Below are 45,110 nucleotides of genomic sequence, written 5' to 3' on the forward strand. Positions count from 1 at the left end.
TCTTGCCAGCGACAATCAACATGATACCTTCACCCCGACCGCGACTTAAGAGTCTCATCTAGATTGTCGCTAGCGTCTCATCCTGATCGCCGCGCTATAGAACTGACCCCCAGCGTTTTCCGCTGCCAAGCCGGAATAGCGGAAAAATATCCGGCAGCTTACCGATAGTTTTTCGCGGGTACTCGCTCGCACCGTCTACGTATTGCAAAGGAATGGTTGGGGAATCTACAGGTATATACTTCTCGACCCATTCTCTTTGCTCGAACAGGATGCGGTGTATTTCGTCGTCCTCCCGTGGAATGTAATAAGGCTCTCCAGTCTTGTTGGTATTTACGTAAATGCCCGTAAATTTTGAACCGAGCGACTCGTCGAACTCAAACGCATAACCTCTCTGTTGGAGCTCGGCATTTATCCGCTTCCAACAACCCGCGTGAGGACCAGTGTTGTCTTCCCATCGCTTTTTCAGGCCATGGAAACGGCGCGCGTCCCCCTCTCCCGAATCTAACCGCTTCACCTGAGCCCTCCTTAAGGGGAGGCGGAACATTATTCGGTAGATGTTCACCATGGTCGGGCAGTAGCGTCTCTCGAGCTTTCCCGATTGATTTCGTACCAGTTCGCGAAAGAGGCCGGATTGGCCTGGCCATCCCCGTTCGCCTTCCTCCAGAATTTCACTTGCAATTGTGGCCAGCCGTTCAGGTAGCGCTCTGCTCCTTGCTCGCGATGGTTTGAAGGCGGTAGAGGAGCAACGATCCGCGACTGAATCGATTTCTTCCAGGGTGATTAGTGGCCAACATGGAACGTCGAGAGACTGATCAGAATACAAATCGAACATGAAATTCGAGAATCGAAACATACGACGCAATCGAGAAACAAGATCTGGTGTAACCTTCCCGAGCCGGTCGCCTAGGAATTGCGCGAGCGTTGATGGCCGCTCTCTCATTTTGAGGGCTTCCAGCACACTGCCGTCCGGAACGATCGACCGTAGCCACCCGATCATGTCCATTGTGTCTCTCCGCCCTTCGGACGGCTTGGTGAGAGAGTCTTTGGCGAACTCCCGGTACGCGGCAATCACTTCCTTGTCGATGCGATGCTCGCTTACCTGAAGAGCCTTCCACGTGCGAACCGTTTCCCCATGGGTCGACATTCGATGATTAACTGCCAAGGGGAAGAGGGTGTCGTCGCCCGTGTAGCGCGCAAGAGCTAGTATGACCTCCCTCGCGCACTGAATACCGACTTCGCTAGATCCCCAAAGGTCACGTTTCCATCTGAGGCCATTCTTGGTGCGAAAATAGCCAACTAATGCATGGATCGCGCCTAGTGGCATCGACGCAAGAGTACTGCAGCCCATGGTGCACAATGCGAATACGGCGATGATCTTGTAGGTCTCTCTGAGGTATGTTGCCCGGTTGTGGAGAGACTGCCTGTTGATGAATTCCATCAATCCAACTTCTTCAAGGCTCTCAAGCATGTCGGCACCGAGCTCAGTGCCGTCTACGATAGCTTTCAGGATCCCAGCGCCAAGCACGCGGTCTTTTTCGCGGGACATTATGAATGCGGGAGCAACATAGACTTGCTCGGCGATGACCAACTCTGCGGTGTCCTGAAATCGTGATGGAAGCTCAAGAAACGGCCCCCGGTAGCGGGGCAATTGGTTCAACAGGTCGCGGACTTGGATTGAAACTGGCTGACCAAGATCGTTGAGATGTTGGTCCGTTATGTTTACGTTTACTGGTTCGTTTTCGCCTGGAAACGTCAGGAGAGCAGCGCTGACCATGAGCAGATCTCATCGGTTGAAGGAGAAATTCGTCAGCCATAAGCCGCCGTCGGATTACAGTCGCGATACTTGCTTCAGGAATCCGGATCTCCGGTGAATTTTCGTTTCATGGATGCGATTGCGTCGGCAATGGAGGAAAAGCCCGCGGGAAGCCCCTTTTTAGCAGCCGTTTGGAGTATCTCGTTGGTTTCGGCGGGCGTTAGCTTCGTGTAGGGTATCTGGCTTCTCTCATTAAGATGTCGCATGCAACGACGTATAAGATCGTTGTCGGCACCGATCGTTTTCAGAAAAGAACCGTAAAAATGGCGGCCGGCTTGGGTGGTGGTGCCCCGTTTCTTCTCCACCTTGAGTGATGGGTCTTTATATATTTTTGCTATGCGCCCAACCGCGCGACCCCAAGCCCCGTAGTATGCCGACCGGGTATAGGGCGCCCCAATTCGGGAATCATCGTCGTCCCACTGTCCGCTTGAAACGAGCAGGTAGGGATGATCGGGCAAACCTAAGGCCCGGCGTCGTTTCATTAGACGAGGTCGTGTGACGCTGAGATAATGAACTAGCAAGCGAGCGACGCGTTCCTCAACTCCCGGGATGGGTAACCACTGGATTACTGCCCCGATCTTCTCATCTTCCAAGCCTTTCCAACCGACGGCTTCTTTCCCTTTGAAAAGCCTGTTTCGGGACATCCGAGTGTGTCGCATTTTCAGGTAAGTGGATCGAGTTCCAACCTTACCATCGCGTCCCTCTACGTCAGATTCTTCAGGATGGTGAAGAAAGACGACCGGGCGTCCCTCTATGAATTGCACGTCCTGCACCCAAATGTGGAACGGCTCGCACGAACGACATCCACCTAAGATTTGGAAATGCGCCAATAGTTGCGCCGTCTCGTCAGTGCCGCCCCTTGGAGAAGTAAACCCTTCGAAAAGCATCGGCCAAACATATGCGGTTGGAAAACGATGTGTGGTGTTCGTCGAATTTGGTGCCCGGCCAATTATTCCAGAAGCCCGATCGGGAGGAGTTTTTTCAGTCGTGTCCAAGTGAGACAAGAGTCGTTGCCGGCTCCGTATCAATGCCTCTCGCGCCATATTAGTGGTAGCGACCACCTCGGGACCCAGGAAGGACTGGAGAAGCTTATTTTTGATAGCACTTCTGGGAGCTTTCTCCAGATATCGGGTGAGTGCCTTAAGCAGTTCCTTGCATGTTCGCCTGCTACGAGGGTGCCAGAACAGATCGAGCTCATCGATGACCGTTCCATCTGCGCGGACTTGTATGGTTCCCGAACGAAGTGCGTTCGCAAAGTCCTTTCCGAACGTCCTAAACTTTAATTTCCCTTTCGACATCAGAGCAGTCGCGCAATCTGCCATAAGCCCAAATGCTCGCGCATAGTTGAGCTTCCATGTGTTCGACTTTGAAGAGTTTGCGATCAAAAGGTCCAAGAGGCCGTCGACGCGGTGCAAGGAAACGCGTCCACCATTCAAAGGTTGGATAAGATACAGGACGGGGAGGGTATAGCTCAGCCCGGCGCGTCGTACTTGCTGGAACACAATCACGTGGTTCTTGCCTCGTTCGGCACGCTTCGAATACAGCCAGGCGTCGGCCGCCGCTATTGCGTGGATCAAAGGTTTCGTCGCTGAAGCAATGACACTCATGAGGCCCTCATAATGCTCGTTGAGAGCGGATCCTTGCTGTGCAGACGGGCGCAAGGACTCAGTTCCGTTCTAAAGGACAGAATCCTTGCTGCCACAAAGCTGAATCCTTGTGGGTTACGTGTCCGCTTTGATGAGGGACACGATGCGCTACTGGAAAATCTTGGTGAATTGGCCTATTTGTAGGACATAGGTCGACCCCGGGGGTAAGAGCTCAGGTTGATCGTTAGGGCGGATGCGCTGCAACGCGTCCGCCCAATCTTCTTGGACATGATTCGCTGTGACAATACTGCATCTGTCCTTTTTCGAAAAGATTATGTCCGTCTCAGAAGTGCGGAGGTTGTCCGTTTTGCAAATTGATGCCGATGAACTGATGTCCTCTTCAAGAGTTTTTTTGGAAGACACGCTGCGGCAATGCGAGTCAAAGCTGGCTGAACAGGAAGCGGTGTTGGCGTCTTTCATTCGTGATAAAGAGCGACAGATCGAAGCCTATCGAGCAGCAACGGTTGCAGAAATTGAGAGATTTAGACGCGTTGTGGAGGCGGAAACTGCAGCAACGAAGGCCGTGGTGGACGCCATACGACAACAGATAAAGCGGCAACCACATATCGACGAGCCTGCGAGCTTCCATCAGGAAACCTTATCGTCAAACAGGCAAACTAGTTCCCGTTCCCAGCTAATTGTTCAGCTGGCCACCGCCATGTTGGAGCAGGGGCGGCGACCGGTTCGTCGACAGGAGATAGTCGAGCGCGTATTCGCATGCGACGTAGATCTTCCATCCACTGACATCGAGGGGCTAGTCAGCAAAGCTTTGGCTCGAAGCGGAAAATTCCAGGTGGTGAAGCGCCGTTATTGGTTCGCGGGTGAACCGTTTCCCGGTGACGAGGCGGGGACCTAGTCAAGCGCGACCACGTCCCGAGTGTCGAAACATCAGATTAATTCGAAAACAGGAAGATTACCGTCGACGTTTTTCTTATTATTACAGTGACTTAGTCGGCATCGGTAAAGTTGTGCACCCTTAAATGTACTCTATCCTGCTGAGCTACGGGACCACTGGGATTGATCCATACAAAAGCAAGGGCCCGAAGCCAAGCCCTTTTACGTCCTGGAGACGATCAGCTTTCGCCTGGGCGTGCGCTATTATCGGGCGCACGCAGAGATGGTCATGCCCTCAGGCGTCCAGGCGCTGCTCGGCGAGGCGCACCCAGTAGGAGATGCCGTGGGCGATGGCTTCGTCGTTGAAGTCGTAGGCCGGGTTGTGCAGGCCGGCGGTGTCGCCGTTGCCGACGAAGATGAAGGCGCCGGGGCGAGCGTTCAGCATGTAGGAGAAATCCTCGCCCCCCATCATGGGATCGACATCGGGGATAACGTTGGCCGGGCCGGCGATGTCGCGCGCGGCGGCAAGTGCGTGATCGGTCTCGTCGGCATGGTTGACGGTCACCGGATAGTTGCGGTGGAAATGAATATCCGCTTCGGCGTCGTGGCTTGCGGCAATGCCGCTGACGATCTGCCGGAAGCGCTGTTCGGCGAGATCGCGGATCTCCGGGTCGAGAGTGCGCACGGTGCCGGCGAAGCTCGCGTCGTTCGGAATGACATTATACGCGTTGCCGGCATTGAACTTGGTCACCGAGACAACCACCGACTTTAGCGGGTTGGCACTGCGCGAGGCGATCAGCTGCAGGTTGGTGATAATCTGGGCACCTATGGCGATGGGATCGATGGTCTTGTGCGGCATGGCGGCATGGCCGCCGCGGCCCTTGATGGTAATGGTGAATTCGTCGGTTGCGGCCATGATCGCGCCCTTGCGGATTGCGAACTGGCCGACTGGCAGGCCCGGCAGGTTGTGCATGCCGTAGACCTCGGCGATCTGGAAGCGTTCCATCATGCCGTCCTTGACCATGGCATCGCCTCCGGCGCCGCCCTCTTCGGCGGGCTGGAAGATGACGGCGATATTGCCGTTGAAGTTGCGGGTCTCGGCCAGATATTTGGCAGCCCCGAGCAGCATGGCGGTGTGGCCGTCATGGCCGCAGGCATGCATCTTGCCCGGCGTGGTGGAGGCCCAAGGTTTGCCGGTGATTTCGGTGAGTGGCAAAGCATCCATATCGGCGCGCAGGCCGACCGTGCGGCCTTCACCCTTGCCGCGGATCAGGCCGACGACGCCGGTGCGGCCGATGCCGGTGACGACCTCGTCGACGCCGAACGCCCTGAGCTTCTCGGCAACGAAGGCGGCGGTGTTTTCCACCGCATACAACAGCTCAGGCCTTGTGTGGATATAACGGCGCCATTCGGTCACTTCGTCCTGGAGTTCGGCGGCTCTGTTCAAAATCGGCATGCTGATTTTTCCTGCTGCTCAATATCGGATTCGGGTCTAGCAATTTGGTTTGGCACCAACCTCGGACATCACATCGCACTTTTCGATGTCGTGCGCGCGATCACAAGGCTGTGATGCATTGGTAATAAACTCGTCAATCGCCTTTGCCTTCTCCTAGCCATATAGGTTAAATAGGCGGAGCTTTCGAGAAAATTCCGGACTTCTGAAGGATAGACCGTGCCGACGAAGCAAAATCGTTTGTATGCCGCCATGCGGCTTGTTCCCATGGCCGCAGCCGCATCCATGCTTTTGCTGTCGACCGCGCACGTGGCCGAAGCCAATCCGCATATCCTCGTCGATGTCAGCACCGGCCGCGTGCTCGATCATGAAGAAGCCTTCCGCAAGTGGTATCCGGCCTCGCTGACGAAGCTGATGACGGTCTATGTTACCTTCCGCGCCATCCAGTCCGGCCAGATTTCGCTCGATACGCCTGTTGTCATGTCCAAGCTTTCCTCGTCGCAGCCGCCGGCGAAGATGTACTTCAAGCCGGGCCAGAAATTGACCCTCGACAATGCCCTGAAGATGATGCTGGTCAAATCCGCCAATGACCTCGCCATGGCGATCGCCGAGACCGTCGGCGGCTCCGAGCAGGGCTTCGTCGCGCGCATGAACGCGGAAGCCGCTCGCCTCGGCATGCGCGACACGCATTACATCAATCCCAACGGTCTGCCGGGCAAGGGTCAGTACACGACGGCGCGAGACCTAGCGGTCGTCAGCGTCGCGCTGCGCCGCGAGTTCCCGCAATATGCCAGCTATTTCTCGCTGGAAGGCTTCACCAACGGCGTCAAGCAGGTGCAGAACATCAACATGCTCATCGGCCGCTTCGACGGCGCCGACGGCATGAAGACCGGCTTCATCTGCGCTTCCGGCTTCAATCAGATCGCCTCGGCCACCCGCAACGGCCGCACGCTGATCTCCGTCGTTCTCGGCACGGACAGCCTTGCGGCACGCGCCGACGATTCCGCGAATTTCCTCGAAAAGGGCTTCGAGAACCAGTTTTCCGGGCGGGACACGCTGGCAAGCCTGCAGCCCTATGGGCAGCAGGGCCAGGATGAGGTCGCCGACGTCACCGCCGACATCTGCAGCGCCAAGGGCGCAAAGGCCCGCAGCGAGACGCGCGATCCTACGGGCCGCACGAAGGTGCAGTCGCCCTATATCCATGAAATGGATCACGATCCAAATTTCGTCTATGCCGGCCTCATCGGCGGCCAGGACGTCGCGACCGCAAGCAAGGGCGATCAGGAAGATACGACCGCGAAAGGCGACAAGGCTGTGAAGGGCAATAAAATTGTCGCGACGCGCGATGCTACCGGCATACCCATCCCGATGCCGCGTCCCACTTTCTGATCGGATCTGAACCATGAGCCTTCCGCAGCAGAGAGTGCCGGTTTCGATTCTGACCGGCTTTCTCGGGGCTGGCAAATCGACATTGCTGAACCGCATCCTCAAGGATGCGGAGATGCGGGATGCGGCCGTCATCATCAACGAATTCGGCGATGTCGGCATCGACCACCTGCTGGTCGAAAGCTCCGGCGATTCCATCATCGAACTCTCCGATGGCTGCCTCTGCTGCACGGTGCGCGGCGAGCTGGTGGATACGCTGGCGAACCTGATGGATGCCATGCAGACCGGCCGCATCCGGCCGCTGAAGCGCGTCGTCATCGAGACGACCGGTCTCGCCGATCCGGCGCCGGTGATGCAGTCGATCATGGGCAATCCGATCATCGCCACCAATTTTGACCTCGACGGCGTGATCACCGTCGTCGATGCGGTGAACGGTTTGCAGACGCTCGATAACCACGAAGAGGCGCGCAAGCAGGTGGCGGTCGCCGACCGGTTGATCGTCTCCAAGACCGGCCTGGAAGGAGCGGCGTCTGACGGTATGCTGGAAAGCCGGCTGAGGTCGCTCAATCCGCGGGCGCAGATGCTGAACGCTGATAGCGACGAGGCCGGCCGCGCCGCCATTCTGGTCAACGGCCTCTACGATCCGGCCTCCAAGATCGCCGATGTCGGCCGCTGGCTGCGGGACGAGCTGGAAACGGATGAGCATGATCATCATCATGACGACCATGGTCATCACCGTGACGGGCATGGTCATCACCGCCACGGCCACGATCATCATGGCCATCGGCATCAGCACGCCCATGACGTGACCCGTCACAACGAGTCGATCCGCTCCTTCTCGATTATCGAAAACCAACCGATCGATCCGATCGCGCTGGAAATGTTCATCGACCTCTTGCGTTCCGCCCATGGCGAGAAACTCCTGCGGATGAAAGCGATCGTTGCTGTGTCCGACAGGCCGGAGCGTCCGGTCGTGCTGCATGGCGTGCAGAATATTTTCCATCCGCCCATGCGCCTGCCCGCCTGGCCCAATCCTGACGACCGACGCACACGCATGGTGATCATCACCAAGGACCTACCTGAAGATTTCGTGAAGGGCATGTTCGACGCGTTCCTCAGCAAGCCGCGCGTCGATACACCGGATCGCGCAGCACTTGAGGACAATCCGCTGGCCGTGCCGGGGATGAGGTTCTGAGGCTTTTACCTTCTCCCCGCCGGGGAGAAAGTGGAGCAAGATACGCTTTAGGCGATACTCGCTATCGCTTGCGGATGATGAAGCGATGACCGCTTTCCGTCTTCTCGGTTGCGACCAGGGTGTGGCCATTTTTACTGCAGAAATGCGGAATGTCGATGATGGCCAGCGGATCGCTGGTCTCGACGGTCAGGATCGCCCCTGACGGCATGCCGCGCAGGCGTTTTTCCGTTTTCAGCACGGGGAGCGGGCATTTCAACCCGCGCAGATCGTAAACCCTGTCGTCCAGGCTATTCACTCTTGGCCCAGAACTTCCAGAAAGGCGGTTTCTTGGCTGGCTCCGTCTGTGCTGTTTCCACAGGCGGCGCCGCATAGGCGAGCGGGTTGACCATGGGGTTTGCCATCGGGATCGGCACGTTCGCGGGAACGTTGGCTGCCACGGCGATGCCGGCGGGCTGAGTTCCCTGCTGTCCGGCGAGACCCGGAGTGGCCGTCGCCATGCGGACGCTTGCCGTCGTCGGATTGGCGACGGTGCCGCCGCGGGCAAGCTGCTGCCCGGACTGGTTCGCCATCATCGACTCCAGATCGGCGACCTTCATCATCTTGCCGGCAGCAAGCGCGGTACCGGTCGGGGCGTAGGCGATATCGTGGCCCTTGCGCTGCTTGGCGACAATGGCCTTGCGTTCGGCTTCGGTCGGATCGTACCAGGCCATGCCGTCAAACTTCTTCGAGGCCACGGCATAATCTGACTGGTACTGCTTGTCATGGGTCGCCAGCGCCACCTGTAGGGCCGGCGGCGTGGTCATGACCGGGCATTTGCCAGCGGGGTTGAACGGGCCGCTGGCCTGCTGGTTGAAGACGTATTTCTTTTCGCAGACCTCGACTTCCGGCGGACGCTTCGTCACCTCGAAATTGTCGTAGCCGACCTTCAGCATCCTCCAGAATTCGATGTTGGGGCTCAGACGATGCTTGACCATGTTTTCCGCCGTCATGCGGAAAGGGAAGGCCTCAAGCTGGACTGCCTTCTGGCCACCCTTGAAGGCGTCGCGTGCGAAGGCATAGATTTCCAGCACCTCCTGGTCGGTCATCGAATAGCAGCCCGACGACGAGCAGGCGCCATGGATCATCAGATTGGCACCCGTGCGGCCATTGGCCGCGTCATAGCGGTTCGGAAATCCGGTGTTGATGGCGAGGTAGTATTTGGAGTTCGGGTTGAGGTTGGCAGGCGTCAGCATGTAGAAGCCTTCCGGCGCTTGCCGGTCGCCTTCCTTCACCTTCGGGCCGAGACGGCCGGACCAGGCGCAGATATTGTAGCTGGCGATCACCTCGAAGCGATTGTTCTGGTTCGCCTTGAGGATCTCCATCACGCCTTCTTCCTTGAAGATGCGGATCATGATCGGCGAATTGCGCTCCATGCCCTTTTTCGCCATGTCGGCGACGATATGGGCGGGAAGCGGCTGCTCGACCTTGTTTTTCACCGTCGACAGATCGATCGACGCCGATTCCAGCGTATCGTTACAGCCAGCGAGAGCCAGCGCCATCAGGGATATGTAGGCGAGGTGACGGATGCGCATTCTGACTTAGCCCATAGATGCGAAGAGCGGCCGCACGATCTGTTTCGCCGCCCCAATCGAAACATGAAACAGAATCATAGACGGCTTATACTTGAAAATTCCTTACCAGCCTATGACGCGCCCGCGGCGCACCCGCAAGCTTTTCTTTGCCATAATTGTTTCGATAACAAGAATGTGGCCAAGATTTGGCCTCATTCTCGTTTGTGTGGTCACGATTCTCGAACTTAAGTTAGAGATTGCGACCCATGTTGAGGAATTTCTGACGGCGGTCGCTACGCAATTGTTCGCCCGAACGGCTGGAAAGTTCGCCGAGCGCGTTGGAAATCACGTCGCCGGTTGCCGCAATCACCGTCTGCGGATCGCGATGGGCGCCGCCGAGCGGTTCGGGAATAATGCCGTCGATGATGCCGAGTCCCTTCAGGTCGTCGGCCGTGATTTTCATGTTGGTGGCGGCTTCCTTCGCGCGGGTGGAATCGCGCCAGAGGATCGAGGCTGCACCTTCGGGTGAAATCACGCTGTAGATCGAGTGTTCGAGCATATAGACGCGATTGCCGGTGGCGATCGCGATCGCGCCGCCCGAGCCGCCTTCGCCGATGACGACGGAGATGATCGGTACCTTCACGCCCAGGCACATTTCTGTCGAACGGGCAATCGCTTCCGCCTGGCCGCGCTCTTCGGCGCCGACGCCGGGGTAGGCGCCTGCCGTGTCGACTAGGGTGATGACGGGCAGTTCGAAGCGATCGGCCATTTCCAGCATACGGATCGCCTTGCGGTAACCCTCAGGGCGGGCGCTGCCGAAATTGTGCTTCAGGCGCGTCTTGGTGTCGTTACCCTTTTCCTGGCCGATGACGGCGATGGGCTGGCCGCGGAAGCGGGCGAAGCCGGCCTGGATGGCGGCATCCTCAGAAAACTTGCGGTCGCCGGCCAGCGGCGTGAATTCCGTAAACAGCGCTCCGGCATAGTCGACGAAATGCGGGCGTTGCGGATGGCGGGCGACCTGCGTCTTCTGCCAGGCGTTGAGCTTGGAATAGATATCGGCCATGGCCTCGCGGACGCGGATTTCGAGCCGGCCGACTTCATCGGACGTGTCGATGCTCTCGTCTTCGCTTGCCAGTTTCTTCAGCTCGTGAATCTTGCCTTCGAGATCCGAGATTGGTTTTTCGAAGTCGAGATAATTGTGCATGAGGTGCGTTTCCGATCCTTTTGCCCGTGACGAAAGACGGCACGTATAGCCTGTGTGCCGGTCCTATTCCTGTTTTTTGGCCTGTTTGGCAAGGGGGTGATGCGTTTGCACCAGTTGGTGAAGCCGTTCTTCCAACACATGCGTGTAGATTTGTGTGGTCGAAATGTCGGAATGGCCAAGAAGTTCCTGCACCACACGCAAGTCCGCCCCATTGGCAAGCAGGTGGCTCGCGAAGGCATGGCGCATGACGTGTGGCGAGATCATCGAGGGCGTCAGCCCGGCGCGAATGGCGAGATCCTTCAGGTCCCGCGCAAAAACCTGGCGCGGCAGATAGCCCTGCTTGGACGCTGCGGGGAAGAGCCACGGGCTCTCCGGGGCCGGTTGCGCGGCAGCTGCCGCTATTTCCGCCTGGCGCCTGCCGTAGGTCTTCAGTGCAGCGATGGCCGACTGCGACAGTGGCACCAGCCGCTCCTTGTTGCCCTTGCCGCGGATCATCAGGAAACGCCCTTCCTGGTCCATCACTTTGGCCGGCAGGGAAACGAGTTCGCTGACGCGCATGCCGGTGGCATAGAGCAGCTCCAGCAGGACCAGCATGCGCAGGTGCTGCAATTGATCGGGGCCTTCCACGGCCGCTTCCTGTTCGGCCTGGGCCAGAAGACGTGTTACCTCCTCCATCCCCATGGTCTTAGGCAATGCGCGCCCCTTCTTCGGCGCGTCGAGAACGCCGGTGGGATCATCCGTGCGCAGACCCTCAGCATAGAGGAATTTGTAGAACTGGCGCATGGCCGACAGCCGGCGCGCCTGCGATGACGGCTTGAAACCCTGGCGCGATAGGCCGGAGAGATAGGCACCGAGATCGTTCGATCCCGCTTCCGTCATGCGGACATCGCGCCCGGACAAAAAGGAATGAAGATCGTCGAGGTCGCGCTCATAAGATTGCAGCGTGTTGACCGCCGCGCCGCGTTCGGCGCTCATCATTTCCAGGAAGGCTTCCATATGTGCGCGGCTCAGATCCTTCACCATGATCTCCGCGCTTACGGCTTCACCGAGCCGGTGGCCGGCGGGTTGACGCGTTCCGAGGGTATGCGGATCGTTACATCGCGCGGCTGCGGTTCGACGAAGAGCACGAGAGCCCACATTGCTCCATAGACCGATCCGGCGATCACCGCACAGATGACAAGGAAGCGAAACAGGGTCGGCATTCAGAAACTCTCCTCGTCCCGATCATTGGTCCGGCGATATATTGTAATCCTATCCGCCAACGGTTAGCGGAAGGATATTGCAGACATGTTTATGTTGCGGCGTCTTGACGCTACAGGTGCATTTGACGATACCGTTTCCAAACAAATTGTGAATGGGCCGATGAGTGAAGAAGTGCTGACCCTTGCAGAAAGCCTCAGAGACAGAGCGCGCTCCGTGTTGGGCACGCGCAATCTTGTCCTCGTTGGGTTGATGGGGGCCGGAAAATCCTCGATCGGCCGGCTGGTCGCAAACCAGCTCGGCATTCCCTTCGTCGATACCGATATCGAGATCGAGCGCGTATCGCGCATGACCATCACCGAGTTGTTCGAGGCTTACGGTGAAGCTGAGTTCCGGGCTCTGGAAACGCGGGTGATCAAGCGGTTGCTGAAGGGCGGCCCCCGCGTGGTTTCCACAGGTGGCGGCGCTTTCATCAACGACCGGACGCGCCGGCACGTCAAACGCAGCGGCCTGTCGGTCTGGCTGAAGGCCGATCTCGACGTGCTCTGGGATCGTGTCAGCAAGCGCGACACCCGGCCGCTGCTCAAAACCGAGAATCCGAAACAGACCCTCGAAAATCTGATGAACGCGCGCTATCCGATCTATGCGGAAGCCGATTTCACGGTTTTATCCCGCGATGTCGGCAAGGATGTCATGGTCAAGGAAGTCCTTGCCGCCATCGTCGAGGGGAAAGAAGAAAGCAAGATACCATGAATGCGATCACACCGGCGTCGGCGGAGCGCCTCGTCCGCGTGCCCCTCGGCGAGCGCGCCTACGATATTCTGATCGGCCCCGGCCTGATTGCCCGTGCCGGCAAGGAAATCGCAGCAAGGCTGAAAGGCCGCAGGGCCGCTATCATTACGGACGAACATGTCGCACCGCTCTACCTCGATGAGCTGCTTGCGAGCCTTCAAGGGGCCGGTATTCAGTCCTCCAAGTTAGTGCTGCCGGCGGGCGAGAAGACCAAGAGCTTCGAACATCTGATGGCCGTCTGTGATGCGGTGCTCACCGCCCGTGTCGAGCGCAACGATGCCGTCATCGCGCTTGGCGGCGGCGTGATCGGCGATCTCTCTGGCTTTGCCGCAGGCATCGTGCGCCGTGGCGTTCGTTTCGTGCAGGTGCCGACCTCGCTGCTGTCGCAGGTGGATTCATCCGTTGGCGGCAAGACGGGCATCAATACCCACCACGGCAAGAACCTGATCGGCGTCTTCCATCAGCCCGATCTCGTGCTGGCCGATACCGACGTTCTGAATTCGCTCAGCGAGCGTGAGTTCCGCGCCGGCTACGCCGAGGTCGCCAAATATGGGCTGATCGACAAGCCGGATTTCTTTGCATGGCTGGAGGCCAACTGGAAAGAGGTGTTCTCCGGCGGTGCGGCTCGCATCGAGGCGATTGCCGCGAGCTGTCAGGCGAAATCCGACGTCGTTGTCGCCGACGAACGGGAAAATGGTCCCCGGGCGCTGCTCAATCTCGGCCATACCTTTGGCCATGCATTGGAGGCGGCCACCGCCTATGACAGCCGGCGGCTGGTGCATGGCGAGGGTGTTTCGATCGGCATGGTGCTGGCGCACGAATTTTCCTCGCGCCTCAATCTGGCGAGCCCGCACGATGCCAAGCGCGTGGAGACGCATCTGAAGGCGGTCGGTCTGCCGACGCGAATGGGCGACATTCCGGGCGAGCTGCCGCCGGCCGAGGTGCTGATGGATGCGATTGCGCAGGACAAGAAGGTCAAGAGCGGCAAGCTCACCTTCATCCTCACCCGCGGCATCGGACAATCCTTCGCCGCCGATGACGTCCCTGCCTCCGAAGTCCTCAGTTTCCTAAGGGAAAAACATCCGTAATGACGGTTCAAGGCACGCTGGCTGTTTTGTGGGAATATTGGCCTGAGATCATCTCGATCATCGTGCTCGTGCTGCTTTCGGCGTTTTTCTCGGGTTCGGAAACGGCGTTGACCGCGGCCTCGCGCAGCCGCATCCATACGCTGGAAGCGAATGGCGACAAGCAGGCGGGGATCGTGCGCAAGCTCATCGAGCGCCGTGACCGGCTGATCGGGGCGCTGCTGATCGGCAACAACCTCGCCAACATCCTGGCGTCATCGATTGCGACCAGCCTGTTTCTCGGCCTGTTCGGCAGTTCCGGCGTCGCGCTGGCGACTTTGGCCATGACCGTCATCCTCGTCATCTTCGCGGAAGTCCTGCCGAAAAGCTGGGCGATCTCGACGCCGGATCGTTTTGCTCTCAGCGTCGCCGGCGCCGTGCGTCTCTTCGTTGCCGTGGTCGGGCCGATATCGAGCTTTGTCAACGGTATCGTCCGGCGGATTCTCAGCATCTTCGGCATCAATCTCTCCAAGGAAGTGTCGATGCTGTCGGCTCATGACGAGCTGCGCGGCGCCGTCGACCTGCTGCATCGCGAAGGTTCGGTGGTCAAGGCGGACCGCGATCGTCTGGGTGGCGTTCTCGATCTTGGCGAGCTGGAGCTTTCCGACATCATGGTCCACCGCACGGCGATGCGCGCCATCAATGCCGACGACCCGCCGGAAGTGGTCGTGCGGGCCATTCTCGACAGCCCGTATACGCGCATGCCGCTCTGGCGCGGCACGATCGACAACATCATCGGCGTCGTCCATGCCAAGGATCTGCTGCGGGCGCTGGCGGAGCCGAATGTGGAGCCGGAAAATCTCGACATCTCCAAGATCGCGCAAAAGCCCTGGTTCGTGCCCGACAGCACCAATCTCGAAGATCAGCTCAATGCCTTCCTGCGCCGCAAGCAGCATTTCGCCGTCGTGGTCGACGAATATGGCGAAGTGCAGGGCATCGTCACGCTGGAAGACATTCTTGAGGAGATCGTCGGCGATATTGCCGACGAGCACGATCTCGATATCCAGGGCGTGCGGCAGGAGGCCGATGGTTCGATCGTCGTCGACGGCGTTGTGCCGATTCGCGACTTGAACCGCGCGCTAGACTGGGATCTGCCCGACGAGGAGGCGACGACAATTGCCGGCCTCGTCATTCACGAATCAATGACCATCCCGGAAGAGCGCCAGGCCTTCACCTTCTACGGCAAGCGCTTCATCGTCATGAAGCGTGAAAAGAACCGTATCACCAAGATCAGGATCAGGCCGGCGGAGACGGAAGAGGGTAAGCCGCAATAGCGGCTTACCACCGCACGGCTTCCCCCGGCGCCGCCGGCTCGACGGCCAGCGCATGCAGCCCTGCATCCAGCTCCGGCTTCAAAAGCTCTGATATCGCCCTGTGGCGGGCAAGACGCGGCATGCCGGTGAACTTGGCGGAGACGATCCGAACTCTTATATGAGTTTCGCCCGTTCCGGTCATGTCGGGCTGATGGCCGGCGTGCATGTGGCTTTCGTTGATGACAATGAGACGCTCTGGCGCGAAGGCGTCGGTGAGCTTTTTCTCAATGCGGGATTGAAGTGTCGTTTCCATTTTCCCGCCATCACCTTGTTCGCGAAAAGGTTCCCACAAAGCCTGCAACATTCCTATTTGTCAATTCTTGTTGTGGGGTGGCTGAGGCCCCATAATTAGGGCGCCATGAGACTCGATTCAAAATACTTCGACCGCATTCGAACCCGCCGCAAACGCGAGCCGGAGGCCGAACAGGCCCCGCCGACGTGCCAGTGGGACGGCTGCGACAAAAAGGGCACGCATCGTGCGCCGGTAGGGCGCAATGCGGAAGGGCAGTTCTTTTTGTTCTGCTTCGAGCACGTCAAGGAATACAACAAGGGCTACAATTATTTCTCCGGCCTCTCGGACGGCGAGATCGCGCGTTACCAGAAGGAGGCCATCACCGGCCATCGCCCGACCTGGACCGTCGGCGTCAACAAGGCGGCGCGCAACAGCCCGCTGCATTCCGACATCCGCTCCGGTTCCTATGCCCGGGTGCGCGATCCCTTCGGCTTCGTCAAGGAAGGGCAAGGCCCGGGACGCGGACCGCGTTTCCCGCAGGAGCGCAAGCTGAAAACGCTCGAGGCGAAGGCCTTCGACACGATGGGGCTGGGCGCCAATGCCACCGGGCCGGAGATCAAGAGCCGTTACAAGGAATTGGTGAAAAAGCACCATCCGGACGCCAACGGGGGCGATCGCGGGTCGGAAGAACGGTTTCGCGCCGTCATTCAGGCCTATCAATTGTTGAAGCAGAACGGTTTTTGTTAATTCCTGTCCTTGCTCTCCGCCTTCAATCAGGTATGGTCCAAATCGGCTTAGGCCGCAGGCAGCTGCGGCAAGGTGCGCTTTTGGCTGGCTGCACCTCGGCCAACTTTCCGGACGCGGCGTTTCTTGTCCGGGGACTCTGTTCAAGGATGCTCGCAAGCGATCATGTCATCGCGCCGAGATTTTGCTTTAGTCCCGGAGAAGTATCGCCGCTGTTCCGACCGAACGGATGCGGGCAACAAGCTGCGGCGTTTCGGATAAATCGGCTGAGTTTGATATGGCAGGGTGAGAGCCACCCGCCCTGGAGACATGATGAGCAAGATTGACCTTGATATTTCCGAAGTTCCCGACACTACCGTTTCGGTCCGTGAAGTCTTCGGCATTGATTCCGATATCCGTGTACCTGCCTACAGCCAGGGCAGCGCTTACGTACCCGACCTCGACACCGACTACCTGTTCGACCGCGAGACGACGCTCGCCATCCTCGCGGGCTTTGCCCATAACCGCCGCGTGATGATCTCCGGCTATCATGGCACCGGTAAGTCGTCACACATCGAGCAGGTCGCAGCCCGCCTCAACTGGCCGTGCGTGCGCATCAACCTCGACAGCCACGTCAGCCGTATCGATCTGGTCGGCAAGGATGCGATCGTCGTCAAGGATGGCCTGCAGGTTACCGAATTCAAGGATGGCATCCTGCCCTGGGCTTACCAGCACAATGTCGCGCTCGTCTTCGACGAATATGACGCCGGTCGCCCGGACGTTATGTTCGTCATCCAGCGCGTGCTGGAATCCTCGGGCCGCCTGACCCTGCTCGACCAGAGCCGTGTCATCCGTCCTCACCCGGCCTTCCGCCTGTTCGCGACCGCCAACACCATTGGCCTTGGCGATACGACCGGCCTTTATCACGGCACGCAGCAGATCAACCAGGCACAGATGGACCGTTGGTCGATCGTTACGACGCTGAACTACCTGCCGCACAACAACGAAGTCGACATCGTGCTGGCGAAGGTGAAGTCCTTCCGCACGGAGAAAGGCCGCGACATCGTGTCCAAGATGGTGCGCGTCGCCGATCTGACCCGTGCCGCCTTCATGAACGGCGATCTATCGACCGTCATGAGCCCGCGCACGGTGATCACCTGGGCTGAGAATGCGGAAATCTTCGGCGATGTCGCGTTCGCCTTCCGCGTGACCTTCCTCAACAAGTGCGATGAGCTGGAGCGGCCGCTGGTCGCCGAGCAATATCAGCGTGCCTTCGGCGTCGAGCTGAAGGAAAGTGCTGCCAACATCGTGCTTGAAGCCTAAGAGAAGAAGAGCCAGCAAGTCATGGCAGGTCGCGGAGACAATTCCAAAGCGAAGCCGGGCGCTCCGGTGGACATGGAGCCGTTGCGTCGGGCGATAACCGGCTGCGTGCGTTCGATCGCCGGCGATGCCGAGGTCGAGGTGGCCTTTGCCAACGAACGCCCGGGGATGACAGGCGAGCGCATTCGTCTGCCGGAGCTTTCGAGGCGGCCGACGGTGCATGAGCTGGCCGTGACGCGTGGTCTCGGCGATTCGATGGCGCTGAGGCTTGCCTGCCACGACGCCCGCGTGCACGCCACCATGGCGCCGCAGGGGGCGGATGCCCGCTCGATCTTCGATGCCGTCGAACAGGCGCGCGTGGAATCGATCGGTGCGCTGCGCATGAGCGGTATGGCCGCCAACCTCAACTCGATGAATGCCGAGAAATATGCCAAAGCCAATTTCTCCGGCATCGAGCGGCGAGAAGACGCCCCCCTCGGCGAAGCCATGGCGATGATCGTGCGCGAGAAGCTGACCGGCCAGCAGCCGCCGGAAAGTGCCGGCAAGGTGCTCGACCTCTGGCGTTCCTTCATCGAGGACAAGACCGGCGGCGAGCTCGACAATCTGCTTTCGACCATCAACGACCAGCAGGGTTTTGCCCGCGTCATCCGCAATATGCTGACGGCCATGGATATGGCCGAGGAATATGGCGACGAGGAGATGGAGCCGGATTCCGACGACGAGTCGGCCGAAGAGGACAAGCCGAGCGGCGAGGATCAGGACGATCAGGATGTCGAGAGCGATGATGGTTCCGACTCCGCGCCCGCCGAAGACAGCGAAGCCTCAGACGAGCAGATGGACGACGGCGAGATGGATGGCGCCGAAATCTCCGACGACGACATGAGCGAAGAGGGCGAAGAGGATTCGGAGACGCCGGGCGAGACCCGCCGTCCGAACACGCCGTTTGCCGACTTCAACGAAAAGGTCGATTACCACGTCTTCACCGAGGAATTCGATGAGACGACGACGGCGCAAGAACTCTGCGACACGGTGGAGCTCGAACGCCTGCGTGCCTTCCTCGACAAGCAGCTGGCCCATCTGCAAGGTGCCGTGGGGCGGCTAGCCAACCGCCTGCAGCGCCGGCTGATGGCGCAGCAGAACCGTGCCTGGGATTTCGATCTGGAAGAGGGTTATCTCGACCCGGCGCGGCTGACGCGCCTGATCATCGACCCGATGCAGGCCCTGTCCTTCAAGATGGAGCGTGATACGCAGTTCCGCGATACGGTCGTAACGCTGCTGATCGACAATTCCGGTTCCATGCGCGGCCGGCCGATCACCGTTGCAGCCACCTGCGCCGATATTCTGGCGCGTACGCTGGAACGCTGCGGCGTCAAGGTCGAGATACTCGGCTTTACCACCAAGGCCTGGAAGGGCGGACAGGCGCGCGAGAAATGGCTTGCAAACGGCAAGCCGCAGACGCCGGGCCGGCTCAACGATCTCCGCCACATCATCTACAAATCGGCTGACGAGCCCTACCGGCGGGCGCGCACCAATCTCGGCCTGATGATGCGCGAGGGCCTGCTCAAGGAAAATATCGACGGCGAGGCATTGATCTGGGCGCATAACCGCCTGCTCGGCCGCCGCGAGCAGCGCCGCATCCTGATGATGATCTCTGACGGCGCGCCGGTCGACGATTCGACGCTGTCGGTCAACCCGGGCAACTACCTGGAGCGGCATCTGCGCGCCGTGATCGAGCAGATCGAAACGCGTTCGCCTGTAGAACTGCTGGCGATCGGCATCGGCCATGACGTCACGCGCTATTATCGCCGCGCCGTCACGATCGTCGATGCCGACGAGCTGGCTGGCGCAATGACCGAGCAGCTTGCATCACTGTTCGAGGATCAGGCAAGCCTGCCGCGCTCGCGTATGCGCCGCGCAAGCTGAATAGCCGATAATTCTGCCCGCATCGGCCGCTCGGCCGGTGGTTTGCCGATATGTCATCCCGATCCCGAAGGCCCCGCGAGAGCCCATGAAACGCCTTTGCTGCGCGACCATGCTTGTGATGCTCCTCGCCGGCTGCGGTCCGATGAACACTTCGGAGGGCGGGCCGGCGGAAATCCATGCAGCGGCGATTTCGGCGCTCAGGCCCGGTTCGGAGCAGACCCAGTTCGGTGCGCTCGAATTTATCGGCGGTCTCGAACTCAGCTCCGACAATGCGCTCCTCGGCGCCCTCTCCGCCATCCGCTTCCGCCCCGATCAGCGTCAGTTCGTTTCTGTCCTGGATACCGGCCATTGGTTCACGGGGACCATCGAGCGCGATGAGAACGGCAAGCTGAAGGGCGTCGTCGATGCCCGCATCATGCCGATGATCGATCGTTTCGGCGAGACGGATGCCGGCAAGGGCGCAATGGATGCGGAGGGACTGGCGTTCCGGGACAACCGGGTGCTCGCCAGCTACGAGCAGGATCATCGCGTCGACGCCTATCCCGATCCCGGTTTCGAGACATCGCCGCCCGATGGCAGCATTCCGATCCTGATTCCGAGAAAGCAATTGCGAGGCAACCGCAGCCTGGAAACCCTAATGATCGCGCCGCAATCGAGCCCGCTTTCGGGGGCAGCGGTGATCGTCGCGGAGCGCAGCCTGGACGATCAGGGGAACATGCTGGCGGCGATCCTGGAAGGACCGCTGAAGGGCCGCTTCACAGTGCGCCACTATGATGATTTCGACGCCAGCGACGGTGTTTTCCTACCCGATGGCGATCTGCTGCTGCTGGAGCGGCGCTTCGATCTGGCGCACGGTATCGGCGTGCGTATCCGCCGCATTAGAGGCGACGATATCCGGCCTGACGCGGTCGTGGACGGCAAGGTCATCTTCCAGGCAGGGTCCAACCTGCAGATCGACAATATGGAAGGGCTGGATGCCTTCCGGGCCGAAGATGGCACGACCCATCTGATCATGGTCTCCGATGACAACCATTCGATCCTGCAGCGGAGCTTGATGCTGGAATTCCGGCTCCGCGATGAGAAGCTGGTCAGCCAGAAATGAGAAAGCCCGCTGGTTGCGGGCTTTCATAAAATTGCTTCGATAGCCGTTTACGCAGCGCGAACCGGCTGCATGGGCTTCAGCACATTCATCAGTGCGCCGTATGGCAGCAGCATGACGAGGCCGACCGTCATCTTCACCGTGAAATCGCCGATTGCCCAGGAAATCCAGCGGGGAGCCGACGTCTGGAAGACGCCAAGGATTGGCGCCCAGTCGATCGCGAAGGGCTCGTTCGGGCCGAAGAACACGAACAGCGGCGCGAAGGCGAAGGAGAAGAACATCGCGGTGTCCAACATCGAGCCGATCAGCGAACCGAAGAGCGGCGCACGCCACCAGGCCATGCGGCGCAGGCGGTTGAACACGGAGATGTCGAGAAGCTGGCCGGCGAGATAGGCCGAACCGGAGGCGATCGCGATGCGTGGCTGTGCGGTATAGAACGACAGAGCGACGCCGACGACGAAGCCGGCAAACACCACCTTGCGTGCGGCCTTGGGGCCGAACTGGCGGTTGGTGAGATCGGTAATCAGGAAGGCGACAGGATAGGTGAAGGCGCCCCAGGTGAGGATATCCGCAAGATTGACGCCGGCGAGCGTCGCATGCAGCGGATACTGAACGAGGATATTGGAGGCGACGACGACCAGCGTCATCAGCATAACGTAGATAAGGGTATGGCGTGCTGTCAGCATTTTTTTATCCTGGGTGATGCCACCAGCTGGAGGAAACCGGACATGGAAAAAGGCTTGTCCGGATATTATCCGCGCAAGCCTTTTAGCCCGTATGATATCGCGAAGTACTGTAGCTTAGGCAGCTACGGCAGCTTCAGCGGACTTCTTGACGATCTGACGACGCAGCAGGCGAGCGCGCATGCTGAGTTCGTTTTCGCTTGCCTTCAAGAGGAAAGCGTCCAGACCGCCGCGATGCTCGACCGAGCGGAGCGCTGCAGCGGATACGCGCAGGCGGTAGCGTTGGCCGAGAACGTCGGAGATCAGCGTGACCTGGCAGAGGTTCGGCAGGAACCGACGCTTGGTCTTGTTGTTGGCGTGGCTGACATTGTTGCCCACGAGGACGGCCTTGCCGGTCAATTCGCACATGCGGGACATGAAACACCTACTTTTGTTTTTCTTGGCCATCGGATAGTCATTCCGGGCAACACCCGGCGCGCAATCCAACAGGCCATAATTGGAAAGTTGCGGTTCTATAGTCAGCGCGGCCGGCTACGTCAAGCCAAACCTTGAGCTTTCCCGCAATTCCGTCAAAAAGCTGCTGTTTTCTCACCGTCGCAGGAAGCGCATAATGCGCCTATATATGCTGCCTTGCTCTCTGTTGAAGGCTCTGGTCATGGTTCAAATTCGAAGGTGGCTTTTTATTTCGGCCCTGGTGGCGTCGGTGCCGTTGGCGGCATCGGCCGAAGAGCTGCGGCATGAAACGCAATATCGAGTGGCGCTTGCGGGCTTTCCGATCGCGAGGGCGGATTTCAAGACCGAGGTCAAGAACAAGCAGTTTACCATCCGGGGCGATATTTCCTCGGCCGGTCTCGCGGATCTTGTGACGTCGATCGATGCGAAAACCGATGTAACCGGCACAGTCGGCGACAGCAAGCTGCAGGCGACGCATTACACGCTCTATTACAAAAGCGGGAAAAAGGAACGCACCTACGATGTCGCCTATGCCAATGGCAATGTGACGTCGAATACGATCACGCCGGAGCCAAAGCGGCCGCAGAGCTGGATACCCGTCCATGATGCAGATTTGCGCGCGGTGCTCGACCCAATTTCCGGCATGATCTTTCCGGCTACCGCCAATCTCAATCTCTGCAATCAGACCTTGGCTGTCTTCGACGGCGAGATGCGCATGGATCTGAAACTGTCGCCGAAGGGATCGCACCCGTTTTCGACCGATGGTTTCAAGGGCAAGACGATCGCCTGCGGCGTACGCTTCACACCCAGGAGCGGCTACAAGGGGACGCGCAAGGATTATCTCTATCTCGCCAAGACCGACGGCATGGAGATCTGGTTTGCCAAGGCCGACACCATGAATGTATATGCTCCTGTCTATGTCCGTATACCGACGCAATATGGAACAGTGACGATCACCGCCGTGAAATACGGCAGCTAGACGGGCTTCCGATAGAAGAGCCCGCGGCGACAGACTGGGGGCCAGCTTGAAGTTTCGCGCAACACTAACGGGGTTTGCGGCCATCGTGATGTGGTCGTTTCTAGCGTTGTTGACGGTGGCGTCGGGTAAGATGCCGCCGTTTCAATTGCTCGCCATCTGTTTCGCCATTGGCAGCATCCCCGGCATCGTTGTTCTCGCATCGAGGCCAGAGCGCGTGCGGTTGCTGCGTCAGCCGGCCAAGGTCTGGATCACGGGGATTGCCGGACTGTTCGGCTATCATTTTCTCTATTTTACCGCCCTGCGTCATGCGCCGGCGGTCGAGGCGGGATTGATCGCCTATCTCTGGCCATTGCTGATCGTCGTCGGTTCGGCGCTTTTGCCGGGCGAGCGCCTGCGCTGGTACCACATCGTCGGCGCGCTGATGGGGCTTGCCGGCACGGTGCTGATCGTCGGGCGCAACGGCTTTCACTTCGAGGGAGCTTATGCCGTCGGTTATGGCGCGGCTTTCCTCTGTGCTTTCACCTGGTCCGGCTATTCGCTGATTACGCGCCGGTTCGAAGCGGTGTCGACCGATGTCGTCACCGTATTCTGTCTAGCGACCTCAGCCCTCTCGCTGGTCTGCCATCTCGGGCTGGAGAATACGATCTGGCCGGAGACGACATCGCAATGGATCGCGGTCCTCGGGCTCGGCCTTTTTCCGGTGGGGGCTGCCTTCTACGCCTGGGATTATGGCGTCAAGAACGGTGATATCCAGATTCTCGGCGCTGCCAGCTATGCCGCGCCGCTGCTCTCGACGTTGATACTGACCGTCTTCGGCTTCGCCGAACCCAGCTGGGGCATTGCGCTTGCCTGCCTTCTGGTGACCGGCGGCGCCGTGCTGGCGGCGCATCGGATGATCCTGCGCCGCGATGGCGGTGGAGCGGCGCAGGCGGAAGCGGCGGAATAGGCTTTCGGCGGCTCAGGCGGTTGGTTTCCAGTCGGGCGCGGCCATTTCGAAGCTCGAAAACTCAAAGCCGGGCGCGACCGTGCAGCCAACGAGCGTAAATTGGCCAAGGCTTTCGGCCGCCTGCCACCAGTCTGCGGGAATGATTGCCTGGGGACGCTCGCCTTTTGCGAGGTTGGTGCCGAGAACGATTGTCTCGCTCGTCTTGCCGTCAGCGGAACGGCGCAGCGCCAGAGGTGCGCCGGCATAGTAGTGCCAGACCTCTGCCGCATCGCGCACCCGGTGCCAATGCGAGCGCTGGCCGGCTTCCAGCAGGTAATAGATCGCGGTCGAGTGGCCGCGTGCGCCGCCGTGCTCGTCGCGGAATGTCTGCACATACCAGCCGCCTTCCGGATGCGGCTGCATGGAAAGTGCCTCGATGATTTCTTTCGGCTGCATCAGAAATTGTCCTTGCGCTTGCGGATTTCGGCAAAAACTTCCTCGTTGCTGCGGCTTTCCATCAGCAGATTCCTGCGGATCGACGGATCGGCGGCGCGCAGGAAGGGATTGGTTTCCTTCTCCAGCGCGAGCGTCGTCGGGATGGTGAATTTGCCTTCGGCTCTTAGTGCCTCGATGTCGGCGGCGCGCGCTTTCAGCCTCTCATTGCCGGGATCAATGGTCACGGCGAAGCGGGCGTTGGAGAGCGTATATTCGTGGCCGAAATAGATGGCCGTCTCGTCCGGCAATACGGCAAGCTTCTGCAGGGACGCCCACATGTCCGCCGCCGGCCGTTCGAACAGCCGGCCGCAGCCGAGTGCAAAAAGTGTGTCGGCGGCAAAAAGCAGCTTGTCGTCGACGAAGTGGTAACAGATATGGCCGGCCGTATGGCCTGGTGTCTCGATGACATTGACGGTGTGATTGCCGAACTCGAAGGTGTCGCCGTCGCCATGGGCGCGGTCGAGGCCGGGAATGGCGACAGCTTCGTTGATCGGACCGATGATCTCGCAGCCGAACTGCTCCTTCAGCGCCAGATTGCCCTCGACATGATCGGTGTGATGATGGGTGGTGAGGATGTGGGTGATCGTCCAGCCGCGGCGTTCGGCGGCTGCCAGAATGGGCCCCGCCTCCGGAGCGTCGACCGACGCTGTATAGCCGCTTTCGGGGTCATGGACGAGTACGCCAAAATTGTCGGAGCGACAGATAAATACCTCTAATTCCAGGGGTTTCATGGTCGAAATAGTCCTTATCGATGCGGTTGACTCGGAATGTAGGCGGTTCGGCCTTGAAGTCCAACGGCCGGCTGATAACATTTATGGCGATGCACGCCGATATCGTCGATCTCCGTCAATTCTATCATTCCGAGCTTGGGCGCTTGGCGGAACAGTCTATCGCCATGGCGCTTTCTTCGATCTGGTCGCGGCTGCCGGAAGAACGTCTTGTCGGCCTCGGCTATGCCGTTCCTTATCTTGATCGTTTCCGCGCCGATACCGAGCGCACCTTCGCCTTCATGCCGGCGGGGCAAGGCGCCGTGAATTGGCCGGTGGATTCGGTATCGTCGACGGCGCTGATCTTCGATGAGGAATTGCCGCTGCCGGATAGTTCCATCGACCGGGTGCTGATGGTGCATTCGCTTGAATTCGCCGAGAGCCCGCGCGAGACGCTGAAGGAGCTTTGGCGGGTGCTGGCGCCCGGCGGCCGGCTCGTCATCGTCGTGCCGAACCGTAGGGGCGTGTGGGCGCGCATGGAGCACACGCCGTTCGGCTCCGGTCGCCCCTATTCGCGCGGGCAGCTCACCTCGCTGCTGCGCGAGACCAATTTCACGCCAGGGGCGACGGCGGAAGCGCTGTTCTTTCCGCCCTCAAAGCTGCGCGCCGTCTTGCGCCTCAGACGCGCTTTCGAGCGGGTCGGGCGTACCCTCTGGCCGGCTTTTTCCGGTGTCATCATCGTCGAGGCGCAGAAGCGGCTTTATCAGGGCCTGCCGGTCGCCGTGCGCGCCTCGCGCCGCGTCTTCGTGCCGGTATTGGCGCCGCGCGGCATCCCGACGACGCGCGACAGTGTGCAGTTGGACGGGTGACTGTCAAACACTCGACAAATTCGTCAATCCGCATTAATGCCCAGGGGATGTCTAAAGCCGGAATTTTCCGGCCTTTCCCAAGGTCGATCCCATGAGCATGGAAAAGAGCAAGCCTGTCCCGCGCCCCGGCATTCTCGATATCGCCGCCTATGTGCCGGGTAAGGAACATGCGCCGGGCGTAGCGCGGGTGTTCAAGCTCTCCTCGAACGAGACGCCATTCGGCGCAAGCCCCAAGGCTATCGAGGCTTTCCGCGCTGCCGGTGAGCACCTGGAGCGATATCCGGATGGGCAGGCCAGGGAGCTGCGCCAGGCGATCGCCGACGTTCATGGCCTGAACACCGCCAATATCCTCTGCGGCAATGGTTCCGACGAGCTGCTCGCCCTGCTCTGCCATGTCTACCTCGCCGCCGGCGATGAAGGCATCGTCACCGAACACGGCTTCCTGATCTACAAGATCCAGATCATGGCCGCAGGTGCGACGCCGATTACGGTGAAGGAGAAGGACCGCACGGTCGATGTCGACGCAATCCTCGCCGCCGTTACCGACAAGACCAAGATCGTCCTCATCGCCAATCCGGCGAATCCGACAGGCACCTATGTGCCGGTCAGCGAAATCCGTCGTCTGCAGGCGGGTCTGCCGAAGCATGTCATCCTCGTGCTCGATGCGGCCTATGCCGAATATGTCCGCCGCAACGACTATGAGGCCGGCCTCGAGCTCGTCTCCTCGAATTCCAATGTCATCATGACCCGCACTTTCTCGAAGATTTACGGGCTGGCGGCGTTGCGTGTCGGCTGGATGTACGGGCCGGTCGATATCGTCGATGCGCTGAGCCGTGTCCGCATGCCGTTCAACATGAATGGCGCCGCCATTGCCGCTGGTGCCGCCGCGATGCGCGATCAGGCCTTCATTGCACAGGCGGTTGCGCACAATATCCTGTGGATCGAGAAGGTGACGAGAGCTTTCGAAGCGCTCGGCCTCGAGGTGACGCCGTCGGTCGCCAATTTCGTGCTCGTCCACTTTCCCGAAACTGATGGCAAGCGGGCCGCCGATGCCGACGAGTTCCTGACCAGCCGCGGTTATATCCTGCGGGCTGTGCGTGCTTACGGTTTCCCGAATTCGCTGCGCATGAGCATCGGCACGGAAGAGGCCAATCTGGGCGTCATCGACGCGCTCACCGAATTTATGGGACCCAACGCATGAGCAGCATTCAGTTCGACCGTATCGCGCTGATCGGCATCGGCCTGATCGGTTCGTCGATCGCCCATGATATCAAGCGCCTCGGCCTCGCCAAGGAAGTCGTGATCTCGACGCGTAGCGCGGAAACGCTGAAGCGCGCCGAGGAACTCAAGCTCGGCGACCGTTATACGCCGTCGTCAGCCGAGGCGGTCAAGGATGCCGATCTCGTCGTCGTCTCGGTGCCTGTCGGCGCTTCGGGAAGCGTTGCCGCGGAAATCGCCGCGCATCTGAAGCCCGGGGCCATCGTCACGGATGTCGGCTCGACCAAGGCCTCCGTCATCGCGCAGATGCAGCCGCATATGCCAGGCAACGTGCATTTCATTCCCGGCCATCCCATTGCAGGCACGGAAAGGTCCGGGCCTGACGCCGGTTTTGCAGGGCTGTTCGAGGGCCGCTGGTGTATCTTCACGCCGATTCCCGGCACGGATGAACAGGCAATCAAGAGGCTTCGCCATTTCTGGGAAACGCTCGGTTCGCGTGTCGACGAAATGGATGCCGCCCATCACGACAAGGTGCTGGCGATCGTCTCGCACCTGCCGCATCTCATCGCCTATAACATCGTCGGCACAGCTGATGATCTAGAGACGGTGACGAAATCGGAAGTGATCAAATATTCCGCCTCCGGCTTCCGTGACTTCACCCGTCTCGCCGCTTCCGACCCGACCATGTGGCGCGATGTCTGCCTGCACAATCGCGATGCCATTCTGGAGATGCTGGCGCGTTTCTCGGAAGACCTCGCCTATTTGCAGCGCGCCATCCGCTGGGGCGAGGGTGACAAGATCTTCGATCTCTTCACCCGCACCCGCGCCATTCGCCGCTCGATTGTCGAAGCCGGCCAGGACGTCGACGCCGCGGATTTCGGCCGTCACGCACTGGATGTGAAGAAGTAAGCATCAACCACCTTCTCCTCGCACGGGCGAAGGCGTTGATTTTCAGATCGGCGGAATCTTGCCGAGCGGGATGAAGCCGCTCAGGGATAGGCGGCCGCGATCGGCGGTGAGATCGACGGAGACCTTGTCGCCGCCGGCTGCAAGCGATTTCAGGAGCTTCGTGGCAGTCTCGATCATGTTTTTGGCCGCCGGGATCGTTGCCTTCAAGCTGTCGCCCCATGGCCCGATCTGATTGATTTCCAGCCTAAATTTGCCGGACAGAAAGCCCTGATCGTCGAAATTGAAGGGGCCGGAGAGGGTCATGGTGCGGCCGTCGCCGATATCGATCACCACCTGACGGAGAACGCCGGCAGTGCCGTAGAGGCCATGTCCGTCGGTGCCGTCGAGCAAGCCGGCCTTGCCGGTCAAGGTGATATCGGCACTTGTCGACGCCGTCGGCAGCGTCTGCGGAAAATCCTTGATGACTGCATTGGCGTTTTGAATGCCGATCGCAACATCCAGGTCGTCGCCGTTCTGGCGCGCGTGCATTTCGGTGCGGGCGGCGGTCACGTCGGCGCTCTGGCCGGTGAAGGAGGAGAGGATGCTGGCCTTCAGCCCCTCGATGACGGTCTCGCTCTGCGAGACGCCGCGGCCCTTGGCAACGAGATTCGATTGCAGGTCAGTCCATTCGGCCGACACCGTCAGACCCTGCGCGGTGCGGAATTCCGCCGGCGATTTCAGGTTCCATCCGATATGGTTCGGCAGATAGACCGGCGCTGACGCATGGAGGTTGTCGAAGGAGGCGGAAACGCCCTTCACATGATCGTCGATCGTCACCTTGGCGCAGGAGAGGCCAATCGCGAAGGGAAAGCCGCTGAAACCCATGTCGGCGCATTCGCCCGAGATGCCGGCGGCGTTTTGCTGGCCGAGCGCCTTCAGCACGTTGGCCTTCACCAGAGTGGTCGCATAAAACCAGCCGCCGGTATAAAGCGCAGCGAGGACCACGATTAGGCCCAGCCCGATGAGCCACATGCGTTTGCCTCTGCCTGACGTCACGCTCTGGCTTGACGCTGCCATGTTGTTCTCCAATGGTTGAACCGATGTGTTCACAGTGATTTGGCGTTGGATATGGACGAATTTTGGGTGTTTGGCTACGGATCGCTCATGTGGAATCCGGGGTTTAGCTATGTTGAAAAAGCAGAGGCGCTGATTTTCGGCTATCGCCGCTCCCTTTGCGTCCATTCCTGGGTCCATCGTGGCTCGGAGGCAAGCCCCGGTCTGGTGCTTGGCCTCGACCTCGGCGGCTCCTGCCGCGGCATGGCGTTCAGCATCGCTGCGGCCGAGCGGGATGAGGTGCTGGCCTATCTGCGCGAACGAGAGCTCGTCACCAAGGTCTATCTGGAAAAGACGCTGCCGATCCGCCTTGCGGACGGCCGGAGGGTGACCGCCGTCGCCTATATCGTCGACCGCAACCATCAGCAATATGCCGGCGCGCTCGATGCCATGGAGGCGGCCCACATCGTCGAATCGGCCATCGGCCAATCCGGGCCAAACGACGCCTATGTCTTCAACACGCTGGCGCATCTGCGCGAAATGAAGATTCGCGATCAATGGCTTGAGCAGGTGGCGGGCGAGATCGAGCGGATGCGGAAAGCGTCTTAAACCGCGGCCGCCACCTTCGCCTTGGCGATGTCAGCCAGGCGCTGCGCCGCCGTGGGCGGGACCGGCAGATGCGGATTGTTGGCGATGGTTTCGACCAGCAGTTCGTCGCTTGCCTTTTCCGTCTCTTCGATCAATCGCGCAAAGAAAGCGTCCGGGTCCAGGCCCGGCGGGATCGGCGGCAGGATGCGCACTTTGAAATGGCCGGGATATTTGCGGAAGGTGCGACGCGGCCAGAAGAGACCGGGGTGCATGGCCACCGCGACAACAGGGATGTTCAGATCGCGATACATGCGGGCGATGCCGTATTTGTAGACCGGCTCGGCACCCGGCGGACGGCGGGTGCCCTCGGGATAGATGATCAGCTGCCGGCCGGTGGCAAGCTCTTCGCGTGTGCGCTTCAAGACATCGAACATCACTTTGCCGCGGGCGCTGCGGTCGACCGGGATCATGCGCTGTTTCTTGGCATACCAGCCGAACAGCGGAATCCACATCAGCTCCCGCTTGAGGATATAGACGGGATCGTCGAGATAGGGCAGCAGCGCGAAGGTATCCCAGAAGGATTGATGCTTCGGCGCGAAGATGTAGCTGCCGGCGGGAATATTCTCCAGGCCCTCGATTTCGCAGGTTGTGCCGACAATTGTCTTCATCAGCCAGACGCTGGATTTCGCCCAGGCTTTGGGGATCGCGTAGGCGGCCTTGCGCGGCATCAGGAAATAGATGGGTGTGAGCACGATCATGCGAATGATCAGGTTCGCATAGAAGATCGTATTGAACAGGATCGAACGCAAGGTAATCATCAAGGCCTTCCCAACACGCCGGTTTTCGCCAGCATTCGAAGCTTTGCCTACACGATTACGCTGTCAATAAAAAGTCAGTCTGCACGCTGTCGGATATCTCAGCTCGGATCATCGCCCGGTTCGCGAGAGCGCAGGCCGAGCGGGCGTCCCAGGCCCGTGAGATTGCGGGCGCCGGCCAGAAGAACCTTGACGTATTCGGAGACCATGGTGCGCAGCGCATTGGGATCGGTAAACCAGTTCGTGGTCTTGAGATCGGAATTGACCACCGGATAGGGAATGAATTCCGTGGCCGGATCGACATATTTCAGCTCAGCCAGGCTGCGCGGCATGTGATAGTTGTTGGTCACCACCAATATGCTCTTGTAACCCCTGGCGTGGATCCACTTCGCAGCCTCACGGGCGTTGCCGATCGTGTCGATGGCATCATAGCCGATATCGACGCAGCAATTGAAGAGACTGACAGGACTTTGGGTCAGCTTGCGGATTTGCGACGGCGTGGTGGTTGGATGCACACCCGAGATCAACAATCGATTGCCGGCGCCGGTGCGCAGGAGTTCCACGGCCTGGTCGATGCGCTGATAGCCGCCGGTGAGCACAACGATGGCATCCGCCTTCGGTTCTGCTGGCGGTTTCAGGGTGGTGATCGAATCGGCGAAATGCAGGAAGCCGCCGAAAACGACGGCGACGAGAATGATAAAGGCGAAGCCGCCCCAGCGGAGGAAGCGACGGAAAACACTGCGCCGGACAGGTCTCTCGCTGCGAGAGCGCTCCTGCTCCTGCAGCGTCTGCGAACTCACGGTCTTGCGAGTCGTCATCTCCATGCTCATGATTCGTCATTATCCGCAAATTGCGGCAAGGAACGGGCCATCAAATCGCAAAAAATCGTTGCCGCAGCGTCAGTTCTGCACACTTTCGGTCCTCCCTGGGTCGGAGCGGATCAAATCGATCTCGTAGATGGTGCGCATGACGGTGAAACGCGCCGTGACCGTGGTGAGCAGGGCGATGATGATCATGGTGGCGAGAATGCCGAGATAGCCGAGTGCGCCGACCGAGAATGTGCCGAACAGGGCCGTCGCCTGGTCGGTCTGCGGCGTGGCGATCGTGCGGCTTTGCAGAAAGCCGGCGCTCGCGAAGAAAAGCGCGGCAAGTGCGCTGCCCGCGGCCGACCCCTTCAGGCTGATCTTCAGGAAATGCTTCTGGAATTCCGTGGCGACGAAGGTGCTCTCGGCGCCGACGAAGTGCAGTACTTCGACGATGTGGCGGTTGCCGGAGAGCGCGCCGCGCGTGGCGAAAACCACGGTCAGCACCATGGCCGTGAAGACCAGCAGCAGGACACCGGTGCCGATGAGGACGGTGGTGTGCGCCATCGAGACCAGTCGATCGACCCAGGTGCGGTGGTCATCCAGCGACGCCTGCGGAATCTGATCCTTGAGAAGGTTGCGCATCGCCTCGAAATCGGGGGGATGCGTCTCGTCGATGGTGATGATTACCAGGCGCGGGACGGGCAGTTCCTTGAGGTCTAGGCCGGCGCCAAGCCAGGGTTCGAGCAGGCGAGCCGTCGCCGCCTCGTCGACGATCTGGCCGCTTTTGGTGCCGACGAAACCGAGCGCGATGTCGCGGGCGCTGGCGAGCGCCTTGTCCATATCGAGATTGTCATCCGGCTTGATCTGTATGGTGATCTCGCGGGAAATCTGGCTTTCCCAGCTTGCCGCTGTCGAACGCACCATGCTGACGGCGCCGAGCGTCAGGCACGCCAGGAAAGCCATGATGGCGATGACCACGATCAGCGCGTTACCCTGGATGTTGGAGGAAGGCACGATCGGCCCGGTCGGGCGCACGCGCATCTCCGGCCGCCTCCTCTCCGGCGGAGGTGCGACGGGCCTTTCCTTGTTGTTGGTTGCCCTGGTGTTTGGGGCTCTCCTGCGGGGGGTGGGCTCAGTCATAGATATCGAGATGCCCTCCCGATAAAATCATGCGCCGCGCTTCGATCTGATCCATGAGGGTGAGATCGTGCGTGGCAATGACGACGGCCGTGCCGAGGCGATTGAGTTCGAGGAACAGGTTGAGCAGTCGTCTGGCCATTGGCGGATCGACATTGCCGGTCGGTTCGTCGGCAAGCAGGATCTCCGGGCGGTCGATCAGCGCGCGGGCAATGGCCGCACGCTGCTTCTCGCCGCCGGACAGCACCGGCGGCAGTACGTTGATGCGTTCGCCGAGGCCGACCCATTTCAACAGTTCCAATACGTCGGTGCGATAGGAACTTTCCTCCTTGCCACGTACGCGGAGCGGCAGGGCGACGTTTTCGTAAGTCGTGAGATGTTCCAGCAGCCGGAAATCCTGGAAGACGATGCCGACGCGGCGGCGCAGCAGCGGCAGCTCGTTGCGCGGGATCGAAGAAATCTCGCGGTCGAACATGCGGATCAGTCCGCGGGTCGGCTGCAGCGACATGAAGAGCAGTCGAAGCAACGTCGTCTTGCCGGCGCCCGAGGGGCCTGTCAGGAACTGGAACGATTTCTTCGGAATGTCGAAGGTCAGGTCGCGGAGGATTTCCGGACCCATACCATAGCGCAAACCGACGTTCTCAAAATGAATCACGGGTGTCCAGTCTTCCGCAGTGTTCAATCAGGTGACTTGTTAACCAACGGCGTTAACAGCCGGTAAATTTTGCTGGAAAGGCGCCCGATTCATGGCGATCTTTGCGAAGCATTAACTAATAAAATTTACGACTGGGCAGGATTCGTTTCAATGCCCAGAATTCAGGTGGGCGTGAAACCATGTGGATCACCGGAAAGGGAGGTCGTCATGGGCGCTTTTCGCCACCGCCAGCAACAGGCGGGATTGATCTATGACCTGCTGCCGCCCGAGCGCGGGTTGGGTTCGACACTATCACGCCGCCTCGGGCCGAAGCCGGATGTTGTGGATGCCGAGTTCGTGACGGTCATCCCCAGCCGCATCAGGAGTGCCGCGACCAACATTGCCGGCGAGGGGGCTTCTCGATCCGGACAGCGGCCGTCGCCGCCGGCTGCCAAAGGCGCTCTCCTTCATGCGCTCGTCGGCCTGCGCCTCGCCGAAGGCTGGCTGCAGCAGGCCTCGCGCCGCAGCTTCGTCGCACTCATTGCTGCTCTCGCCATCCTGGTCTTCGGCCTTGCCGGCGGCTTCTCGGGGCTGACGGGCACACAGGCACAGGCAACGGCAGAGCCGCTGCAGTTCTCTCATGTGACGCTGACACCACACGACGAAAACGGCATGAAGGTACTTACCGTCAACGGCATCATCGAGAACCAGACCGGCGCCACGCTCTCCGTGCCACCTGTCCGCGCGGATATCTTCTCCGGTGGTCTATTGCTGACGACTGTTGTGATGAATCCACCGGTGAATCGCATCGGACCGCATGAAAGTCGCGGATTTTCCACGCGATTACAGCATCCCGGTGGAAAAATGCCGGATGTTCGCCTTTCCTTCATGCCTTAGGGGGTGTGTCGGCCTTCATGATTGTGCTACGGGCTAAAGCTTGATCGGCGGACAAGTGCCGCAATAGCCATGGAGCATGCATTCAATGCCTGTCGTACGCGGGAAAAATATCGAGCCGCTTTTCACCGCCGAGCAGATCGCCGAGCGCAATCGTGCCATGGCGAAGGAAATTGCCAGCGGGCCGACGAAGGATCTCCTCGTCATCGCTATCCTCAAGGGTTCCTTCATTTTCGCTGCCGACCTGCTGCGCGCACTGCATGAGACGGGGCTGGCGCCGGAAGTCGAGTTCATTACGCTGTCGAGCTACGGCGCTGGCACGGTCTCCCAGGGCGTACGCATCGTCAAGGACATCGACAGCGACGTAAAGGATCGCGACGTGCTGCTGATCGACGACATTCTGGAATCGGGCCGCACGCTGCGTTTCGCCAAGGAATTGCTCTATGAGCGTGGCGCCCGCAACGTCTCGCTCGCGGTGTTGCTCGACAAGAGCGTCAAGCGCAAGGAAGAACTGGAGGCCGATTATGTCGGCTTCGAATGCCCCGACTATTTCGTCGTCGGCTACGGCATGGACGTCGCTTATGCCTTCCGTGAGCTGCCCTTCGTGGGCGTCGTGACCGGGGACGCCTGAGGCATCCGCTTCCAAAAAAATCAGCCGGTTTTGGGACAGTTCAATGCCCGAGCAGGCTGTCCCAATTTGCTCCAGCGATGACGACTCATTAACCACGGAGCCGGATCGCACCGCCGTCGTTTACCGATCGCAAACGGAATTCTGGTGATTTCGGTCGCGGAACATGACGGACCACGGAGCAAGACCATGGCAAAAATTCTGATTACCGAAGACGAAGATTCTCTTCGCACTTTTGTCGCCCGCGCACTGCGCTTGGACGGCCACGAGACCGAAGAGGCGGCCGATGGCGCCGAGGGTCTGGAAAAATTGAAACTGGGGTCCTACGACCTGCTGCTCTCCGACATTCGCATGCCGGTCATGGACGGCATCGAGCTTGCGCATCAGGCGGCCTCCACCTGCCCCGGTATGAAAATCCTGCTGATGACCGGCTATGCCGAGCAGCGCGAACGCGCCGACGACCTAATGGAAAAGATCGTCGATGTCGTCGCCAAGCCCTTCGCGCTGCCGGACATCCGCAAGGCGGTTGCCCGGGCGCTGGCTGCCTGATCGCAAATGGCAGGAAGGAGCCTTCGCCGGATGGGCGGAGGCGGTATGGGCTTTTACTGCCCAGTATCCAGCAGGCGCTCCAGATAGCGCCGTTCTTCGGATAGGGACGGGTTGTTGCTCAGGCGTTCGCGGATGGCGTCAAGGATTTCGCGAGCGCGCTGCGGATTGATGATGTCCGGGATTTTATTCTCGTTGGCTTCGCCGAAGGGATCGCCATTGCGTTCGCGTCCCAGCGGATCACGGCCGTTCTGATTGCCTTGGCCGACTTGCCCCTGCTGCTGACCCTGGCCCTGGCCTTGACCCTGTTGCTGCATCTGCGCCATCAGCTGGTTCATCATATCGCGCGTGCCCTTGCGCAGCGCGTCGATCGCGCGCCCCTGGTCCTGAACGGCGCTTTCGCCATTGCCTTGGGCGAGGTCGCCGGAGGCGCCCTTCATTTCCTGTTGAGCCTTGCCGTAATTCTGATTCGGCTTCATGCCCATGGAGCCTAGGTTCTTTTGCAGTTCGCCGAGCTGCTTGCCGAGCTCATCCTGCTGCTGGCGCAATTGTTTCAGCGCATCGCGCAGCTGATCGGCGGTCATGTTGTCCGTCTGATTGTCGCCCTGCTGCTTTTGGCCTTGTTGTTGACCTTGCTGGTTCTGACCTTGCTGATTCTGGCTCTGCTGGTTTTGGCCTTGCTGCCGATCCTGCTGCCCCATGTCCGGCTGTGTCGGATCGTTCAGGCCAGGAGGCATGGGCTGGTTCAGCGCGTCGTCGCCATCCTCGTTGGGATCGCCGCGCTGCATGCGGTCGCGCATGGCCTGGTCCAGCTTGAAGGTCTGCTCCATCAGCTTCTGCTGGTCGCGCAGGATATTGCCGAGCTTATCCATCTGCTGGCGCATCTTGTCGTTGGCTTCGTTCTGCTGCTGGTTCTGGCCACGTTGAGGCCGGCCGGCCTGGAGGCTGTTCATCATCTGCTGCAGCTCGGACAGCATCTGCTGCGCCGCCTGGCGGTTGCCGGTGCGGGCCAGATTTTCGATCTGGTCCATCATCCGCTGCAGGTCCTGCTGGCGCAGGATGTTGGCAGACCTCTGGTTTGGCTGCACCGGCATGTTCTTCATGCGCTCGGCGAGCTCTTTCATATAGTTGTTCATCGCCTTGCGCAGCTCGTCCATCAGCTTCTTGATTTCCGCGTCGGGCGCATTGCGCTGGAGGGCGTCGGAGAGCTTCTGCTGCGCATCGCGCAGGGCCTTCTCCGCATCGGTCAGTTGCGCGTCTTCCATGCCGAGCGCGATCTGCCAGAGGTAGTCGGCAGTATCCTTCAGAGCGACTTCGCCGCTGGCGAGCTTCATGCGTGTCAGCGCAGATTGGATCAGCAGGTAGTTGCCGAGATCAGGGATCGTTTCATCCGGCCGGATAGTCAGCGATTGATTGAGTTCGATCGCCTCCGGCATCTTGCGGGTGTCCAGCGCGAAAACCTGGCGTTCTTCGGCAACGGCTGCGGCAAGAGGCTGGCTGAAATTGCGCGAGGGCAGGGTCATTTCATAGGGCGCGCTGCGCCCCGTCTGGCCGGCGCCGTCGCGTGCAACGAGGCTGATGCGTACCTGCTGGCCGGCAAGCGGGTCCTGTGTCAGGTCGTGGTTTGCTAGCCCCTTGCCGTTGCGGCGGTCGCGGCGCGAAGTCTCCAGCTTGTATTCTGGCAAACCGTAAAGCGGCGTGGCCTGGGGATCGGTCTCGACAGGCACGATTTCGGCGTGGGCTTCCTCGACGCCGTAGTCATCCTTGACTTTGAAGCCGATTTCGAGCGCGCCGTTGGGCAGTGCGTGCGGAATGCCGTCGAAGGCTATTTCCGGCGGCTTGTCGGTGACCACTTTGAAAGACCAGGACTTGCCGTTGACGGTCAGTTTGCCGCCTTTGTCGAGTTTCAGCACATGCGTGCGGGCAATCATCGCGTCGGCGCCAGCCGAAGCGGCGCCGGTAGCGGAGACAGGCTGCACGGCGGCGGGCGGGGCGGCATTGCCGTTCGCCGGCGGCTGCTTGTTGGCATCCGCGGCTTGCTCAGGGATCTCGGCGCCGGTGTCGCCGCCCGCGGCCTGGAACAGTACTTTTTCATCCGTCGAGGCGCCGCCCGTGACACGCACTGTGAGCTCGGAGAATTGCGGTACGTTGACGCTATCGCCCGTGTTTGCAGCACTGCCCGTTAGGTAGACCGGCGCCTCGCCGGTGTAGTAAGGCGGCGTTACCCAGGCATCGACGCGCACGTCCGGATTGCTCGACGTCACGGCCGGGGCGGTGAAGGCATCGCTCAGCGAGCCGCCGCTGTTGGACATGGAGAAACTGAAAGCCGTCACCAGGAGCAGCGCCGGGATGGTGCGCAGCGCGAAACGGTCGTAACGGGCAATGTCGGGGCGCGGCAAGCCAGCGTCCAGGGCCGCGATGCGTGCCGCCATGCGGGTCTGATGCTCTCGCCACAGCGCCCGGCCAAAGGGCGTGTCGACAGACGGCTCATCTTCCTGCACGGTGACCGGCTGGTGGGCGAGGCCATTGCGCTCCTCCAGCATCCGGTCGGCTTCGCCAATCATTGGCCAGCGCAGGCGGCGGAAAGGGAAGATGGAGGCGGCGAAGGCAACAGCGAAAGCGGCAAGCAGGATATAGCGCAGCGCATCCGGCGCGATGCGGAAAATGCCGAACCAGGCAGCCGAGACAAAAAGGGCAAGGATGGAAAGCGGCAGCAGCAGCAGGGGCAAGAGCTGTTCCGAGACTAATACCAGCCGCGCAAAGAGACGCTTGACCGCAACCAGTCGCGCCAGCGCCGGACGGGTAGCAAAAGCGCCCTTCTTTGGACTGCTGGGGCTGGTCATCGGTCCGGTTTTCTCCCCGATCTGATGTTGATGGCTAACTGCCAGTTGGAGATCATAGGGCGCCTAATGCGCCCGCAATCACGGCGCCCAATGGGCCACGTGTCATAAGAAGATAACATTCTTTGTGGCGAAGACGAGGGCAAGGCCAGTTTTTCATCGGATTTCGCCGAAACGTGATCAAGCCGGTTGGAGGGGCGTGATCGACAAATTCCATCTGATAATCGGTTCCGACAGCCGAAAATTATGCGTCGAGCCAGGCCGGAATCGAATCGAGACCGATCAGCTCTTCATAGGTCTTGCGCGGACGAATGACGTGGAAATCGCCGCCCTTGACCAACACCTCAGGCACCAAAAGCCGGCTGTTATACGTGCCGGCCTGCACCGCACCGTATGCGCCGCCGGAGCTGATGGCCAGGAGATCGCCCGGCTTCGGCATCGCCATTTCGCGGTCGAGGGCCAAATAATCGCCGGTCTCGCAGACCGGGCCGACGACATCGGCCTTGATGCGCGGGGCATTGGCAGCGGTGATCTCCACCGCGCGAATTTCGTGATAGGCTTCGTAAAGCGTCGGTCGGATCAGGTCGTTCATGGCGGCGTCGACGATGACGAAGGTCTTATGGCCTCCGTCCTTCACATAGATCACTTCGGTCACCAGGATACCGGCATTGCCCACGATCAGGCGTCCGGGTTCGGTGACGATCTTGCAGTTCAGACCGCGCAACTGGTTCTTGACGATATGGGCGTAGGCGTCCGGCAGCGGCGGCGGGTTGTTATCGTCGCGGTAGGGAATGCCGAGGCCGCCACCGATATCGACGTGATGAATATCATGGCCGTCGCCGCGCAGCGTCTCGACGAGATCGCGCAACAGCTTGAAGGCATCCTCGAAGGGCTGCAGCTCGGTGATCTGGCTGCCGATATGCATGTCGATGCCGGTCACCTTGATGCCCGGCAGGCTGGCGGCGCGACCATAGACGGCGCGGGCACGCTCCCAGGAAATGCCGAACTTGTTTTCCTTCTTGCCGGTCGAAATCTTCGCGTGCGTGCGGGCATCGACATCCGGATTGATGCGGAAGGAGACAGGAGCGATCTCGCCAGCGCGGATAGCGCGCTGGTTCAGCACTTCCAGTTCCGGCTCGGATTCGACGTTGAAGCAGTAGATGCCGGCTTCAAGCGCCACGTCCATCTCCTGCGCGGTCTTGCCGACGCCGGAGAACATGATGCGGCTCGCGGGGATGCCGGCCGCCAAGGCGCGGTGCAGTTCGCCGACGGAAACGACATCGACGCCAGCGCCGAGCCGGCCGAGCGTCTTCAGAACCGCCTGGTTGGAATTGGCCTTCATCGCATAGCAGACCATGGCGTCGACATCGCCGAAGGCTTCGGAGAAGACACGGTAATGGCGCTCGAGGGTTGCCGTCGAATAGACGTAGAAGGGCGTGCCGACAGCCTTGGCGATTTCGGGAACCGGCACGTCCTCGGCGTAGAGAATGCCGTCGCGATACTGAAAATGGTTCACGGTCGATGCCTGTTTAGAGAAGCGGATCGAGGAAGAACTTCTTGTCCTCGGTGCCTGGCTGTTTGGTCGGCTTGTTGACGTCGCCGCCCTTGGTCGCCGCTGCACTTGGCGGATCGAGTTCGCCTTTGCGGCCACATCCGACGACGGCAAGGCCGATGACCGAAAGCACGACGGTCAGGCGGATGATGTGCGGCATGTTGATCTGCATCGAAATCCTCTTGGGCGGCAAACGCGGAAGCAGTCCTTCATAGCGAAGTTTCCGGGGCTTGTGCACCCTGATTGTTTGATTGTGTTTTGCGCAATTTACTCAGTTGCGGGCGCGCCAGAAGGCGATCTGCTTGCGCACTTCCGACGGCGCCGTACCGCCGTAACTCTTGCGGCTGGCGACCGAGGCCTCGACCGTCAGGACGTCGAAGATCTTGGCCGTGATCGCCGGATTGATCGCCTGTAGTTCTTCGAGCGACAGTTCGGCGAGATCGCAGGATTTGCTCTCGGCAAGCGCGACGGCGCGGCCGGTGACGTGATGGGCGTCACGGAAGGGCAGGCCCGCTTCGCGCACCAGCCAATCGGCGAGATCGGTGGCTGTCGAATAGCCGGAGCCGGCAGCGGCCCTCATGCGGGCCGTATTGATCGTCATGTCGCGCACCATGCCGGTCATGGCGGCGACTGCCAGTTCCAGGCTCTCAGCGGCGTCGAAGACCTGTTCCTTGTCTTCCTGCATGTCCTTGGAATAGGCGAGCGGCAGACCCTTCATGATGGTCAGCAGTGCCACCAGCGAGCCGTTGATGCGGCCCGTCTTGGCGCGCACCAGCTCGGCGGCATCCGGGTTCTTCTTCTGCGGCATGATGGAGGAGCCGGTCGAGAAAGCGTCGGAGAGGCGCACGAAGCCGAACTGCGGCGTCGACCAGATAACGATCTCTTCGGCCAGCCGCGACAGATGCATGCCGGCGATCGCGGCGATCGACAGGAATTCGATGGCGAAATCGCGATCGGAAACAGTATCGATCGAGTTGCGGGTCGGCTCGCGGAAGCCGAGCGCCTTGGCCGTCATGTGACGGTCAATCGGGAAGCCGGTACCGGCGAGCGCGGCGGCGCCGATCGGAGATTCGTCCATGTGCTCGATGGCATGGCGCACGCGCGAGCGGTCGCGGCCGAACATTTCGACATAGGCCATACAATGATGACCGAAGGTGACGGGTTGAGCCGTCTGCAGATGGGTGAAGCCAGGCATGACGGTTTCGGCGTGCTCTTCTGCGCGGTCGAGGAAAGCTGCGATCAGATCGGTCAGCGCCTGCTCGCATTTCTGCAGCTCTTCCTTGACCCAGAGGCGGAAATCGAGCGCGACCTGATCGTTGCGCGAACGGGCCGTGTGCAGCCTTCCGGCCGCAGGGCCGATCAGGGTCGCGAGCCGCGCTTCGACATTCATGTGGATGTCTTCGAGGCGGCGGGAAAATTCGAAATTGCCAGCTTCGATTTCTGACAGGATCGTGTTCAGGCCGTGAACGATCTTGTCTTTATCCTCGGTCGAAATAATGCCTTGATGAGCGAGCATGGCGGCATGGGCGATCGAGCCGCGGATATCCTGTGCAAACAGCTTCTTGTCGAAACCGATCGATGCATTTATCTCCTCCATGATTGCCGCGGGGCCGGAGGCGAAACGTCCGCCCCACATCTGATTGGAGGATTTGGTGTCCGTGCCGTCAGCCATGAGATGCCTACCTGGAGAATGTAATGACAGCAAAGAAGCCGTTCGGTCTGCCGTCCGTGAAACTCGTTCTACTTGCCGCCGTCGCCGGGATCGTCGCCGGTGCGGCAGCGGTATACGTGAAGGAGGCGGGGTATGGCAATGGCGTCGGTGAAATGGCCTCGTCCGGACAGTGCGCGACGGCAAAGGATCGTGCTGCCGCTCTGACACCCTTTACCAAGGGACAGGTCGCCGCAATGGCTGCGCCGCAGGCGCCGGTCTCGCTGCAGGATGTTTCCTTCAAGGGTGCCGACGGACAGCCGCTGGCGCTCAGCAATTTCGCCGGCAAGACGCTGCTGCTGAACCTCTGGGCGACATGGTGCGTGCCTTGCCGTGAAGAAATGCCGGCGCTGAATGCGCTGCAGAAGAGCATGGGCAACGACAAATTCGAGGTCGTTGCCGTCAATATCGACACCGGCGACGACGAAAAGCCGAAGGCATTCCGTGCGGATCACGGCATCGACACGCTCGGCTATTATCGCGACAACTCCATGGGTGTCTTCAATGCACTCAAGAAGCAAGGGCTTGCCTTCGGTCTGCCGGTGACGTTGCTGATCGACAACAAGGGTTGCCTCGTTTCGGCCATGAACGGTCCAGCCGTATGGGACAGCGACGATGCGAAGAAGCTGATCAGGGCTGCGATCGCGCTGTAAGGCCGCCTGCGTGAGTCATGAGATTCGGAACTGATAATTAGGTCATCCTCGGGCAAGGCTGAGGTGAGAGGCTAGAATAATCGCCCAGCCGATTCTCTCTTTGAAAATCGATCCAGATGACCCAGTCGCCAGCCTATGCTCTGCCCGATGCATCAGCGCTTCCCTCCATCCTGGTCCAGGCTGCGGCCTTGATGGGTGCCGGTCGTTACGAGGATGCTATCCATATGTTCCTGTCGGCTGGCGAGCTTGTCAGCCGTGAACCGATAGCATGCAACACGCTGGGTTTTTTGCTGCTGAATGTCGACAGGCCGCAGGATGCTATCTTGTGGTTCGAAACGGCGCTCGGCCTGAAGCCTGATTACGCTCAGGCGATGTCCGGCCTTGGCATGGCATGTCAAAACGCCGGCGATTTTGCACGGGCGCTGCGGTGCTACGAAAATGTGGTTGCCGCGCAGCCGGACGACGCGGCCGCCTGGTACCATCAGGGGGGCATCCTTCAGGAGCTTGGGCGATCGGTCGAAGCGCTTTCGAGTCTCGAGCGGGCAATCACTCTCAAGGGCGACTACAGCCAGGCTCTATCCAAGCGCAGCCAGGTCATCGAGTCGCTGCGCAATGTGCCGGACGCCATACAAGACGCTTTGCGCAATTGCCATGAGTCGCCCGAGGATGCGACATCGTGGTCGCAGCTCGGAGATACTCTCCAGAAATCCGGCGATTTCGACAGGGCAATAGCAGCCTATGACAGAGGATTGTCGCGCTTTCCCGAGGATTTTCGTTGCCTCTGCAACAAGGCGCAAGCGCTGGAGGCGACTGGGCGCTGGCGCGAGGGTCTGGCTGCGGCTCAACGGGCGCTGCGTGTCGAGCCGACGGACCGCGAAGCGCTGATGCTTTGCGGAAAGTTCGAGCTCAGGCTCGGCAATCCAGAGGCTGCGCATATTTGTTTTCTGGCGGTCGCCGAGATGGGGGTGGTCCGCAACTATCCGACGGCGAAGAAGCCCGCAAGGTTTCGAGTGCTGCTGCTCTTCTCACCCGAGGCTGGCAACACCCCCTATGAGGACCTCATCAGAGACAGTTGCTTCGACACGGAGGTGATTTTCATCCTCCGTGGCTATCGCAATGACCCGAGTGTCCGCAGCGAGCGGGTTGATGTCGTCGTCAATCTCGTTTCGGAAACCGACTTTGGGCTCGATGTGATGGCATCCGCCATTGATGTCGCCGATTCCTTGCAAAGGCCGGTCGTCAATCACCCGCGGCTGATGCTCGCGACGGATCGCGAATCGATCTCGCGGCGCCTGAGCGGCGTTGCGAATGCGGTCATGCCGGCGACGATTCGTATCGAGGCTAAGGATCTGCGTCGCCGGGTGCGCGCTGGCGATACCGGTGCCTTTCCGTTGATCGTGCGTCATACGGGCAAGCATGGCGGCGATATGATGGAGCTGGTGGCGGATGCCGACGCCCTGCTGAGCTTTGCCGAGGAGGCCGGAGATCAGGCTCTCTATCTGACGGATTTCATCGACTACAGCTCACCCGATGGGCTTTTTCGCAAGTACCGCTTCGTCTTCATCGGAGATGAGATACTTCCGTATCACCTGGCCATCGGTGATGGCTGGAAGGTGCATCACGTAACGACACGCATGGCGGATGTCGAATGGATGCGCAAGGAGGAAGAGGCTTTTCTTAACGACCCCAGCAGCGTCTTCGGGCCAGACGGCATGGCGGCCCTCGATGCCATCCGCCGCCAGATCGGTCTTGATTATTTTGGAATCGATTGCTCGCTGGATTCCGAGGGTAGGGTGGTAATTTTCGAGGCCAACGCCTCGATGCTGATCCACCTTCATAATGAGCGCTTCGAGTATAAGACGCCGCACGTGAAGAGGATCAAACAGGCGTTTGAGCTGCTTCTGGAGCGGCGAGCGAACGAGTTCCGAGCATCGGTTTCGGCAGCCCGCGCGCTATCGAATAAGCTCTGAGACAGGTACCGGCTCACCATGAGGGCTAATCATCTGCGCCCGACCGCATAGCTTGCCCCCGACCTCATCCTGAGGTGCGCAGGCCAAAGGCCGAAGCCTCGAAGGATTAGGGTCGGCCCCAAGCCTGCCGAAAAGATCAGCGGGTCGGAACAGGTGTTTCGCCGCGATAGTCATAGAAACCTCGGCCGGATTTGCGGCCGAGCCAGCCTGCTTCCACGTATTTCACCAGCAGCGGGCAGGGGCGGTATTTCGAATCCGCCAGACCGTCATGCAGCACCTGCATGATCGACAGGCAGGTGTCGAGGCCGATGAAATCAGCGAGCTGCAGCGGGCCCATCGGGTGGTTGGCACCCAACCGCATCGCGGTGTCGATGGCATCGACGGTGCCAACGCCTTCATAGAGCGTATAGATCGCCTCGTTGATCATCGGCAGCAGGATGCGGTTGACGATGAAGGCCGGGAAGTCTTCAGCCACCGTGATCGTCTTTTCCAGCGAGGTGACGAATTCCTTGGCGGCGGAGAAGGTCGATTCCTCGGTGGCGATGCCGCGCACCAGCTCGACCAGCTTCATCACCGGCACCGGGTTCATGAAGTGAATACCCATGAAGCGCTCCGGCCGGTCGGTCGCGGATGCGAGCCGCGTGATCGACAGCGACGACGTGTTGGTGGCGAGTATCGCCTCGGGCTTCAGGACGGGACAGACCTGAGCGTAGATTTTGCGCTTGACGCTTTCGTCCTCTGTCGCGGCCTCGATGGCGAGGTCGACATGGGCGAGGTCGTTAAGATCGGCCGAACCGGTGATGCGCGACAGCGCCGCCTTGCGGTCCTCGTCGCTGGTCTTGCCGGAAGCAACCTGGCGGGCAAGGTTGCCGTTTATGGTCGCGAGGCCGCTTTCGATACGATCCTGCGACAGATCATAGATGTGAACCTTGTAACCGGCCATGGCAGACACGTGGGCAATACCGCAGCCCATCTGGCCTGCGCCGATAATACCGATCGTCTTCAGCGAACTCATTGCCAACTCCCCGGCGGCGCGTTCTTGGTGGCGCGCCATGCTTTTCGTCATAAATTTGCCGGACTCTTTCCAGCCCGGCAAGATTGATAGCCCCATAAAGGACGATTTTCCAGTCTCTCGCAACTGCGAAAGAGACCAAATAGCGCGATCACAGCGCCTTTTCGAGTTCCGGCAGTGCCTCGAAGAGGTCGGCGACGAGGCCGTAGTCGGCGATCTGGAAGATCGGCGCCTCTTCGTCCTTGTTGAT

General features: G+C 60.1%; 44 protein-coding genes and 1 pseudogene. 21 read left to right on the forward strand and 24 right to left on the reverse strand.

What is annotated here, in order from left to right; translation table 11 throughout:
• Positions 1-94 precede the first annotated feature (94 nt).
• A complete protein-coding gene (locus PY649_RS30405; RefSeq protein WP_285872618.1) occupies positions 95-1,774 on the reverse strand; it encodes a VPA1269 family protein in 1,680 nt (559 codons plus the stop codon).
• A gap of 74 nt (positions 1,775-1,848) precedes the next feature.
• Positions 1,849-3,420, reverse strand: coding sequence for a hypothetical protein (locus tag PY649_RS30410; RefSeq protein ID WP_285872620.1), 1,572 nt, complete (start codon positions 3,418-3,420; stop codon positions 1,849-1,851).
• Positions 3,421-3,733: 313 nt separating this feature from the next.
• Between PY649_RS30410 and PY649_RS30415 the strand changes: the two genes are divergently transcribed.
• On the forward strand, positions 3,734-4,315 hold the full coding sequence (locus PY649_RS30415; RefSeq protein ID WP_285872621.1) for a hypothetical protein: 582 nt from the start codon (positions 3,734-3,736) through the stop codon (positions 4,313-4,315).
• Between the two features lie 273 nt (positions 4,316-4,588).
• Here the strand turns inward: PY649_RS30415 and PY649_RS30420 are convergent, their stop codons facing one another.
• On the reverse strand, positions 4,589-5,749 hold the full coding sequence (locus PY649_RS30420; protein ID WP_285872622.1) for a M20 aminoacylase family protein: 1,161 nt from the start codon (positions 5,747-5,749) through the stop codon (positions 4,589-4,591).
• 216 nt (positions 5,750-5,965) lie between these two features.
• On the opposite strand from PY649_RS30420, the gene PY649_RS30425 reads away from it, so the two are divergent.
• Both PY649_RS30425 and PY649_RS30430 read left to right on the forward strand, forming a co-directional pair.
• Positions 5,966-7,135, forward strand: a complete 1,170-nt coding sequence (locus tag PY649_RS30425; protein ID WP_432761434.1) for a D-alanyl-D-alanine carboxypeptidase family protein — start codon at positions 5,966-5,968, stop codon at positions 7,133-7,135.
• 13 nt (positions 7,136-7,148) lie between these two features.
• Positions 7,149-8,327 carry a CobW family GTP-binding protein gene (locus PY649_RS30430; protein WP_285872623.1) on the forward strand — a complete coding sequence of 393 codons (1,179 nt, stop codon included), beginning with the start codon at positions 7,149-7,151 and terminating at the stop codon, positions 8,325-8,327.
• A 61-nt stretch (positions 8,328-8,388) separates the two neighbouring features.
• Here the strand turns inward: PY649_RS30430 and PY649_RS30435 are convergent, their stop codons facing one another.
• The 5 genes from PY649_RS30435 to PY649_RS30455 form a co-directional block, all read right to left on the reverse strand.
• Complete coding sequence (locus PY649_RS30435) at positions 8,389-8,622, reverse strand: sulfurtransferase TusA family protein (protein ID WP_432761435.1); 234 nt, start codon at positions 8,620-8,622, stop codon at positions 8,389-8,391.
• Positions 8,615-9,898: a L,D-transpeptidase family protein gene (locus PY649_RS30440; RefSeq protein WP_285872624.1), complete on the reverse strand. Its 1,284-nt coding sequence runs from the start codon at positions 9,896-9,898 to the stop codon at positions 8,615-8,617. The genes PY649_RS30435 and PY649_RS30440 overlap by 8 nt, the downstream gene beginning before the upstream one ends.
• 229 nt (positions 9,899-10,127) lie before the next feature.
• Positions 10,128-11,081 carry an acetyl-CoA carboxylase carboxyltransferase subunit alpha gene (locus PY649_RS30445; protein WP_285872625.1) on the reverse strand — a complete coding sequence of 318 codons (954 nt, stop codon included), beginning with the start codon at positions 11,079-11,081 and terminating at the stop codon, positions 10,128-10,130.
• 63 nt (positions 11,082-11,144) lie between these two features.
• Entirely contained in the window at positions 11,145-12,101 is a 957-nt protein-coding gene (gene xerD / locus PY649_RS30450) for a site-specific tyrosine recombinase XerD (RefSeq protein ID WP_285872626.1), read from the reverse strand.
• Between the two features lie 14 nt (positions 12,102-12,115).
• Complete coding sequence (locus tag PY649_RS30455) at positions 12,116-12,283, reverse strand: hypothetical protein (protein ID WP_285872627.1); 168 nt, start codon at positions 12,281-12,283, stop codon at positions 12,116-12,118.
• A gap of 160 nt (positions 12,284-12,443) precedes the next feature.
• Here PY649_RS30455 and PY649_RS30460 point away from each other — a divergent pair, with 160 nt between their 5' ends.
• Genes PY649_RS30460 through PY649_RS30470 form a run of 3 tightly spaced genes read left to right on the forward strand, consistent with a single transcriptional unit; the run spans position 12,444 to position 15,471 of the window.
• Positions 12,444-13,034, forward strand: a complete 591-nt coding sequence (locus PY649_RS30460; protein ID WP_285872628.1) for a shikimate kinase — start codon at positions 12,444-12,446, stop codon at positions 13,032-13,034.
• On the forward strand, positions 13,031-14,161 hold the full coding sequence (gene aroB, locus PY649_RS30465; RefSeq protein ID WP_285872629.1) for a 3-dehydroquinate synthase: 1,131 nt from the start codon (positions 13,031-13,033) through the stop codon (positions 14,159-14,161). The genes PY649_RS30460 and aroB overlap by 4 nt, the downstream gene beginning before the upstream one ends.
• A complete protein-coding gene (locus PY649_RS30470) occupies positions 14,161-15,471 on the forward strand; it encodes an HlyC/CorC family transporter (RefSeq protein WP_285872630.1) in 1,311 nt (436 codons plus the stop codon). The genes aroB and PY649_RS30470 overlap by 1 nt, the downstream gene beginning before the upstream one ends.
• A gap of 4 nt (positions 15,472-15,475) precedes the next feature.
• On the opposite strand, the gene PY649_RS30475 is transcribed toward PY649_RS30470, so the two are convergent.
• Positions 15,476-15,763: a BolA family protein gene (locus PY649_RS30475; RefSeq protein WP_285872632.1), complete on the reverse strand. Its 288-nt coding sequence runs from the start codon at positions 15,761-15,763 to the stop codon at positions 15,476-15,478.
• A 105-nt stretch (positions 15,764-15,868) separates the two neighbouring features.
• Between PY649_RS30475 and PY649_RS30480 the strand changes: the two genes are divergently transcribed.
• From PY649_RS30480 to PY649_RS30495, 4 genes are all read left to right on the forward strand, one after another.
• Positions 15,869-16,489 carry a J domain-containing protein gene (locus PY649_RS30480; RefSeq protein WP_285872633.1) on the forward strand — a complete coding sequence of 207 codons (621 nt, stop codon included), beginning with the start codon at positions 15,869-15,871 and terminating at the stop codon, positions 16,487-16,489.
• Between the two features lie 309 nt (positions 16,490-16,798).
• The gene (gene cobS / locus PY649_RS30485) at positions 16,799-17,788 is read left to right on the forward strand and encodes a cobaltochelatase subunit CobS (protein ID WP_285872634.1); all 990 of its coding nucleotides are present in this window, start codon (positions 16,799-16,801) and stop codon (positions 17,786-17,788) included.
• A 21-nt stretch (positions 17,789-17,809) separates the two neighbouring features.
• Positions 17,810-19,708 carry a cobaltochelatase subunit CobT gene (gene cobT / locus PY649_RS30490; RefSeq protein WP_285872635.1) on the forward strand — a complete coding sequence of 633 codons (1,899 nt, stop codon included), beginning with the start codon at positions 17,810-17,812 and terminating at the stop codon, positions 19,706-19,708.
• Between the two features lie 85 nt (positions 19,709-19,793).
• Positions 19,794-20,810 (forward strand): esterase-like activity of phytase family protein, encoded by a 1,017-nt coding sequence (locus PY649_RS30495; RefSeq protein WP_285872636.1) that lies wholly within the window; start codon positions 19,794-19,796, stop codon positions 20,808-20,810.
• A gap of 47 nt (positions 20,811-20,857) precedes the next feature.
• Here PY649_RS30495 and PY649_RS30500 read toward each other — a convergent pair whose 3' ends face one another.
• A complete protein-coding gene (locus PY649_RS30500; protein ID WP_285872637.1) occupies positions 20,858-21,493 on the reverse strand; it encodes a queuosine precursor transporter in 636 nt (211 codons plus the stop codon).
• Positions 21,494-21,607: 114 nt separating this feature from the next.
• Positions 21,608-21,907: a 50S ribosomal protein L28 gene (gene rpmB / locus PY649_RS30505; RefSeq protein WP_069612914.1), complete on the reverse strand. Its 300-nt coding sequence runs from the start codon at positions 21,905-21,907 to the stop codon at positions 21,608-21,610.
• A gap of 238 nt (positions 21,908-22,145) precedes the next feature.
• Between rpmB and PY649_RS30510 the strand changes: the two genes are divergently transcribed.
• Positions 22,146-22,922: a DUF3108 domain-containing protein gene (locus PY649_RS30510; protein ID WP_285872664.1), complete on the forward strand. Its 777-nt coding sequence runs from the start codon at positions 22,146-22,148 to the stop codon at positions 22,920-22,922.
• Positions 22,923-22,968: 46 nt separating this feature from the next.
• Positions 22,969-23,868: an aromatic amino acid exporter YddG gene (gene yddG / locus PY649_RS30515; protein WP_285872638.1), complete on the forward strand. Its 900-nt coding sequence runs from the start codon at positions 22,969-22,971 to the stop codon at positions 23,866-23,868.
• Between the two features lie 12 nt (positions 23,869-23,880).
• Here the strand turns inward: yddG and PY649_RS30520 are convergent, their stop codons facing one another.
• Positions 23,881-24,303, reverse strand: coding sequence for a cupin domain-containing protein (locus tag PY649_RS30520; protein WP_285872639.1), 423 nt, complete (start codon positions 24,301-24,303; stop codon positions 23,881-23,883).
• Positions 24,303-25,073 carry a hydroxyacylglutathione hydrolase gene (gloB, locus tag PY649_RS30525; RefSeq protein ID WP_285872640.1) on the reverse strand — a complete coding sequence of 257 codons (771 nt, stop codon included), beginning with the start codon at positions 25,071-25,073 and terminating at the stop codon, positions 24,303-24,305. Before gloB ends, PY649_RS30520 begins: the two co-directional genes overlap by 1 nt.
• Positions 25,074-25,126: 53 nt before the next feature.
• On the opposite strand from gloB, the gene PY649_RS30530 reads away from it, so the two are divergent.
• The 3 genes from PY649_RS30530 to PY649_RS30540 all read left to right on the forward strand — a co-directional run bounded on the left by PY649_RS30530 (position 25,127) and on the right by PY649_RS30540 (position 28,045).
• Entirely contained in the window at positions 25,127-25,918 is a 792-nt protein-coding gene (locus tag PY649_RS30530; protein ID WP_285872641.1) for a class I SAM-dependent methyltransferase, read from the forward strand.
• 91 nt (positions 25,919-26,009) lie between these two features.
• Positions 26,010-27,119 (forward strand): histidinol-phosphate transaminase, encoded by a 1,110-nt coding sequence (gene hisC, locus PY649_RS30535; RefSeq protein ID WP_285872642.1) that lies wholly within the window; start codon positions 26,010-26,012, stop codon positions 27,117-27,119.
• Complete coding sequence (locus tag PY649_RS30540; RefSeq protein ID WP_285872643.1) at positions 27,116-28,045, forward strand: prephenate/arogenate dehydrogenase family protein; 930 nt, start codon at positions 27,116-27,118, stop codon at positions 28,043-28,045. Before hisC ends, PY649_RS30540 begins: the two co-directional genes overlap by 4 nt.
• Positions 28,046-28,087: 42 nt before the next feature.
• Here the strand turns inward: PY649_RS30540 and PY649_RS30545 are convergent, their stop codons facing one another.
• Complete coding sequence (locus PY649_RS30545) at positions 28,088-29,101, reverse strand: DUF2125 domain-containing protein (RefSeq protein ID WP_285872645.1); 1,014 nt, start codon at positions 29,099-29,101, stop codon at positions 28,088-28,090.
• A 51-nt stretch (positions 29,102-29,152) separates the two neighbouring features.
• Here PY649_RS30545 and PY649_RS30550 point away from each other — a divergent pair, with 51 nt between their 5' ends.
• Positions 29,153-29,686, forward strand: coding sequence for a gamma-glutamylcyclotransferase (locus PY649_RS30550; RefSeq protein WP_285872647.1), 534 nt, complete (start codon positions 29,153-29,155; stop codon positions 29,684-29,686).
• Here the strand turns inward: PY649_RS30550 and PY649_RS30555 are convergent.
• The 4 genes from PY649_RS30555 to ftsE all read right to left on the reverse strand — a co-directional run bounded on the left by PY649_RS30555 (position 29,683) and on the right by ftsE (position 33,078).
• Positions 29,683-30,483 carry a lysophospholipid acyltransferase family protein gene (locus tag PY649_RS30555; protein WP_285872648.1) on the reverse strand — a complete coding sequence of 267 codons (801 nt, stop codon included), beginning with the start codon at positions 30,481-30,483 and terminating at the stop codon, positions 29,683-29,685. The genes PY649_RS30550 and PY649_RS30555 overlap by 4 nt on opposite strands.
• Positions 30,484-30,581: 98 nt before the next feature.
• Positions 30,582-31,298 carry a YdcF family protein gene (locus tag PY649_RS30560; protein ID WP_432761436.1) on the reverse strand — a complete coding sequence of 239 codons (717 nt, stop codon included), beginning with the start codon at positions 31,296-31,298 and terminating at the stop codon, positions 30,582-30,584.
• An 81-nt stretch (positions 31,299-31,379) separates the two neighbouring features.
• Positions 31,380-32,426 (reverse strand): cell division protein FtsX, encoded by a 1,047-nt coding sequence (locus PY649_RS30565; RefSeq protein WP_432761437.1) that lies wholly within the window; start codon positions 32,424-32,426, stop codon positions 31,380-31,382.
• Positions 32,419-33,078 carry a cell division ATP-binding protein FtsE gene (gene ftsE / locus PY649_RS30570; RefSeq protein ID WP_028754819.1) on the reverse strand — a complete coding sequence of 220 codons (660 nt, stop codon included), beginning with the start codon at positions 33,076-33,078 and terminating at the stop codon, positions 32,419-32,421. Before ftsE ends, PY649_RS30565 begins: the two co-directional genes overlap by 8 nt.
• Positions 33,079-33,285: 207 nt before the next feature.
• On the opposite strand from ftsE, the gene PY649_RS30575 reads away from it, so the two are divergent.
• From PY649_RS30575 to PY649_RS30585, 3 genes are all read left to right on the forward strand, one after another.
• Positions 33,286-33,954 carry a hypothetical protein gene (locus PY649_RS30575; protein WP_285872652.1) on the forward strand — a complete coding sequence of 223 codons (669 nt, stop codon included), beginning with the start codon at positions 33,286-33,288 and terminating at the stop codon, positions 33,952-33,954.
• 85 nt (positions 33,955-34,039) lie between these two features.
• Positions 34,040-34,582, forward strand: coding sequence for a hypoxanthine phosphoribosyltransferase (hpt, locus tag PY649_RS30580; protein WP_285872653.1), 543 nt, complete (start codon positions 34,040-34,042; stop codon positions 34,580-34,582).
• Between the two features lie 186 nt (positions 34,583-34,768).
• Complete coding sequence (locus PY649_RS30585; protein WP_285872654.1) at positions 34,769-35,128, forward strand: response regulator; 360 nt, start codon at positions 34,769-34,771, stop codon at positions 35,126-35,128.
• A 53-nt stretch (positions 35,129-35,181) separates the two neighbouring features.
• On the opposite strand, the gene PY649_RS30590 is transcribed toward PY649_RS30585, so the two are convergent.
• From PY649_RS30590 to argH, 4 genes are all read right to left on the reverse strand, one after another.
• The gene (locus PY649_RS30590) at positions 35,182-37,968 is read right to left on the reverse strand and encodes a TIGR02302 family protein (RefSeq protein ID WP_285872655.1); all 2,787 of its coding nucleotides are present in this window, start codon (positions 37,966-37,968) and stop codon (positions 35,182-35,184) included.
• Positions 37,969-38,209: 241 nt separating this feature from the next.
• Positions 38,210-39,481 (reverse strand): diaminopimelate decarboxylase, encoded by a 1,272-nt coding sequence (gene lysA / locus PY649_RS30595; RefSeq protein WP_285872656.1) that lies wholly within the window; start codon positions 39,479-39,481, stop codon positions 38,210-38,212.
• 13 nt (positions 39,482-39,494) lie between these two features.
• A complete protein-coding gene (gene lptM / locus PY649_RS30600) occupies positions 39,495-39,689 on the reverse strand; it encodes an LPS translocon maturation chaperone LptM (protein WP_285872657.1) in 195 nt (64 codons plus the stop codon).
• Between the two features lie 99 nt (positions 39,690-39,788).
• A complete protein-coding gene (argH, locus tag PY649_RS30605; RefSeq protein ID WP_285872658.1) occupies positions 39,789-41,189 on the reverse strand; it encodes an argininosuccinate lyase in 1,401 nt (466 codons plus the stop codon).
• Between the two features lie 23 nt (positions 41,190-41,212).
• Between argH and tlpA the strand changes: the two genes are divergently transcribed.
• Both tlpA and PY649_RS30615 read left to right on the forward strand, forming a co-directional pair.
• Positions 41,213-41,878 carry a thiol:disulfide interchange protein TlpA gene (gene tlpA, locus PY649_RS30610; protein ID WP_285872659.1) on the forward strand — a complete coding sequence of 222 codons (666 nt, stop codon included), beginning with the start codon at positions 41,213-41,215 and terminating at the stop codon, positions 41,876-41,878.
• A gap of 116 nt (positions 41,879-41,994) precedes the next feature.
• Complete coding sequence (locus tag PY649_RS30615) at positions 41,995-43,848, forward strand: tetratricopeptide repeat protein (RefSeq protein ID WP_285872660.1); 1,854 nt, start codon at positions 41,995-41,997, stop codon at positions 43,846-43,848.
• Positions 43,849-43,984: 136 nt separating this feature from the next.
• Here the strand turns inward: PY649_RS30615 and PY649_RS30620 are convergent, their stop codons facing one another.
• Together PY649_RS30620 and PY649_RS30625 are read right to left on the reverse strand one after the other, a co-directional pair.
• On the reverse strand, positions 43,985-44,863 hold the full coding sequence (locus PY649_RS30620) for a 3-hydroxybutyryl-CoA dehydrogenase (RefSeq protein WP_285872661.1): 879 nt from the start codon (positions 44,861-44,863) through the stop codon (positions 43,985-43,987).
• Between the two features lie 148 nt (positions 44,864-45,011).
• Positions 45,012-45,110, reverse strand: a pseudogene (locus PY649_RS30625) (electron transfer flavoprotein subunit alpha/FixB family protein); the annotation flags it as partial.

The sequence above is a fragment of the Rhizobium mayense genome (assembly GCF_030272705.1).
GTDB classification, from domain to species: domain Bacteria; phylum Pseudomonadota; class Alphaproteobacteria; order Rhizobiales; family Rhizobiaceae; genus Rhizobium; species Rhizobium mayense.

Coding starts and splice junctions, on each gene's coding strand:
- PY649_RS30405 (WP_285872618.1), bottom strand. CDS start 1,774: ATGGTCAGCGCTGCTCTCCTGACGTTTCCAGGCGAAAACGAACCAGTA.
- PY649_RS30410 (WP_285872620.1), bottom strand. CDS start 3,420: ATGAGTGTCATTGCTTCAGCGACGAAACCTTTGATCCACGCAATAGCG.
- PY649_RS30415 (WP_285872621.1), top strand. CDS start 3,734: ATGTCCGTCTCAGAAGTGCGGAGGTTGTCCGTTTTGCAAATTGATGCC.
- PY649_RS30420 (WP_285872622.1), bottom strand. CDS start 5,749: ATGCCGATTTTGAACAGAGCCGCCGAACTCCAGGACGAAGTGACCGAA.
- PY649_RS30430 (WP_285872623.1), top strand. CDS start 7,149: ATGAGCCTTCCGCAGCAGAGAGTGCCGGTTTCGATTCTGACCGGCTTT.
- PY649_RS30440 (WP_285872624.1), bottom strand. CDS start 9,898: ATGCGCATCCGTCACCTCGCCTACATATCCCTGATGGCGCTGGCTCTC.
- PY649_RS30445 (WP_285872625.1), bottom strand. CDS start 11,081: ATGCACAATTATCTCGACTTCGAAAAACCAATCTCGGATCTCGAAGGC.
- PY649_RS30455 (WP_285872627.1), bottom strand. CDS start 12,283: ATGCCGACCCTGTTTCGCTTCCTTGTCATCTGTGCGGTGATCGCCGGA.
- PY649_RS30460 (WP_285872628.1), top strand. CDS start 12,444: ATGAGTGAAGAAGTGCTGACCCTTGCAGAAAGCCTCAGAGACAGAGCG.
- aroB (WP_285872629.1), top strand. CDS start 13,031: ATGAATGCGATCACACCGGCGTCGGCGGAGCGCCTCGTCCGCGTGCCC.
- PY649_RS30470 (WP_285872630.1), top strand. CDS start 14,161: ATGACGGTTCAAGGCACGCTGGCTGTTTTGTGGGAATATTGGCCTGAG.
- PY649_RS30475 (WP_285872632.1), bottom strand. CDS start 15,763: ATGGAAACGACACTTCAATCCCGCATTGAGAAAAAGCTCACCGACGCC.
- PY649_RS30480 (WP_285872633.1), top strand. CDS start 15,869: ATGAGACTCGATTCAAAATACTTCGACCGCATTCGAACCCGCCGCAAA.
- cobS (WP_285872634.1), top strand. CDS start 16,799: ATGAGCAAGATTGACCTTGATATTTCCGAAGTTCCCGACACTACCGTT.
- cobT (WP_285872635.1), top strand. CDS start 17,810: ATGGCAGGTCGCGGAGACAATTCCAAAGCGAAGCCGGGCGCTCCGGTG.
- PY649_RS30495 (WP_285872636.1), top strand. CDS start 19,794: ATGAAACGCCTTTGCTGCGCGACCATGCTTGTGATGCTCCTCGCCGGC.
- PY649_RS30500 (WP_285872637.1), bottom strand. CDS start 21,493: ATGCTGACAGCACGCCATACCCTTATCTACGTTATGCTGATGACGCTG.
- rpmB (WP_069612914.1), bottom strand. CDS start 21,907: ATGTCCCGCATGTGCGAATTGACCGGCAAGGCCGTCCTCGTGGGCAAC.
- PY649_RS30510 (WP_285872664.1), top strand. CDS start 22,146: ATGGTTCAAATTCGAAGGTGGCTTTTTATTTCGGCCCTGGTGGCGTCG.
- PY649_RS30520 (WP_285872639.1), bottom strand. CDS start 24,303: ATGCAGCCGAAAGAAATCATCGAGGCACTTTCCATGCAGCCGCATCCG.
- gloB (WP_285872640.1), bottom strand. CDS start 25,073: ATGAAACCCCTGGAATTAGAGGTATTTATCTGTCGCTCCGACAATTTT.
- hisC (WP_285872642.1), top strand. CDS start 26,010: ATGAGCATGGAAAAGAGCAAGCCTGTCCCGCGCCCCGGCATTCTCGAT.
- PY649_RS30540 (WP_285872643.1), top strand. CDS start 27,116: ATGAGCAGCATTCAGTTCGACCGTATCGCGCTGATCGGCATCGGCCTG.
- PY649_RS30545 (WP_285872645.1), bottom strand. CDS start 29,101: ATGGCAGCGTCAAGCCAGAGCGTGACGTCAGGCAGAGGCAAACGCATG.
- PY649_RS30550 (WP_285872647.1), top strand. CDS start 29,153: ATGGACGAATTTTGGGTGTTTGGCTACGGATCGCTCATGTGGAATCCG.
- PY649_RS30555 (WP_285872648.1), bottom strand. CDS start 30,483: ATGATTACCTTGCGTTCGATCCTGTTCAATACGATCTTCTATGCGAAC.
- PY649_RS30560 (WP_432761436.1), bottom strand. CDS start 31,298: ATGACGACTCGCAAGACCGTGAGTTCGCAGACGCTGCAGGAGCAGGAG.
- PY649_RS30565 (WP_432761437.1), bottom strand. CDS start 32,426: ATGACTGAGCCCACCCCCCGCAGGAGAGCCCCAAACACCAGGGCAACC.
- PY649_RS30575 (WP_285872652.1), top strand. CDS start 33,286: ATGGGCGCTTTTCGCCACCGCCAGCAACAGGCGGGATTGATCTATGAC.
- hpt (WP_285872653.1), top strand. CDS start 34,040: ATGCCTGTCGTACGCGGGAAAAATATCGAGCCGCTTTTCACCGCCGAG.
- PY649_RS30585 (WP_285872654.1), top strand. CDS start 34,769: ATGGCAAAAATTCTGATTACCGAAGACGAAGATTCTCTTCGCACTTTT.
- PY649_RS30590 (WP_285872655.1), bottom strand. CDS start 37,968: ATGACCAGCCCCAGCAGTCCAAAGAAGGGCGCTTTTGCTACCCGTCCG.
- lptM (WP_285872657.1), bottom strand. CDS start 39,689: ATGCAGATCAACATGCCGCACATCATCCGCCTGACCGTCGTGCTTTCG.
- argH (WP_285872658.1), bottom strand. CDS start 41,189: ATGGCTGACGGCACGGACACCAAATCCTCCAATCAGATGTGGGGCGGA.
- tlpA (WP_285872659.1), top strand. CDS start 41,213: ATGACAGCAAAGAAGCCGTTCGGTCTGCCGTCCGTGAAACTCGTTCTA.
- PY649_RS30615 (WP_285872660.1), top strand. CDS start 41,995: ATGACCCAGTCGCCAGCCTATGCTCTGCCCGATGCATCAGCGCTTCCC.
- PY649_RS30620 (WP_285872661.1), bottom strand. CDS start 44,863: ATGAGTTCGCTGAAGACGATCGGTATTATCGGCGCAGGCCAGATGGGC.